At 66.5% G+C, this 55943-nt stretch carries 51 protein-coding genes and 1 pseudogene; 29 read left to right on the top strand and 23 right to left on the bottom strand.

Annotated features, from left to right (window positions below; all coding sequences use genetic code 11):
• Window positions 1–275: 275 nt before the first annotated feature.
• Window positions 276–623 (top strand): cytochrome c, encoded by a 348-nt coding sequence (locus tag ACGLHR_RS24090; protein ID WP_267606063.1) that lies wholly within the window; start codon window positions 276–278, stop codon window positions 621–623.
• Between the two features lie 12 nt (window positions 624–635).
• Complete coding sequence (locus tag ACGLHR_RS24085) at window positions 636–1034, top strand: c-type cytochrome (protein WP_267606064.1); 399 nt, start codon at window positions 636–638, stop codon at window positions 1032–1034.
• Window positions 1035–1155: 121 nt separating this feature from the next.
• On the opposite strand, the gene aroG is transcribed toward ACGLHR_RS24085, so the two are convergent.
• Window positions 1156–2235, bottom strand: a complete 1080-nt coding sequence (aroG, locus tag ACGLHR_RS24080) for a 3-deoxy-7-phosphoheptulonate synthase AroG (protein ID WP_400096656.1) — start codon at window positions 2233–2235, stop codon at window positions 1156–1158.
• Window positions 2236–2561: 326 nt separating this feature from the next.
• Window positions 2562–2807: pseudogene (locus tag ACGLHR_RS24075) on the bottom strand (response regulator transcription factor); the annotation flags it as partial.
• A gap of 268 nt (window positions 2808–3075) precedes the next feature.
• On the opposite strand from ACGLHR_RS24075, the gene ACGLHR_RS24070 reads away from it, so the two are divergent.
• Window positions 3076–4131, top strand: a complete 1056-nt coding sequence (locus tag ACGLHR_RS24070) for a class I SAM-dependent methyltransferase (RefSeq protein WP_400096655.1) — start codon at window positions 3076–3078, stop codon at window positions 4129–4131.
• 45 nt (window positions 4132–4176) lie between these two features.
• On the opposite strand, the gene tldD is transcribed toward ACGLHR_RS24070, so the two are convergent.
• The 3 genes from tldD to ACGLHR_RS24055 all read right to left on the bottom strand — a co-directional run bounded on the left by tldD (window position 4177) and on the right by ACGLHR_RS24055 (window position 10995).
• A complete protein-coding gene (tldD, locus tag ACGLHR_RS24065; protein WP_267606067.1) occupies window positions 4177–5637 on the bottom strand; it encodes a metalloprotease TldD in 1461 nt (486 codons plus the stop codon).
• Window positions 5638–5742: 105 nt separating this feature from the next.
• Window positions 5743–6600, bottom strand: coding sequence for a carbon-nitrogen hydrolase family protein (locus ACGLHR_RS24060; RefSeq protein ID WP_400096654.1), 858 nt, complete (start codon window positions 6598–6600; stop codon window positions 5743–5745).
• Between the two features lie 66 nt (window positions 6601–6666).
• A complete protein-coding gene (locus ACGLHR_RS24055; protein ID WP_400096653.1) occupies window positions 6667–10995 on the bottom strand; it encodes a YhdP family protein in 4329 nt (1442 codons plus the stop codon).
• A gap of 255 nt (window positions 10996–11250) precedes the next feature.
• On the opposite strand from ACGLHR_RS24055, the gene glnE reads away from it, so the two are divergent.
• Both glnE and rrtA read left to right on the top strand, forming a co-directional pair.
• Window positions 11251–14091: a bifunctional [glutamate--ammonia ligase]-adenylyl-L-tyrosine phosphorylase/[glutamate--ammonia-ligase] adenylyltransferase gene (gene glnE, locus ACGLHR_RS24050; RefSeq protein ID WP_400096659.1), complete on the top strand. Its 2841-nt coding sequence runs from the start codon at window positions 11251–11253 to the stop codon at window positions 14089–14091.
• Window positions 14088–14723, top strand: coding sequence for a rhombosortase (gene rrtA / locus ACGLHR_RS24045; RefSeq protein ID WP_400096652.1), 636 nt, complete (start codon window positions 14088–14090; stop codon window positions 14721–14723). Before glnE ends, rrtA begins: the two co-directional genes overlap by 4 nt.
• A gap of 60 nt (window positions 14724–14783) precedes the next feature.
• Here rrtA and ACGLHR_RS24040 read toward each other — a convergent pair whose 3' ends face one another.
• The 4 genes from ACGLHR_RS24040 to ACGLHR_RS24025 all read right to left on the bottom strand — a co-directional run bounded on the left by ACGLHR_RS24040 (window position 14784) and on the right by ACGLHR_RS24025 (window position 19784).
• Window positions 14784–16469, bottom strand: a complete 1686-nt coding sequence (locus tag ACGLHR_RS24040; protein WP_400096651.1) for a S8 family peptidase — start codon at window positions 16467–16469, stop codon at window positions 14784–14786.
• A 122-nt stretch (window positions 16470–16591) separates the two neighbouring features.
• Window positions 16592–17029, bottom strand: coding sequence for a hypothetical protein (locus ACGLHR_RS24035; RefSeq protein WP_318236689.1), 438 nt, complete (start codon window positions 17027–17029; stop codon window positions 16592–16594).
• A 40-nt stretch (window positions 17030–17069) separates the two neighbouring features.
• The gene (gene recN / locus ACGLHR_RS24030) at window positions 17070–18794 is read right to left on the bottom strand and encodes a DNA repair protein RecN (protein ID WP_400096650.1); all 1725 of its coding nucleotides are present in this window, start codon (window positions 18792–18794) and stop codon (window positions 17070–17072) included.
• 72 nt (window positions 18795–18866) lie between these two features.
• Window positions 18867–19784 (bottom strand): NAD kinase, encoded by a 918-nt coding sequence (locus tag ACGLHR_RS24025; RefSeq protein ID WP_267606075.1) that lies wholly within the window; start codon window positions 19782–19784, stop codon window positions 18867–18869.
• A gap of 114 nt (window positions 19785–19898) precedes the next feature.
• Between ACGLHR_RS24025 and hrcA the strand changes: the two genes are divergently transcribed.
• The 3 genes from hrcA (at window position 19899) to ACGLHR_RS24010 (ending at window position 22593) form a co-directional block, all read left to right on the top strand.
• Window positions 19899–20936, top strand: a complete 1038-nt coding sequence (gene hrcA / locus ACGLHR_RS24020) for a heat-inducible transcriptional repressor HrcA (RefSeq protein ID WP_267606076.1) — start codon at window positions 19899–19901, stop codon at window positions 20934–20936.
• A gap of 112 nt (window positions 20937–21048) precedes the next feature.
• On the top strand, window positions 21049–22164 hold the full coding sequence (gene hemH / locus ACGLHR_RS24015) for a ferrochelatase (RefSeq protein WP_400096649.1): 1116 nt from the start codon (window positions 21049–21051) through the stop codon (window positions 22162–22164).
• Window positions 22165–22197: 33 nt separating this feature from the next.
• Window positions 22198–22593: an RNA-binding S4 domain-containing protein gene (locus ACGLHR_RS24010; RefSeq protein WP_400096648.1), complete on the top strand. Its 396-nt coding sequence runs from the start codon at window positions 22198–22200 to the stop codon at window positions 22591–22593.
• Between the two features lie 44 nt (window positions 22594–22637).
• Here ACGLHR_RS24010 and ACGLHR_RS24005 read toward each other — a convergent pair whose 3' ends face one another.
• Entirely contained in the window at window positions 22638–22793 is a 156-nt protein-coding gene (locus ACGLHR_RS24005; protein ID WP_267606080.1) for a hypothetical protein, read from the bottom strand.
• 274 nt (window positions 22794–23067) lie between these two features.
• Here ACGLHR_RS24005 and grpE point away from each other — a divergent pair, with 274 nt between their 5' ends.
• Together grpE and ACGLHR_RS23995 are read left to right on the top strand one after the other, a co-directional pair.
• Window positions 23068–23625, top strand: a complete 558-nt coding sequence (gene grpE, locus ACGLHR_RS24000; protein ID WP_267606081.1) for a nucleotide exchange factor GrpE — start codon at window positions 23068–23070, stop codon at window positions 23623–23625.
• Between the two features lie 90 nt (window positions 23626–23715).
• Entirely contained in the window at window positions 23716–24156 is a 441-nt protein-coding gene (locus ACGLHR_RS23995; protein ID WP_400096647.1) for a thioredoxin family protein, read from the top strand.
• Between the two features lie 5 nt (window positions 24157–24161).
• Here the strand turns inward: ACGLHR_RS23995 and ACGLHR_RS23990 are convergent, their stop codons facing one another.
• Both ACGLHR_RS23990 and ACGLHR_RS23985 read right to left on the bottom strand, forming a co-directional pair.
• Entirely contained in the window at window positions 24162–25454 is a 1293-nt protein-coding gene (locus ACGLHR_RS23990; protein ID WP_400096646.1) for a phospholipase A, read from the bottom strand.
• Between the two features lie 146 nt (window positions 25455–25600).
• A complete protein-coding gene (locus tag ACGLHR_RS23985; protein WP_400096658.1) occupies window positions 25601–26032 on the bottom strand; it encodes a DUF1841 family protein in 432 nt (143 codons plus the stop codon).
• Window positions 26033–26179: 147 nt separating this feature from the next.
• Between ACGLHR_RS23985 and ACGLHR_RS23980 the strand changes: the two genes are divergently transcribed.
• Entirely contained in the window at window positions 26180–27124 is a 945-nt protein-coding gene (locus ACGLHR_RS23980) for a DMT family transporter (RefSeq protein ID WP_400096645.1), read from the top strand.
• A gap of 83 nt (window positions 27125–27207) precedes the next feature.
• Complete coding sequence (locus ACGLHR_RS23975) at window positions 27208–27795, top strand: malonic semialdehyde reductase (RefSeq protein ID WP_267606085.1); 588 nt, start codon at window positions 27208–27210, stop codon at window positions 27793–27795.
• A 608-nt stretch (window positions 27796–28403) separates the two neighbouring features.
• Here the strand turns inward: ACGLHR_RS23975 and nth are convergent.
• Together nth and rsxB are read right to left on the bottom strand one after the other, a co-directional pair.
• Window positions 28404–29048 (bottom strand): endonuclease III, encoded by a 645-nt coding sequence (gene nth / locus ACGLHR_RS23970; RefSeq protein WP_267606086.1) that lies wholly within the window; start codon window positions 29046–29048, stop codon window positions 28404–28406.
• Complete coding sequence (gene rsxB / locus ACGLHR_RS23965) at window positions 29045–29869, bottom strand: electron transport complex subunit RsxB (RefSeq protein WP_400096644.1); 825 nt, start codon at window positions 29867–29869, stop codon at window positions 29045–29047. Before rsxB ends, nth begins: the two co-directional genes overlap by 4 nt.
• Window positions 29870–30059: 190 nt before the next feature.
• On the opposite strand from rsxB, the gene ACGLHR_RS23960 reads away from it, so the two are divergent.
• Window positions 30060–30695, top strand: a complete 636-nt coding sequence (locus ACGLHR_RS23960) for a TetR/AcrR family transcriptional regulator (protein WP_267606089.1) — start codon at window positions 30060–30062, stop codon at window positions 30693–30695.
• A gap of 76 nt (window positions 30696–30771) precedes the next feature.
• On the opposite strand, the gene ACGLHR_RS23955 is transcribed toward ACGLHR_RS23960, so the two are convergent.
• Both ACGLHR_RS23955 and ACGLHR_RS23950 read right to left on the bottom strand, forming a co-directional pair.
• Window positions 30772–32013, bottom strand: a complete 1242-nt coding sequence (locus ACGLHR_RS23955; RefSeq protein ID WP_318230705.1) for a polyhydroxyalkanoate depolymerase — start codon at window positions 32011–32013, stop codon at window positions 30772–30774.
• A gap of 272 nt (window positions 32014–32285) precedes the next feature.
• A complete protein-coding gene (locus ACGLHR_RS23950; protein ID WP_400096643.1) occupies window positions 32286–33482 on the bottom strand; it encodes an amino acid aminotransferase in 1197 nt (398 codons plus the stop codon).
• Window positions 33483–33639: 157 nt separating this feature from the next.
• Here ACGLHR_RS23950 and uvrB point away from each other — a divergent pair, with 157 nt between their 5' ends.
• On the top strand, window positions 33640–35742 hold the full coding sequence (uvrB, locus tag ACGLHR_RS23945) for an excinuclease ABC subunit UvrB (protein ID WP_267606093.1): 2103 nt from the start codon (window positions 33640–33642) through the stop codon (window positions 35740–35742).
• A gap of 61 nt (window positions 35743–35803) precedes the next feature.
• A complete protein-coding gene (locus ACGLHR_RS23940; RefSeq protein WP_400096642.1) occupies window positions 35804–36103 on the top strand; it encodes a putative quinol monooxygenase in 300 nt (99 codons plus the stop codon).
• Between the two features lie 13 nt (window positions 36104–36116).
• Here the strand turns inward: ACGLHR_RS23940 and ACGLHR_RS23935 are convergent, their stop codons facing one another.
• On the bottom strand, window positions 36117–36335 hold the full coding sequence (locus ACGLHR_RS23935) for a hypothetical protein (RefSeq protein WP_400096641.1): 219 nt from the start codon (window positions 36333–36335) through the stop codon (window positions 36117–36119).
• Window positions 36336–36545: 210 nt separating this feature from the next.
• Here ACGLHR_RS23935 and ACGLHR_RS23930 point away from each other — a divergent pair, with 210 nt between their 5' ends.
• The 11 genes from ACGLHR_RS23930 to iscX all read left to right on the top strand — a co-directional run bounded on the left by ACGLHR_RS23930 (window position 36546) and on the right by iscX (window position 45419).
• On the top strand, window positions 36546–37037 hold the full coding sequence (locus tag ACGLHR_RS23930; RefSeq protein ID WP_400096640.1) for a low molecular weight protein-tyrosine-phosphatase: 492 nt from the start codon (window positions 36546–36548) through the stop codon (window positions 37035–37037).
• 48 nt (window positions 37038–37085) lie between these two features.
• Window positions 37086–39176 (top strand): site-specific recombinase, encoded by a 2091-nt coding sequence (locus ACGLHR_RS23925; protein WP_400096639.1) that lies wholly within the window; start codon window positions 37086–37088, stop codon window positions 39174–39176.
• A gap of 80 nt (window positions 39177–39256) precedes the next feature.
• Complete coding sequence (iscR, locus tag ACGLHR_RS23920; RefSeq protein ID WP_267606631.1) at window positions 39257–39811, top strand: Fe-S cluster assembly transcriptional regulator IscR; 555 nt, start codon at window positions 39257–39259, stop codon at window positions 39809–39811.
• 62 nt (window positions 39812–39873) lie between these two features.
• Entirely contained in the window at window positions 39874–41097 is a 1224-nt protein-coding gene (locus tag ACGLHR_RS23915; protein ID WP_318230773.1) for an IscS subfamily cysteine desulfurase, read from the top strand.
• A 55-nt stretch (window positions 41098–41152) separates the two neighbouring features.
• Window positions 41153–41554: a Fe-S cluster assembly scaffold IscU gene (iscU, locus tag ACGLHR_RS23910; RefSeq protein ID WP_006160178.1), complete on the top strand. Its 402-nt coding sequence runs from the start codon at window positions 41153–41155 to the stop codon at window positions 41552–41554.
• Window positions 41555–41585: 31 nt separating this feature from the next.
• Window positions 41586–41906, top strand: a complete 321-nt coding sequence (gene iscA, locus ACGLHR_RS23905; RefSeq protein WP_017229301.1) for an iron-sulfur cluster assembly protein IscA — start codon at window positions 41586–41588, stop codon at window positions 41904–41906.
• A gap of 28 nt (window positions 41907–41934) precedes the next feature.
• Window positions 41935–42168, top strand: a complete 234-nt coding sequence (locus tag ACGLHR_RS23900) for a DUF3565 domain-containing protein (protein ID WP_318230709.1) — start codon at window positions 41935–41937, stop codon at window positions 42166–42168.
• Window positions 42169–42281: 113 nt separating this feature from the next.
• Window positions 42282–42800, top strand: coding sequence for a Fe-S protein assembly co-chaperone HscB (gene hscB, locus ACGLHR_RS23895; protein ID WP_267606099.1), 519 nt, complete (start codon window positions 42282–42284; stop codon window positions 42798–42800).
• A gap of 124 nt (window positions 42801–42924) precedes the next feature.
• Complete coding sequence (hscA, locus tag ACGLHR_RS23890) at window positions 42925–44787, top strand: Fe-S protein assembly chaperone HscA (RefSeq protein ID WP_400096638.1); 1863 nt, start codon at window positions 42925–42927, stop codon at window positions 44785–44787.
• 42 nt (window positions 44788–44829) lie between these two features.
• Window positions 44830–45168, top strand: coding sequence for an ISC system 2Fe-2S type ferredoxin (fdx, locus tag ACGLHR_RS23885; protein ID WP_318230711.1), 339 nt, complete (start codon window positions 44830–44832; stop codon window positions 45166–45168).
• Window positions 45169–45224: 56 nt separating this feature from the next.
• Window positions 45225–45419: a Fe-S cluster assembly protein IscX gene (gene iscX / locus ACGLHR_RS23880; protein WP_150983840.1), complete on the top strand. Its 195-nt coding sequence runs from the start codon at window positions 45225–45227 to the stop codon at window positions 45417–45419.
• 74 nt (window positions 45420–45493) lie between these two features.
• Here iscX and ACGLHR_RS23875 read toward each other — a convergent pair whose 3' ends face one another.
• From ACGLHR_RS23875 to prfB, 4 genes are all read right to left on the bottom strand, one after another.
• The gene (locus tag ACGLHR_RS23875; protein WP_400096637.1) at window positions 45494–46273 is read right to left on the bottom strand and encodes a glycine zipper 2TM domain-containing protein; all 780 of its coding nucleotides are present in this window, start codon (window positions 46271–46273) and stop codon (window positions 45494–45496) included.
• 374 nt (window positions 46274–46647) lie between these two features.
• Entirely contained in the window at window positions 46648–48186 is a 1539-nt protein-coding gene (lysS, locus tag ACGLHR_RS23870; protein ID WP_400096636.1) for a lysine--tRNA ligase, read from the bottom strand.
• A 40-nt stretch (window positions 48187–48226) separates the two neighbouring features.
• Window positions 48227–48997 (bottom strand): SDR family oxidoreductase, encoded by a 771-nt coding sequence (locus ACGLHR_RS23865; protein WP_400096635.1) that lies wholly within the window; start codon window positions 48995–48997, stop codon window positions 48227–48229.
• 96 nt (window positions 48998–49093) lie between these two features.
• A protein-coding gene (gene prfB / locus ACGLHR_RS23860; RefSeq protein WP_318230715.1) for a peptide chain release factor 2 occupies window positions 49094–50198 on the bottom strand; the annotation gives its coding sequence in 2 pieces (ribosomal slippage) (window positions 49094–50116 and window positions 50118–50198; 1104 coding nt in all).
• Window positions 50199–50409: 211 nt separating this feature from the next.
• Between prfB and ACGLHR_RS23855 the strand changes: the two genes are divergently transcribed.
• On the top strand, window positions 50410–51138 hold the full coding sequence (locus ACGLHR_RS23855) for a peptidoglycan DD-metalloendopeptidase family protein (protein ID WP_267606104.1): 729 nt from the start codon (window positions 50410–50412) through the stop codon (window positions 51136–51138).
• Between the two features lie 27 nt (window positions 51139–51165).
• On the opposite strand, the gene recJ is transcribed toward ACGLHR_RS23855, so the two are convergent.
• Entirely contained in the window at window positions 51166–52863 is a 1698-nt protein-coding gene (recJ, locus tag ACGLHR_RS23850; protein ID WP_267606105.1) for a single-stranded-DNA-specific exonuclease RecJ, read from the bottom strand.
• 39 nt (window positions 52864–52902) lie between these two features.
• Window positions 52903–54027: a hypothetical protein gene (locus tag ACGLHR_RS23845; protein ID WP_400096634.1), complete on the bottom strand. Its 1125-nt coding sequence runs from the start codon at window positions 54025–54027 to the stop codon at window positions 52903–52905.
• A 160-nt stretch (window positions 54028–54187) separates the two neighbouring features.
• Between ACGLHR_RS23845 and ACGLHR_RS23840 the strand changes: the two genes are divergently transcribed.
• Both ACGLHR_RS23840 and ACGLHR_RS23835 read left to right on the top strand, forming a co-directional pair.
• Window positions 54188–55438, top strand: a complete 1251-nt coding sequence (locus tag ACGLHR_RS23840) for a lipoprotein-releasing ABC transporter permease subunit (protein ID WP_400096633.1) — start codon at window positions 54188–54190, stop codon at window positions 55436–55438.
• A partial coding sequence (locus tag ACGLHR_RS23835; protein WP_400096632.1) for an ABC transporter ATP-binding protein occupies window positions 55431–55943 on the top strand: 513 nt, incomplete at its 3' end. The genes ACGLHR_RS23840 and ACGLHR_RS23835, both read left to right, overlap by 8 nt.

Raw genomic sequence — 55943 nt, 5'->3', positions numbered from 1 at the left:
GACTCCACCCCCTCGCTTTGTCCGCCTTGTCACTCCCGCGGTCCTTGCCGGGAGGCGGCGATCACAAGAGATGGTTACAGAATGAGGCGGAGACTACGCCGGGATGCACTGGCAGCGGCTGGCACCACCAGCAAGCAGCGCCCAGGTATCCGGCCCACGCTGGCAGCACCGCATCTACCCGCGGGCAGATACGGTCCGGCCGGACGCATTCTGAAGCCATTTCCGACCGGTTGGGCAGGTCACGCAGGGTTTAACACTTCCAATCAGCTACGACAATGAAAAAGCTCCTCACGATGGTGGTGCTGGGCGCGGCCGCAACGGCTGCGCAAGCCCAGGAAGTCAAGGGCAATGTGGACGCCGCCAAAAACAAGGTCGCGATGTGTATTGGTTGCCATGGCATTCCCGGCTATCGCGCCTCCTTCCCCGAGGTGTACCAGGTGCCCCTGCTCGGCGGCCAGAACGCCAAATACATCGAGAATGCGCTCAAGGAATACCAGAAGGGCGAGCGCAAGCACCCGACCATGCGTGGCATTGCCGCGACCCTGACCGACCAGGACATCGCCGACGTGGCTGCTTATTACGCGCAGCAGTCTTCCAGCACGCAAAACAACACCCAGAAGTAAGAGGACCCACCCATGAATACGCTTAAGACGCTTTCGCTCGCGATCGGCGCACTCGTGCTGGGCGCCTCGGCCATCACCGCCTCGGCTGCCGACCTCGCGCACGGCAAGGCGCTGGTGGAGAAGGGCAACTGCGTGGCCTGCCACGGCGCCGGCATGAACGCCCCCATTACGCCGGATTACCCGAAGCTGGCCGGCCAGCACGCCGACTATCTGTACCACGCATTGGCCGCCTACCAGATCACCGGCAACCCGCAGGTGGGCCGCACCAACGCGATCATGGCCGGCCAGGTCAACGCCAACCCCGGCGTGACGGGCAAGGACGGCAAGCCGCGTCCCTTCACCCGGGATGAGCTGAAGGATATCGCTGCCTACATCGAATCGCTGCCGGGTGGGCTGGTCCTGAAGAAGTAAGCAAACCGGCGCCGGCAAATGCCGCGCGCGGGTCAGGAACAAGAAAAAGCCGCTGATCCCAGCGGCTTTTTCTTTGCCCGCGGCCCCGGAGCGCTCGCGCCCCCGGGCCGCGTCAGGCGGCTCAGTTGCCCGCGTCCTTGGCCAGGCGGCGTGCCTTGACGGCGTTAGCCAGGGTTTCGAGCACCTTCACCGAGTCGTCCCAGCCGATGCAGGCATCGGTGACCGACTGGCCGTAGGTGAGGTCTTCCACCGGGGTGCCCTGGACGTGGTCCTGGCGACCGCCCACCAGGTGGGATTCCACCATCACGCCGACGATGCGCTCGTCGCCCGCGGCCATCTGGCGGCCGATGTCCTCGCAGACCGGGATCTGGTTCTCGTGCTTCTTGCTGCTGTTGGCGTGCGAGGCATCGATCATCAGGCGCGCGGCCAGGCCGGCTTTGGAGATCGCTTCGCAAGCTTCCTGCACGCTGGCGGCATCGTAGTTGGGCGTCTTGCCGCCGCGCAGAATGATGTGGCAATCCTCATTGCCCGAGGTCGACACGATGGCGGAGTGGCCGCCCTTGGTCACCGACAGGAAATGGTGGGGCTGCGAAGCGGCCTTGATCGCATCGACCGCGATCTTGACGTTGCCATCGGTGCCGTTCTTGAACCCGACCGGGCACGACAGTCCGGAGGCCAGTTCGCGGTGCACCTGGCTTTCCGTGGTGCGCGCGCCGATGGCACCCCAGCTGACCAGGTCGGCGATGTATTGCGGGCTGATCATGTCGAGGTATTCGGTGCCGGTCGGCAGGCCCATCTCGCTGATGTTCAGCAACAGCTCGCGCGCGGTGCGCAGGCCGTCGTTGATCTTGAAGCTGCCGTCCATGTGCGGGTCGTTGATCAGCCCCTTCCAGCCCACGGTGGTGCGCGGCTTTTCGAAATACACCCGCATCACGACTTCCAGCTCCCCGGCGAAACGATCACGCTGGACCTTGAGCAGCTTGGCGTACTCGAGCGCGGCGCGGGTGTCGTGGATGGAGCAGGGCCCGATGATCACGATCAGGCGGTCATCCATGCCGTGCAGGATCCGGTGCATGGACTGGCGCGCGCCGTAGATCACGTCGGACGCCTTTTCGGAGCAGCCGAACTCGCGGATCAGGTGCGCGGGGGGCAACAATTCCTTGAGTTCGCGAATGCGCAGGTCGTCGGTGTTCTTCAGCATGATGGCTCCGGATTTTGTAGGGTCGTGTGTTTGGGTTGTCTGGGCTAGAGCTGGGTGCGGGCCGGTATAAAAAAAGCCGCCAGGTTCGCTGGCGGCTTTTTTTGAATTCTGGAGGCACTTACGATCGTCCCTCTCCATCCGCCAGCGGTGCGAGATCGCTAAAAAAGTAAAAATAAAACTTAGCGGACATGGATGGGATGCGGCTCAAATGGCGTCGGTTATTTGCGGCAACGCGTCACGGGATGGCAGAAAATTGCGCCAGCCCTGCCAATTCTGCCGGCAGCGGCGGTTGACCATCCGGTAACGAAGCATCTTTATAGCGCGTTTTATGGGGCTTGGCAAGCGTCCGGCATCGGGCCGGCCACAATTTCCGGACGCACCATGGCGGGTCCCGGATCGAGTTCCAGCCCGCGCATCACGGCGGCGGTGCGGTTCTCCACGCCTAGCTTCACGTACACATGCTGCAGGTGCTTTTGCACCGTGCGGGCGCTGATGCCAAGCATGCCCGCGATCTCGCGGTCCGTCTTGCCGTGCGCCAGCCAGCGCAGTACTTGCTGCTCGCGCGCGGTCAGCCTGGCGAGCATGGAGAGCGTCTGGGCATCCTGGCAGCGGCTGACTGTGAGCATTGCGGCGGCTTTGGGTAGCGCGCCGGTACGCAATGCTGCGTATTGGCGCGTTCCCGTGCATGGACCAACATCAATGAGGCCAGTATAGGCGCCGCCAGCGCGCACGGCAGTGCCGCGGCGGCACCTGCACAGGTTTGCCCGGGGGAAGACAGGCGAACGCGGCATGCCAGGCAGGTCAGGCACGCCGGGCTGAGGCGAGGGGGAGGGAAACATCATGGCGATCGATGAGGGGAGGCTGAACGCCTTCATGGCGCAGTTCGTCCAGGATCTGGGGGCGGTGATGCATGCCGCCACCATCGTGGTCGGCGATACGCTTGGCCTTTACAAAGCCTTGGCCGAGAAACCGATGACCGTACAGGTGCTGGCCGAGAAAACCCATACCGATGAGCGCTACCTGCTCGAGTGGCTGTCCGCGCAGGCGGCCAGCGGCTATGTCGCGTACGACCCGGCCAGCGATCTGTTCAGCCTGACCGAGGAGCAAGCCTTCGCGCTGGCCCAGGAAGGCAGTCCTGCTTTTATTCCCGGTGCCTTCCAGATCGCGGTGGCGCAGTTCAAGGCGATTCCCAAGATCGTGGATGCCTTTCGCAACGGGCGCGGGCTGGGCTGGCATGAACACGATCCGTCACTGTTCCACGGCACCGAGCGGTTTTTCCGCCCGGGCTATGCGGCGCACCTGACTTCGGAATGGATTCCCGCGCTGGAGGGTGTGCAGGCCAAGCTGCAGGCGGCCGCTCGCGTGGCCGACGTGGGCTGCGGGCATGGCGCCTCCACCATCATCATGGCGCAGGCTTACCCGGCATCGGCGTTTTACGGCTTCGATTACCACGAGCCGTCGATCCGCTATGCCAACGAGGCGGCGGCGCGCGCCGGCGTGCAGGATCGCGTGCACTTCGAGGTGGCAAAAGCCAAGGAGTATGGCGGCAAGGACTACGACCTGGTGGCCGTGTTCGACTGCCTGCACGATATGGGCGATCCGGTCGGCGCTGCCGCCCATGTGCGCGAGACCTTGCGTCCGGACGGCACCTGGATGATCGTCGAGCCCTTCGCCAACGACCGGCTCGAAGACAACCTGAACCCGGTCGGCCGGGTCTTCTACTCGGCCTCGACCTTTATCTGCACGCCAGCGTCGCGCTCGCAGGAGGTGGGCCTGTGCCTGGGCGCCCAGTCGGGCGAGGCACGCATGCGCTCGGTGGTGCAGCAGGGCGGGTTTTCGCGTTTTCGCCGGGCGGCGCAAACGCCGTTCAACCTGATCTACGAGGCGCGGCCCTGAACAGCAAAGGGGCCGCGCCCGGCCCGCTGGAAGGCAATCAGGCCATCAGGCCGTGCCGCCCACCGTCATGTTTTCAATGCGCAGGGTCGGCTGGCCCACGCCCACGGGCACGCTCTGGCCTTCCTTGCCGCACACGCCCACGCCCGAGTCCAGGCGCATGTCGTTGCCGATCATGGTGACGTCCTTGAGCGATTCCGGGCCGTTGCCCACCAGCGTGGCGCCCTTGACCGGCGTGGTGATCTTGCCGTCCTCGATCAGGTAGGCCTCGCTGGCGGAGAACACGAACTTGCCGTTGGTGATGTCGACCTGGCCGCCGCCGAAGTTGACCGCGTAGAGGCCGCGCTTGACGCTGGCGATGATCTCCTGCGGATCGCGGTTGCCATTGAGCATGTAGGTGTTGGTCATGCGCGGCATCGGCAGCGCGGCGTAGCTCTCGCGGCGCGCGTTGCCGGTCACCGGCATCTTCATCAGGCGCGCGTTGAGCGTGTCCTGGATATACCCCTTGAGGATGCCGTCCTCGATCAGCGTGGTGCACTGGGTCGGGTTGCCCTCGTCGTCGAGGTTGAGCGAGCCGCGGCGGTTGGCCAGCGTGCCGTCGTCCACCACGGTTACGCCCTTGGCCGCCACGCGCTCGCCCATGCGGCCAGCAAAGGCCGAGGAGCCCTTGCGGTTGAAGTCGCCTTCCAGGCCGTGGCCGATAGCCTCGTGCAGCAGCACGCCGGGCCAGCCCGGGCCGAGCACGACGGTCATGGCTCCGGCCGGAGCCGGGCGCGCCTCGAGGTTGACGAGCGCCGAGGCCACGGCCTCGTCCACGTACTTGCGCAGCAGCTCGTCGGTGAAGTAGCCGTAGGCATAGCGCCCGCCGCCGCCGGAGGAGCCGATCTCGCGGCGCCCGTTCTGCTCGGCGATCACCGTGACCGACACGCGCACCAGCGGGCGCACGTCGGCGGCGATGACGCCGTCGCTGCGTGCCACCAGCACCACGTCGTACTCACCGGCCAGGCCTGCCATCACCTGCACCACGCGCGGGTCCTTGGCGCGGGCCATGCGTTCCACGCGCTCGAGCAGCGCCACCTTTTCGGCCGCGTCCATCGAGTCCAGCGGATCGTTGGGCGAGTACAGGTTGCGCCCGCCCTGGGAGGCCATCTTGCTCGCCACCTTGACGCGGCCGCTGCCGGCGCGGCCGATGGTGCGGGTCGCGGCGCCGGCCTTGAGCAAGGCGTCCAGGCTGATGTCGTCGGAGTAGGCGAAGGCGGTGCGGTCGCCGGACACGGCGCGCACGCCAACGCCCTGGTCGATGCTGAAGCTGCCGGACTTGACGATGCCTTCTTCCAGGCTCCACGCCTCGTTGCGGGTGTACTGGAAGTAGAGGTCGGCGTAGTCGACCTTATGCGTGAAGATGTCCGCCAGCACGCGCTGCAGGTTGGTTTCGTCCAGGCCGTAGGGGGCCAGCAGCAATTGCTGGGCGGTGGCGAGGTTGCGGATTCCGAGGTCGCCGGCGTTCATGGTTGTCCTTTATCGTCGTGCCGCGGTGGCGCGAAAAGCGCCGCCGCGTAAAAATCTGGGATGTTGGCGATTCCGGGGAATCGGCCAGGTCATGGCTTGTACATGCTACAGCACCCGATGGCGCAGCGCAGGCAGGTTCTGCCGCACCTCGTCCAGCCGGGCGGGATCGATCAACCCGCTCACCACGCCTTCGCCTTCCGGCAGCACCGCCATCACCTCGCCCCAGGGATCGATCAGCATCGAGTGGCCCCAGGTGCGCCTTCCGTTCTCGTGCTTTCCGCCCTGTGCGGCGGCCAGCACATAGCACTGGTTTTCGATGGCGCGGGCGCGCAGCAGGATCTCCCAGTGCGCCTGGCCGGTGGTGTAGGTGAAGGCGGCCGGCATCAAAATCAAGCTGGTGCCGCCGCCCGCCGCGAGCTGGCGGTAGAGCTCCGGAAAGCGCAGGTCATAGCAGACCGACATGGCGACCCGTCCACAGGGCGCATCGAAGCTGACCGGGGTCTGGCCGGCCAGGATGGTACGCGATTCGTCGTACCTTTCGCTGCCGCGCGTGAAGCCGAACAGGTGGATCTTGTCGTAGCGTGCCGCGCGTTCGCCGCGCGGGTCGTAGGCGAGCGAGGTGTTGTAGACGCGGTCCTCGTCCTCGCACCACAAGGGCAGGGTGCCGCCGACCAGCCAGATTCGGTGCCGGCGCGCCGCATCGGCCAGGAATGACTGGATCGGCCCGTCGCCGTCGCGCTCGCGGATGGCCACCTTGTCGCCTTCGCGCAGGCCCATCATGCAGAAGTACTCCGGCAGCAACACCAGCTCGGCGCCGCCCTTGGCGGCCTGCGCGATCAGCGCGTCGGCGCGGGCCAGGTTGGCCTCGGGCGAGACCCCGCTGACGGTCTGGATGGCAGCCACGCGAAAGGGGGCCGCGCTTGGGGCCGTGCTGGGGGCTGGGGCGGAGGCGTTTGCGGTCATGAAGCGGTTTCCTTGGCTTGCGGCGGCTGCGCGGCGGGCTTCCCCGGGCAGGGCCAGTCGCTACGGTTATGGCGCCGGGTAGACACGATTGGACGACGAATCCCGCACGGGGGGCGAGTCGGTCTTATTCTCCCCCACTTTGGTGACCTGCGGGTTCGCCCAGCCACCGCTGATATGGAAGCGGCGGCTGAAGGCCTTGGAGAATTCGTCGGCAAATATCAGCTGGGCCGCCAGCGTGCCGATGCCCAGCGCGGGATTGATGAACGCTGCGGCGACCGACGCGGATGTGGCGTTGATGCGCGGCACGACCGTCACATCCAGGTCCTGCGTTTCGCGCGGGATGTTCGCGCTGCCGGTCATCGAGGCGCGCAGTTGCCCGCCCTTGAGCGCGAAATCCTTGGTGCTGGCCACGCCATTTTCGATCGTGCCGGTGCCGGTGATTTCGTCGAACACCATGCCCTGGCCCGCCACGCCGCGGAAGTCGAAGGTGGCCAGCCGCATCAGGCTTTGCAGGCTGAGCACGCCCAGCAGCTTGGCTGCGCCGGGGTCCACACTGAGGATCTGGCCATTCTCCAGCTGGAGCTTCATCCGGCCCGACAAGGTGGGGTAGTCGATCGACAGCGGCGAGCCGCGCCATGCGATCCTGCCCTCGAAGGTGCCGCGCCCGTCGGCCAGCATGTGCGGCAGGCCCATGCGTTCGAGCACCTGGCCGCCATTGCGCACGTCGAGCTTGAAGTCGAGCAGCGTGCGGCGCTCGGCGGCAGCGCCGTCGCGTACCCGGCGCGGCAAGCGCCAGCTGCCGCTGCCCGTAAAGGTGGCGCCGGGCTGCTCGATGACCAGGCGGTCCAGCGTCCACACGGGCTCGCCGCCGTTTTCGCTGGCGCGGGCCTTGACCTCCAGCTTGCCGAAGTCGCGGCCGTGCAGCTCGAACCGATCGGCAACCAGGTCCAGCGCGGGCAGGTCGCCGGTATTGCCGTCGAGCGGATCGGCCGCATTGGCGGCGTCGCCCGTGTCGGGGATGTTCAGGTGCGACAGGCGCAGCGTGAGCGCGCCCGCCGGTGTGGTTGCATCGCTGCGCCAGCGCATGTTGCCCGCCACCTGGCGGGACTCGATCTGCACGCCCCAGCCAGCGCTTTCGCGGGTGGCCTCGAGCACGACGTCGTCGAGCTCGCGGCCAAAGGCGTGCAGCGTGTGCGTGCGCGCGGAAATGCGCTCGGGCAGGTAGTCCACCGCTGGCGCCGCCGAGCCGGCACTGGCGCCCCCGGCGTCCGCGAACAGGGCGCGCCAGGCGTCCAGGTCGATGCGGCTGGCCGTGATCGCTGCGGTGACGCCGCTGGCGGGTTGCGGCGCCGGCTGCTCGATGCCGATCCCGCCGGCCAGCACTTCCATGCCGTCGCCGTTGCGGCGTAGCAGATAGCGCGCATTGAGCACGTTGCCATACTGCACCAGCATTTCCTCGCTGCCGGCGCGGGCGGCGCCTGGGCGCAGTTCAAAGCGCAATGGCACGGCCTGCGCCGCGCTTTTGGCCATCGGTGCGGGCAGGTTCACCGCCAGCCCGGCCAGCTCCGATGCCACCGTGATCTGCGGCTGGTGGTCGCGCACGCCGATCACGGCGCTGTAGGCGGTGCTGCCTTCCAGTTTCTGTATCAGCCCGGCGGCGGGCGAGCCGCCAAACGCCTCGCGGATGCCCTGGGCGGTGAGATTGCCACCGGCAGTGACCCTGACCGTGCCGTCGGGCTGGCTGCCGCCGCCGGCGCGAATCTCGCCGCCCAGGAAGCGGGCGCGCAGGTCGTTGAGCTGGAAGCCGTGCTCGTTGAAAGCGACCACGCCGGTGGTGCCGGCCAGCACGGGCAATTGCGGGATCAGCACCACATCGTTGCCGGGCAGCCGGAACTGGCCGTCGACCTTGGTGGCATGCGCCTCGGTGAGGGGCAGGTCGAGCTTGAGCCGCAGCTCGCCGTTGCCTTGGGCGCGCATATCCGTCAGCACCTGGCCGGTCCAGTCGCGCACCGGGCTGGCGGCGACGAAGCGCAGGAAGGCCGTCATCGCCCCGCTGGCGCTACCGTCCAGCACCAGGCGGCCGTGCTCGCCGAGGTCGGCGATGCGGCCATTGACGTCCTGCAGCGTGACGCCAGCGGCGCCTTGCACGCCAGCGCGCTGCGCGACGAACGACAGCCCGCCGCGCTCGAACAGCAAGTGGCCGCTGATGTCGGTGAAGTTCGGCCAGGCCTTGCCGTCATTGCTGGCGCTGGCGGCGCTGCCCGCCGGCGCGCTCACATGGGGCGCGATCTGGTAGCTGACATGCTGGATCGGCACCTCGACCCGGAAGTCGCCGGCACGCTCGAACGGGCTGTGGAAGGGGAAGTGCTCCAGGTCGCCCTTGAGCAGGAACTTGACGTCGCTGGCTTCACCGCTGACCAGGGCGCCGGCCAGGTATTGGCGCGTGGAGGCGGGTATGCCCATGGGCAGGTAGCGCGGCACGCGGCTGACCTGGGCGCGGGTCAGCTCACCGGTCAGGTCGGCAATGCCGCCGTGCCCGTCGCCGCCGGCATGCCAGGTGCCGCGTACGCTGCCGGCGGTATCCGCGTTGGCGAACTGCACGCCGTCGGTGCGCACTGCCAGCTTGCCATTGTCGTTGGTCCAGCGCACTTCGCCGTTGATCTGGTCGAACGAGAGGCGCGGATCCTCGAACATGCCCGGCAGCATCAGCGCGGCATTGTTGCCTTCAAAGCGGGCGCTGCCCTGGCGTTCGTCGAAACTGAAGCTGCCGGAGATCCGCGAAAAGCCCGGCACGCCCAGGTGGGGCTTGCCATTCGCACCGACGGGCGGGTTGGCGGGCTGGCCAAGCACCGAGACGCTGCGCAGCGTGCCCTGCACGTTGAAGTGGCGCTGGCCATCGCGGCGGCTCAGCATGCCCTGGCGATCCCGGTTCCAGTTCACGTCCAGGTTGTCGACATGGCCCGAGGGCTGCAGCGCGCGCAGCTGGCGCGACAAGGCGGTGTCGAGCGGCAGCGAGGTGGCCAGCGCGCGCACGGTGTTCAGGTCGAAGGTGGGCGCCTTGAGCGTGAATTTGCGCAACGCGCCCTTGTTGTCGGTGGCCCAGCCGACCACTACCTTGCGCATGCCTTCGCGCCAGACGCCTTCGCCGCTGGCCAGGCCGGCGGCCGCGCTGGCGGCGCCAGGGGCGGCCGCGGCTGCGGAGGCCGCCTGCGCTTGCCGTGCCGGCGGCACTGCCGGCCCTTCCGCCGGCTCGGGCTGCCACAGCAGGGTGTCGATGGTGAGGATGTTGTCGCGGTCGCGCCCCGCGCGGTGCAGGATAAAGGCCTGGGCACTGGCGAGCTTGAGCGCTTCGGGCGCTCCGGAGAGCTTCAGGTCCACGCTGCTGGCGCGCAGCCGCGCCTGGCTGCGGGTGATCTGGCCGCCGCGAAACTCGATGGTGCCGTCGGTGCTGAAGGTGCCGCGCGTGACGCGGTCGAAGATCGCGAGATAGCGCTGCAGCACCGGGAGCTCAAGCCGGCCAAGGTCCCAGCTGGCCTGCCCGTACCAGTTGTGCCAGTCGCCGGTGCGATGCAGGTATTCATGGCGGAAGTCCGCCTGCACCACGAGTGGGCGCGGCGCGAGCGTGGCCGATTGCGCTTCGAGCTTGAACGTGTGGCGCGAGCCGTGGCGCTGCACGCTGAGCTGGATATTGCCGACGTCCAGTTGCGGCAGCTTGTTCTTGTCGTCGAGCCAGCGCAGCTTGCCGTCGGTGAGCTCGACCTTGCCCTGGGCCAGCAGCCAGTCGAACAGGCGGTTGTCCTGCGGCTGGGCGCCGGTGGTGTCCACGGCCATGCCGGCCACCTTGAGCTTGCCGTCGGCGGAGCGGCGGATCAGCAGGTCGGTCTGGCTGGCGGAGATCTTCTGGAACAGCACGTCCATGCTGAACAGCGAGCGCCATGACAGCTTGCCATCGAGCTCGCCCGCGGCCAGCAGCACGCGCTGCTCGGCATCGATGGCCTTGACGTCGCGGGCATGGAAAGCCGGATGCCAGCCATCCCAATAGGTATCGAGCTGGCCGATGCTCAGTTGGGCCGCGAGCGCCACCGAGCCGCGCTGCTCCAGCCAGGTGCGGGCGGCCGAGGCCTGTGGCCAGAGCACAAAGCGGATCAGGAGCCCGGCGAGCAGCGCCAGCAGCACCAGCGCCAGGGCCAGGCGCACCAGCACGCGTCCCAGGCCGCGCCAGACGGGATGGCGCAAGCCAGCGAGCAGAGCCCGGCCGACCGCGCGCGCAAACGCGAGCGCGCGCCGGCCGCTTTGCGGCGACGGGGTTGAGCTTGCACCGGCGGCCCCATCAAGTGCCGGCGTGCCGCCGGCGGTGGCGGAGGGATCGGCAGGTGGGGTGGCGTGGCTGGACATGCGCAGATTATCCGACAATACTAGGCGCTCTCCAATACGGTGCCTGACCGGCCGTGCATAACGCGCGCGCCGGCCCAGGGCCGGCTCACGCGCTACCAAGTAACAGGAATGACTTCCACTGATCCGACGAGTTCCGCGGCCGCGCCCGATACCGCCGCAACCGATGGCGCAAACCGTGCCGCAGCCGCGGATGGTCCTGCCGGCGAACATGCGCCCGGCAACACTTCCAGCGCTGCCAGGCAGGCTGTGGCCGACATGGCCACGGGCCCGTTCGCAGTGGTGGCCGCCGCGGAACTCGTGCCGGTCGAATGCGCCGGCATGGCATTGTACTCGCCCGCCTATTCCCATTACACCCGCCGCATGGCGCAGGCGCGTCCCGAGCTGGCCGAAATCGTCGCGCTCGCACGCGAGCAGCCGCTCACGCGCGCCTGGATGGAAGCGCGGCTCAAGGCCCTGCACGAGCCGTCGTCCGATCTAGAGGATGCCATCAAGCGCGCGCTGCGCCGCTTGCGCGCGGAAGTGATGTGCGTGGTGATCGAGCGCGATCTGCGCGGCCTGTCGACGCTGGGCGAAGTCACCGGCGCGATGACGGACCTGGCCGAGCTGGGCATCCAGTACGGCCTGGCCATGCTGGAGGCGGACCTCGCCCCGACCTATGGCCGCCCGGTCGGGGAGAGCAGCGAGGAGGTGCAGGAGCTGGTGGTGGTTGGCATGGGCAAGCTGGGTGGCCGCGAGCTCAATGTGTCGTCCGATATCGACCTGATTTTCCTGTACGACGAAGACGGCGACACCCGTGGCGGGCAACGCAGCCTGTCCAATCACGAATATTTCATCCGCCTGGGACGGCGCCTGATCAACCTGCTGGCCGATGTGACCGGAGATGGCTACGTGTTCCGCGTCGACATGCGCCTGCGTCCCAATGGCGACGCCGGACCGCTGGCCTGCAGCCTCGGCATGCTGGAGCAGTACCTGATGGTGCAGGGGCGCGAGTGGGAGCGCTACGCCTGGATCAAGGGCAGGGTGGTGTCGGCGCTGGATACCCCGCATGCGCAGCGTACCGCCGCGCAACTGGCCAGCCTGACCACGCCCTTCGTCTTCCGCCGCTACCTCGACTACGGCGTGATTGCGGCGATCCGCTCGCTGCATGCGCAGATCCGCGCCGAGGCGGCCAAGCGCAGCGGCGGGCTGGCGGCGCCGGGCAGCGGCCAGCGCGTCAACCAGCGTGCCTTCAATATCAAGCTCGGGCGCGGCGGCATCCGCGAGATCGAGTTCATGGCCCAGGTCTTCCAGCTGATCCGTGGCGGCCAGGACCCGGCGCTGCGCATCCGGCCCACCCTGGAAGTGCTGACGGTGGCGGTGGAGCATGGGCTGCTGCCCGCGGGCCAGGCCGAGCAACTGGCCAACGCCTACCGCTTCCTGCGCCAGCTCGAGCATCGGCTGCAGTATCGCGACGACGCCCAGACGCACCACCTGCCCACCTCGGAAGAGGAGCAACTGGCGGTGGCGAAGATGATGGGCTGCGCCGACTGGCCGGCCTTGCTCGAGCGCCTGGCATCGCTGCAGGATCCGGTGGCGCAACAGTTCGAGGCTACGTTCTCGGACCCCGATGAAGCGCATGCGCAGTGCGAGGCGTTGTGGCCCGCGTTGATCCAGGAAGAACAGGATGAACCACCGTGCGAGCGCCTGGCCGCAGCCGGCTTCAGCGATTGCACCGGGCTGCTCGACCGCTTGCGCGCCATCGGCGCCTCGCTGCGCTACCGCGCGTTGTCCGAGCCCAGCCGAGTGCGCTTCGACTTGCTGGTCAACCGCGCGCTTGACCTGGCCTCGCGCCAGGACGATGCCGACCGCACCATCGCCCGCTTTGTCGATTTCCTGGATGCCATCAGCCGCCGTGCGTCCTACCTGTCCCTGCTTTCCGAATACCCGCAGGCGATGGCGCGCGTGGCCGACACGCTGCACGCATCGAGCTGGGCCGCCGCCTATCTGACCCGCCACCCGCAACTGCTCGACGAACTGCTCGACAGCGATGCCCTGGCGCGCGCGCCCGACTGGAACGACTTTCGCAGCCGCCTGGCCGCGCGTCTCGACGCGGCCGACGGACAGATCGAAGCCCAGATGGACATCCTGCGCCGCGAACATCATGCCGAGACCTTCCGCATCCTGCTGCAGGACCTGCAGGGCATGGTGACCGTGGAGCAGATCGCCGACCGGCTGTCGGACCTGGCCGATGCCATGCTCGACGTGACCCTGCAGGCAGTCTGGCGCCAGCTGGCCACCCGGCACGCCGAGCAGCCGCGCTTTGCCGTGATTGCCTACGGCAAGCTGGGCGGCAAGGAGCTGGGCTATGCCTCTGACCTCGACATCATCTTCCTCTACGAGGATGAGCACGAGCGCGCGCCCGACGTCTACGCCGCCTACGCGCGCCGCCTGATCACCTGGCTGACCAGCCATACCGCTGCCGGCACCCTGTTCGACGTCGATACGCGCTTGCGGCCCAACGGCGAGGCCGGGCTGCTGGTGACCAGCTTCGAGGGCTTTCGCCGCTACCAGCAGCGCGAGGGCGACAACACTGCGTGGGTGTGGGAGCACCAGGCGCTCACGCGCGCGCGTTTTTGCGCGGGCGACCCAGAGATCGGCGCGCACTTCGAAAGCCTGCGCGACGAGATCCTGCGCCAGCCGCGCGACGCCGCCACGCTGCGCGGCGAGATCGTCGCCATGCGCCACAAGGTGGCCGAGGGGCATCCCAACCCAAGCGGTTTGTTCGACCTCAAGCATGATCGCGGCGGCATGGTCGACATCGAGTTCACGGTGCAATACCTCGTGCTGTTGCACAGCCACGATCATCCTGCGCTCACGCGCAATGCCGGCAATATCGCGCTGCTGCGCACCGCTGGCGAGATCGGCCTGATCGATGCCACGCTGGCGCGCGAGGTGGGCGACGCGTATCGCGCATTCCGCGCCCGCCAGCACCAGTTGCGCCTGGACGGGCAGGCTCATGCGCGCGTCGCGCCGGCCGTGGTGGCGCAAGAGGCGGAACACGTGCGCACCCTCTGGCAAGCGGTGTTCGGCGAGCCGGTTGCCACCGGCGCCAGATGAACCCGCAGGCGGCCGGCGCGGCGCGCTGGCCGGGATGGCTGGGCGTGCTGGCCGTACTGGCGCTAACGGCGGCCCTGGGTGCCGCATTTACCTTCGTCCCCTGGCTGCACGCGCACGGGCTCTATCTGCGCGATGCCGTCATGGGTCACGGCGCGGCGGGCCAATGGTGGCGCCTGCTGACGGCCATGTGGGTCCACCTTGGCTGGCAGCACTGGCTGGCGGACCTGCTGGCCGCCGCGGGCCTGTTCCTGCTGATTGGCCGCGAGGCGCGCGCCGGCGCGATGCTGGCGGTCCTGCTCGCCTGCGGCGTAGCGGTGCAACTGGCGCTATGCCGAGTGCCGTCGGTGGGTTGGTACGGCGGGTTGTCCGGCGCATTGCACGGGTTGGCCTTGTGGGGCGGTCTGCGCCTGCTCTATGGCAGCGGCGTGTCGCGCGTGCTCGGCGTGGCGCTCTGCCTTGGGGTGCTGGTCAAGACCTGGCTTGAGCAGTCGTGGCTCGCGCCGGTGGTATTCGATGCGCAGTGGGGGTTCGGGGTCGTGCGTATCTCGCACGCGGCCGGCGCGCTGGCCGGCCTGGGGCTATGGCTGGTCCAGGAGTGGTGGCAGCGCCGCCACGGCCAGCCACCCGCATAGGCGCGCTGCTAAGGGACGCAGCCGGCGCAGGCCGGCTGGCGCCCCGCGTTCACCATGACTTCAATGCGATTTCACCGGGCGCCGGCGGCGTCCGACCCAGTTCAGCAGCAGGCCAAGCGCGCACAGCCCGAGCGCGAGCGGCCACGACAGCGCGCCGCCACCGCCCGAGGAGGCGGCTGGCGCAGCGGGCGCCGGCTGGACCACCTGCGTGCCGGCGGCCACTGCAGCATTGGCATCGAGCAGGCCCGCGCCGCATTTGCCGGCATTGGCGGTAGCCGTGCAATAGGTGCCGGCCGGATGGGGCCGTGCCGAACTCTTCAAGGTGGCAAGTACCTGGGCGGGCGTGAGCGCCGGATTGGCGGCGAGCATCAGCGACACCACGCCCGATACCAGCGGCGCGGCAAAGCTGGTGCCTTGCGAGTTGTTGACGATGTAGTTGCCAAGCGAGGTGGTGCCGTCATTGGACAGGGCCCGGATGAACGACTCCGCCACCGAGCATTTGCCGCCCGACACCTTAGAGTTGCCGCAGCCACCGCCCGGCGCGCTCAGCGCAACCTGCGGCCCCACATTGGCATAGCTGGCGTTCTCGCCGTCATTAGCGTGCGCCGTCACGGCCACCACGCCGCTGCAGTCGGCAGGCGCCTCGACCGCGCCGGCGCTGTTGCCCGTGGCGGCGACCACCACCACGCCATTCGCGGCGAGGTCAGTCACGGCTTGCTGCTCGATGCTGGAACAGGTCCCGCCGCCCAGGCTCACGTTGATCACGCGCGCCGGGGTGGGGTTGGCCGGCACATTGGGCACGGACAGGCCGCCGGCCCAGCGCATGCCGTCCACGGTGTCCGAGAGCAGCGCGCCGCAGCGGCCGGAGACGCGCACCGGCTGGATGCGGGCGTTCCAGTCCACGCCGGCGATGTTCACCCCGTTATTGGTGAGTGCGCCAAGCGTGCCCGCCACGCGGGTACCGTGCCAGCTATTGTTGGTGGCGGTCGTGGTAGGCGTGGAGGTGCCGGGGCAGGTGAACCCCACCGGCACGCCGTCGCCGGCGTCGGTGGCGTCGGCGTCCCGGCCCCCACCGTCGTTGGCGATGGACGGATCGGTGATGAAGTCATAGCCGGGCACGAGGCGGCCGGCAAGATCCGGGTGCGGCAGGGAACCCGTGTCGAGCACGGCGATCACCAGGCTGCTGCTGCCGCGCGTGCGGTCCCATGCGGGCGGCAGGTTCACGCCACCCACCACTTGGCCGGGGGTGCCCAGGTAGGGCTGGTTGAGCGCGAACTCTGGGTCGTTGGGCGCGGTGTCGTGCAGCCGCAGCCAGCGGTCCGGCACTACTTCCGCGATGCGCGGATCCTGGCGCAGCCGGGCGGCGGTGCCTTCTGGGTCGGCGGCATCGCTGCCGGAAACACTCAGCAGCTGCAGGCTGCCGCCCATCTGGCGCTTGACCGAGAGCGCCACGCCAGTGCTCTGGCGCACGCTCAGCATGCGCTCGGACAGGCCGCTGGCGGCAGCGCTGTCGCTCGCGCCGGCGCTGCTGGCGCTCATGCTGGTGGTTGTGCTTGTGCTGCCGTCGCGCCAGCGCACGATAAAGTTGCCGGTGTAGTGCGGCGCGGGGCGCGCGGCGGGGTCGGGGGCCGCGCTGGCCGCGGCGGGGGCGCCCAGCCAGAGGGCGGCGCCCAGCGCCAGCAGCAGGGCTGCATGGCGCGGTGTGCGCCGCGTTTTGCCGGATCGGAATTGACGCTGTGCCTGCATGTCTACGTTCTCCCGTTGAGCCCGCTTCGGACTGACCGCGGTTACAGCATTCAACCTGCAATCTTCAACCTTCAACGTCCAGGCCATGGATTCCGACGACAGCAATCGGGCAGCCGCCGGATTCAGCTCGCCGGCATGTCGCGGCCGATGGGCTGGGTGCGATTCGGCTTGAGCACGCGGTCAGGCTCGGCCAGCTCGATGCGAGGGGCGCCGCGCAGCGTGGCGACCGCCTGGTCGATCGTGGCATCGGCCGACGCGGAGATCGCGGTGACCAGCCAGACGCCGCCCGACATGGGCCGCTTGACGACGAAGCGGATCGGGCCGGCAATCGACGCCAGCAAGCGATCGGCTTCTTCGGACACGGTGACGGGCGGCGCGGAGAAACGCACCATGATATCGCCTACGGCGCGATCGGCGCTGATGCTGTTGAGCGGCGGCGCCGACGGGCGCTGTTGCGCCTGGCAAGCGGTCAGGGCTAGCAGGGCCAGCAGGCCGCAGGCGGCGGTGATCCGCAGCGGGCGAGCCAGTGAGCGGGAGTGCGGCTGTTTGCCGAGTGACATGGGGAAACTCCTGAATGGTTACTGGCCAGGGCGCGGGCAATCAGCCTGCGCTGCGCCGCGAACGGCGCGCTTCCCGGGCCGTGCCGGTGGTGCCACGCAGGCCTTGCGCGAGCATCTCCTCGGCGTGTTGCACTGTGGTGGCCGTCACGGTGGTCCCACCCAGCATGCGTGCAGTTTCGACCACGCGGCCAGCGGCGTCGAGGGCGCGGATGCGCGAGCGGGTGACCGAGCCATTGCCGTCGGGCTGGCTGGTCTCCTTGCTGACCAGCAGGTGGGCGCCGGCCTGGGCGGCCACCTGGGGCAGGTGGGTCACGCACAGCACCTGGCGAGCGCGGCCGAGTTCCTGCAGGCGGCGGCCCACCACCTCGGCCACCGCGCCGCCGATGCCGGTGTCGACCTCGTCGAAGATCAGGGTCGGGGTGGGCGCGGCCTCGCTGGTAATGACGGAAATCGCCAGGCTGATCCGAGCCAGCTCGCCGCCCGACGCCACTTTGGCCAGAGGGCGCGCGCTGACGCCGGCATGGCCTGCCACCAGGAACTCGACTTGTTCCAGTCCATGGCTTTGCCCTTCGTCGAGCGGGTGCAGCGCCACCGCGAAACTGCCGCCCGCCATGGACAGGCCCTGCATGGCATCCGTCACGGCGGCCGACAGGCTTTCGGCCGCCATCTTGCGGGCGGCGCCGAGGTGCTGGGCGATGGTGAGGTAGGCGGCGCGGGCCGCGGCCTCGCGCGCCATCGCCTTGTTCAGGTCCTGGGCGGACTGGAGATCGTCCAGTTGCTGGCGGCGCGCCATCAGTTCGTCCGGCAACTGCTCCGGCGGCATCCGGTACTTGCGCGCGGTGGTGTGCAGCGCCTGCATGCGCGCCTCCACCACCTGCAAGCGTTCGGGGTCCAGGTCGATCCGGTCGACGTAGCGGTTGAGCGAGTGCGCGGCCTCCTCGACCTGGACCAGCGCGGGGTCCAGCGCCGCCAGGACGTCACCCAACGCGGGGTCGACGTCAGCCATCTGGCGCAGGCGCTGCACCACGCTGTTGAGCCCCGACAGCACCGAGCCATCGGCCTCGGACAGCGCCTCCAGCGCGGCGCGGCTGCCCTCGATCAGCCCGGCGGCGTGCGACAGCCGGTTGTACTCGGCCTGGATGTCTTCCCATTCGCCGGGTTGGGGTGCCAGCTTCTCGAGCTCGCCGACCTGCCATTCGAGCCGCTCGCGTTCCAGCTGCATCTCGCGCGAGCGGTGCTCGACGGTTTCGCGCTGGCGCACGCACGCGCGCCACGAGCGCCAGGCTTCGGCCACCGCGCCGGCCTGCGCGGTGAGCCCGGCATGGGCATCGAGCAGCAGGCGCTGGGCGTCGGGGCGCAGCAGCAACTGATGGGCATGCTGGCCGTGGATATCGACCAGGCGGTCGCCGATGTCGCGCAGCTGGCCCAGCGTGGCGGCGCCGCCGTTGATAAAGGCCTTGCTGCGCCCGCTGGCGTCGACGGTACGGCGCAGCAGCACCGTGCCTTCGTCGCCGGTGAGGTCATGTTCGGCCAGCCACGCGTCGAGCCCGGCCGGGGTGGAGAAGGTGGCGCTGATGCCGGCCCGGGCGGCGCCTTCGCGGACCACGCCGGCGTCGGCGCGCTCACCCAGCACCAGGGCCAGCGCATCGATCAGGATCGATTTGCCGGCGCCGGTCTCGCCGGTGAAGACGGTGAAGCCCGGGGAGAAGTCGAGGTCGAGCGTATCGACGATGACGAAATCGCGGATGGACAGGCTGCGCAGCATCGTGGTCGACTGGTCGGGGCTGGATGATGTCAGGGGGCGGATCTGGGCCGGTTCGGTGCGGACCGGGGCGGATTAGAGCCGGTTGTCTTCGCTCGGGTACTCGTGCCAGTGCAGCTTCTTGCGCAGCGTGGCGTAATAGTTGTAGCCGATCGGGTGCAGCAGGTTGACGGTCTTGGCCGAGCGCCGCACCACGATGCGGTCGCCCGGCAGCAGCGAGGTCAGCGACTGCATGTCGAAGTTCACGCTGGCGTCGCGCGCCGTGGCGACCTCGATCGACACCTCGGCATCGTGCGGCAGGACGATCGGGCGGTTGGACAGCGCATGCGGGGCAATCGGCACCAACACCAGCCCCGACAAGGTAGGGTGCAGGATCGGGCCGCCTGCCGACAGCGCATAGGCGGTCGAGCCGGTCGGCGTGGAGACGATCAGGCCGTCGGAGCGCTGGTTGTACATGAAGTGGCCGTCCACCGACACCGCCAGCTCGACCATGCCGGAAATGCCGGAACGGTTGACCACGACGTCGTTGAAGGCCAGCGCGGAGAAGATCACGCCATCGTCGCGCACCACCTGGGACTCCAGCAGCATGCGGGTCTCGGACTCGTAGCGGCCCGCCAGCATGTCCGGGAGCACCGAGTGCACATCCTCCAACGGGATGTCGGTCATGAAGCCGAGGCGCCCATGGTTCACGCCGATCAGCGGCACCGGGTAGCCGGCCAGCTGGCGCGCCAGGCCCAGCAGGGTGCCGTCGCCGCCGAGCACCACCGCCACATCGGCATGCTTGCCGATTTCGTTGGGCGCCAGCGCCGGATAGTCGGTCAGCCCGGTGGCCAGGGCGGTTTCGCGCTCGAACACCACATCCTGGCCGTTCCTGAGGATACAGGCGGCCAGCTCTTCCAGCGGGCCCTCGATGCCGGCAGTGGCGTACCTGCCGATCAGGGCGACGGTGCGAAATGGGGCGCGCGCGGCGCCGGGCTTGGGGAGCGAAGACATGCCGGGATTAGACCATACCGCCGTGACCATTGTCAGCAGGAGGGCGCTCGCCGCCGGGCCGGATCGCGGATGAGCCGCCCGAATGGTGAAAACTTGCGTAAAATCAGGAACATCATGGATGAACGTGCGAAAACGCTTCTCAAAACCCTCATCGAGCGCTACATCGCCGAGGGGCTGCCCGTGGGCTCTCGAACCTTGTCGAAGTACTCGGGGCTCGACCTGTCTCCGGCGACCATCCGCAATGTGATGTCCGACCTGGAGGAAATGGGGTTCATTACCAGCCCGCATACCTCGGCCGGGCGTATCCCCACGCCGCGTGGCTATCGGCTGTTCGTCGATACCATGCTGACCGCCCAGCCGCTGGACGGCGCGCTCAACCTGGCCGAGCTGACCGGCAAGATCCGGGGCCAGCTGCAGGGCCAGCAGCTTGGGCCGCAACGGATGATCACCTCGGCGGCGCACACCTTGTCCAACCTGTCGCAATTCGCCGGCGTGGTGATGACGCCACGGCGCGCCCAGGCGTTCCGCCAGGTCGAATTCATGCGGCTGTCGGACAAGCGCATCCTGCTGATCATCGTCACCCCCGAGGGCGACGTGCAGAACCGCATCATCCAGACCGAGCTGCCGTACACCCCGTCCCAGCTGGTCGAAGCCGCCAATTTCATCAACTCGCACTTTGCCGGCATGAGTTTCGACAACGTGCGCAACCACCTGCGCGGCGAGCTGCAGGCGCTGCGCATGGATATGTCGCAGCTGATGCAGGCGGCGGTGGAGGCGGGCAGCAGCGCCATGGCCGAGGGGGACGACGATCACGTCTTCATTTCGGGCGAGCGCAAGCTGCTGGAGGTGGAGGACCTGTCCTCCAGCATGGAAAAGCTGCGCCGCCTGTTCGACGTGTTCGAGCACAAGACCGGCCTGCTCAAGCTGCTCGATGTCTCCAGCCACGCCCAGGGCGTGCAGATCTTCATCGGCGGCGAGAGCAAGCTGGTGCCGCTGGAAGACATGGCGGTCATTACCGCGCCCTACGAAGTCGACGGCCAGATCGTCGGCACGCTCGGGGTGATCGGGCCGACCCGCATGGCCTACGAACGGGTCATTCCGATCGTCGACATCACCGCGCGCCTGTTGTCCAGCGCGCTCAGCCAGAACTAGTGTTGGCCTGGCCCGGTCTCACAGACTGCCTGTTCCCCAGATCCTGTAAGCTCGGCGAGCCCTGGCTGGCGCGCGCCTTGTGCCCGCGCCGCCCCGCCACACCGGAAATTACATGACGTTTACTCCCGAACCGGCCTACCAGCATGGCCAGGCGCCGCGCACGGCCATCCTGTTGATCAACCTTGGCACGCCGGATGCGCCAACGCCGAAGGCGGTCGGAAGCTACCTCAAGCAGTTCCTGTCCGACCCGCGTGTGGTGGAGATCCCGCGCGCAGCCTGGCTGCCGCTGCTGTACGGCATCATCGTGCCGCTGCGCTCGCGCGCCTCGGCGATAAAGTACAAGTCGATCTGGCTGCGCGAGGCCCATATGACGGGTTCCCCGCTGCTGGTGCACACCGAGCGCCAGGCACACGCCCTGCAGCTGCTGCTGAACCAGCAAGGCCATGAGGTGACCGTGGCGTGCGCCATGCGCTACGGCAATCCGTCGATCGGCTCGGTGCTGGAAGCGTTGCGCCGCCAGGGGACAGAGCGCATCCTGCTGCTGCCGCTGTACCCGCAGTACTCCGGCACCACCACGGCGACGGGCTTCGACGAGGTGTTCCGGGTACTCAAGCAGTGGCGAAACCAGCCGGAGCTGCGGCTGGTCAAGCATTTCCACGACCATCCGGCGTACATTGCCGCCTTGCACCAGCAGGTGGGGGCATACTGGGCGCAGCATGGCACGCCGGATTTCGCGCGGGGCGACAAGCTGATCCTGTCGTTCCACGGCGTGCCGCGCCGCACGCTGGAACTCGGCGATCCCTATCATTGCGAGTGCCTCAAGACCGGGCGCCTGCTGGGCGAGGCACTGGGCCTGCAGCCTGGGCAGTACCAGGTCACTTTCCAGTCGCGCTTTGGCAAGGCGGAGTGGCTGCAGCCCTATACCGCGCCCACCTTGCAGGAACTTGGCAAGGTCGGCACCGGGCGGGTCGACGTGTTTTGTCCGGGCTTTCCGGCCGATTGCCTTGAGACACTGGAGGAGATCGCGATGGAAGGGCGCTCCGAGTTCCAAGTGGCAGGCGGCAAGGTGTTCCACTACATTCCTTGCCTCAACGATTCGGAAAGCTGGATTGCCGGGCTGGCGGAGATCGGCTTGCAGCACTTGCAGGGCTGGCCGCTGCGGCTGCCGCATCCGCATGAGCTGGAGGCCCGCCGCACGCAAGCGCAGACGCGCGGCGCCGCGGCATGAGCGTGGCGCTGCTCAACGCATGGAGGTGACGACATGAGTGTATCTTTCGAGGCCGATGCCCGCCTGCGCATCGATAAATGGCTATGGTGCGCGCGCTTCTTCAAGACCCGCTCGCTGGCCGCCGAGGCGGTGGAGCGTGGCAAGGTGCAGGTCAACGGCCAGGCGTGCAAGAATTCGCGCGAGGTGAAGCCGGGCGACACCGTCGTCCTGGAGGCGCACCAGCAACGCTGGGAAATCGTGGTGAAAGGGATTGCGGGGCTGCGCGGCCCGGCTGCGGTAGCCCAGACGCTCTATGCGGAAACCGAGGCCAGCGAGGCGCGCCGGCGGCAGGATGCCGAGAATCGGCGCCTTAACGTGGAGCCTGCATCGAAGCTGCAGGGGCGCCCGACCAAGCGTGACCGTCGGCAGATCGACGGGGTCAGAGGGTGAGGCGGACGGCCGCACGTGCAGTCGCCCGCAATCACCCGGCTGGGTCAGCGAACGTAGGGAACGATGTAATGCTTGAATACAGCCTTGCCGCTGCCGTATTCGGTGTCTCGTGGCGTGAAGGCGCCGGAGAGGCAGATGAAGGCTGTCATCACCGATAATGCGGCGAGAAGGAAGACCGTCAGAACAGGCAGCTTATGCATGGCTAACCTTTCGAGAGTGGCCCCACTTGAGTTGCATCTTCGACCCCGTTATTTTTGTCATTTTTATACGGTTTCATCTTAGGGTGTGCGCTGTTGCAAAGCAATATGACCCCTATTTCCGCGCACCCCCATTTGTAACCTTGTGTTTCAGTGCACCGTCGCTGTGCGCTCTTGAAAATTGAGGGCCTGCCACCAACTGCAGGCTACATTTGCCGATTGACCACCCGGCGGCCTGCGCCAGGCAGGCCGCGTCTTTGTTTTGATACGGATCGACATGGAAGAACAGAAGCAGACGCCATCCACCACGCCGCCGCTCACGCCAGCCAGCGAGGAGCTGAACACCGCCCCGGCCGGCCAGGCCGAGAACGCCGCCGCGGCGGACGTGGCGGCCCAGTTGGCCGCGCTTGAAGCCAAGGCCAAGGAGAACTACGACATGTTCCTGCGGGCTACCGCGGAGGGCGAGAACATCCGCCGCCGCGCCCAGGAGGACGTCGCCAAGGCCCATAAATTCGCCATTGAGACCTTTGCCGACTACCTGCTGCCCGTGATGGACAGCCTGCAGGCGGCGCTGGCCGACGGGTCGGGCGATATCGCCAAGCTGCGCGAAGGGGTCGAACTGACCGCCCGCCAGCTCGTCAGCGCTTTCGAGAAGGGCAAGATCGTCGAGCTGAACCCGGTTGGCGAGAAGTTCGATCCGCACCGTCACCAGGCCATTTCGATGGTGCCGGCGCCGCAGGAGCCGAACACCGTGGTCACGGTGCTGCAGCGCGGCTACACGATTGCTGATCGCGTGCTGCGCCCGGCGCTGGTCACGGTGTCCGCGCCCAAGTAAGCGCAACCCTCTTTGCTGTCCGCCCGGCGGGCTGGCACAAGCAACGCCCGGTGCCGCTGGCCCGGGCGTTTTCCATTGCTGGAGACGTCTATGTCCACAAAGCCAGACAACCCCGCCATGCCTGGCACCGCCGTGGATCCGGCGGCGCACCTGGACCACCGCGCCTTCGACGCGTTCGGCATGCGCGCGGTAGATGGCGCCGACATCGATGGCGCCATCGCCGCTGCCGGCGATGCGCTGGTCTGTGTGTTTTTCTGGGGGGTGGACTGCTTCAATTGCGAGATGGCGAAAAAAGCCATGCTGGCCAATCCGGCGCCGGTGCGGGCGCTGGAGCTGCACTGGCTGCACGCCAACGTCTATGCGCACCCGGAGCTGGGCAAGCGCTTCGGCCTGCACGGCATCCCGGTCTTCATGTTCTTCCACAAGGGCAAGAAGCTGGGGCGGGCCACCGGCTGGCATGGGCACGGCCAGTTTGCCGCGGCGGTGGCCAACGCGCGGCTGAAGGCTAGCGGCAAGCCGCTGGCCGGTTAGGCGGGTCAGCGCGACAGCGCGTATCCCAGCCGGAATTGCCAAGGCAGCTTGTGGTTGTAGTCCAGCAAGCTCTCGCCATAGCCGACTAAATAGCCTGCCATCAGGTAACCCGCCGTGCCGGGGATCAGCCTGGCCAGCGGATACGTCACCGACGCATCGACGCTGCCGTAGTACTTCTGCGTGCCTTTGCGCAGGGTGGTGGCGAACTCCCATGAGTCCGGCTTGCCGTAGGCCAGCTTCAGGTCCATGTAGCCCCGGTAGCTGGCAATGTCCGAGTTGTCGTTCTTCTCGATGTAGTAGTACAGCTTGGGCGAGACGCTCCAGTGCCAGTTGGTCATGTCCCCCAGATAAAACGTGGGTTTGACGAACACCGTATTGATGCTGCGCGACTGGTCGCCGTCGCGGCCATTCGACTCATGCTCCAGGCCGGCGGCGAGCGAGAGCCGGCTGATCACGCGGTTCTGCACCCCGGTGTCCGACAGGTAATAGAACAGGCTCGGCCGGTAGTTGGTGTCGCGGAACGGCCGCGAGTCGCTCGACAAATCCCACAGCGAAAACTGCGTGTAGCCGAAGTACAGGTTCTCAAGCAAGCCGCGCGAAGCCGGGTTCTCGCCCTGGTAGATGCGGAACTTGAAGCTGAACTGGAACTTGGCGTTGGCCCCGTCATGCGCCCCGGCCATGAAGTACATCGGGTCGTTGAAGGTCAGCCGCCCCTGGTCTTGCAGGTCTGGCTGGATGGGGGCCGCCTGGCTGGCGGCTGCTACCGGGATGACAGGCACAACCGGCGCAGCCTGGGGGCTGCCTTCGACACTTGTTGCGGGTGCCGGGGTTGCCGCGACCTGGGCCGATGGCGGGTCGTCGGCGCGCGGGGCGCGGTTGAGCGTGACCAGCACAGGCGCGGCGTCGATGTCCACGGGATCCAGCCGCACCACGCCACGCAGGTTGGGCGGCAATGCCGCGCTGTACGCGACGGTGCGGTGCTCGCCCTTGCGCAATTTGATCGTGGCGGGACCCACGGTGACGCGTTGCATGCTGAGCCTGACGGGGGCCTGCAGATCGGCCGAAGCCGTGACGTCGATCGCCTGGGGGACGAGGAAGCTACGGTTCGCGCCGTCGGCGCTCAACAACAAGGTCAGGGTCAGGGGCTTGGTGCCGTCGACCACCTTTGGTGGCTGCAGCAGTGCCACGGCAGCGTGGCTAGATAGCGGCCAGGCGGCCAGGAGGGCGAGCGCCAGCAGGAGAGCGCGGGGCTTGGCCGCGGCGCGGCAGATCTCGGGCTTGAGCGTGCTGGGCAGCATGGGATAAGGGCAGCGCAGCCTCGCGAAGAGGTGATGCGCGCGCGGCAGGATATTGCGACGCGGTACAGCCTATCACGTGACTATCACGCCATGCGCCGGAATTTTGTGATGATTTGTACCCAGCTCCGATGGGTCCGGGACGTCACCTAGCGGGTAGCGCGGCGCTGGATCGAGGCGATGTATTGCTCGCCATCCGGTGGCATGCCGGTGCGCTGTGCCTGCCAAAGCATTTCGCCGAGGCATTCCATGACCTGATGCTGCGCCTCGTGCGGTGAGTCCAGGCGCTGCACCAGGGATTCGTAGGCGCGGCGGATGCCCGGGGGCTGGTCGATGGATACCTGCTCGGAGATCGACAGGTGCATGGCCAGGTGCAGGAAGGGATTGGTCTGGCCGCCTTCAGGCGTGTAATCCTGAGTCAGCGCGCCTTCCGTGTCGGTGAGCAGGCTGTGATACTCGGGATGCTCGCCGATCCAGTCGACCGCAATGACTTCGAGGGGGGTGAGGACGCTGCCTGCGCGTTGCTTCTGCCAGGCTTCGCAGAAAAAACGGCGGACTTCTTCGCGGGAGGGATTGAACATGATGCCCGCTATTGTAAACGAGCTCATCCACTGCTGCAGCGCAGCGCAAGTCCGCCGCCCGCAAGCTGACCGAATCGGCCTGCCAGCCACTAGAATGAATGCGGCGTTGCCCGGCGTCGCCGGCCCATTTCCTTCCCGCGCGCCGCCATGTCCGCTTCCCGCTCCTCCTCCGCCAGTGTCCGGCCGCCCCTGCGTCACGCCCGTGAGCAGCTCGCGGGCGTGTTGCTGATCGCCCTGTCGGCCAGCGCCTTTGGCGCCATGGCAATCTTCGCGCGCTTTGCCTACGACGCGGGTGCCGATGTCTACGGCCTGCTTGCGGTGCGTTTCGTGCTGGCCGCGGGCGCGCTGGCGTTCGCGATGCGCCTGCGTGGCGTTAGCCTGCCGGGCTGGCGCAAGGTGCTGGCGCTGGCCGCCATGGGCGGCATCGGCTATGTCGGTCAGTCGTTCTGCTTTTTCACCGCGCTCAATCATGCCCAGGCCAGCCTGGTGGCCTTGCTGCTTTACCTGTACCCGCTCTTTGTCACCATCCTCGCCGCCGTTTTCCTCAAGGAACGGCTGGGCACGGCATCCGTGATCGCGCTCGTGCTGTGCTCGGTCGGGGCGGGGCTCACGGTGGGCGGTGGCCAGGGCTCGGCGCTGGGCATCGGGCTTGGGCTGGCCTCGGCCGCGATCTACTCGGTCTACATCATCGTGGGCGCGCGCGTGACGGCGGGTGTCAATCCTCTGGCCACCACCACCGTGGTGTGCAGTGCGGCGGCGGTGGTCTACGTCGTGGTGGGGATGTTGCGCGCGGGCGCCGGCGTGCCCCCGCAGTTCCCGCAGAGCGTCGCGGGCTGGCTGGCGATGCTGGCGATCGCGCTGCTGTCCACGGTCCTGGCGATCCTGACCTTCTTTGCCGGCTTGCAACGGCTTGGCGCGGCGCGGGCTTCGATGTTGTCCACATTGGAGCCGGTGGTAACGGTGATCTTGGCGGCGCTTTTGCTGGGGGAGCATGTGGGGCTGACGCAGGCGCTTGGCGGTGGCTTGATCCTGGCGGGCGTGCTTTGGCTGACCCGCAAGGGTTCCAGCGCGCAGGATGTGCAACAGAATTGAATCCCTTGCTCAAAATCGCTAGTGGGGCGGGGCGGCGTCTTAGATACAATCCGGCTCTTACTTCTTGTTCAGGAACCGACCGCATGAAACCGATCGACCAGGTTGCAATCGCCCAGCTGTTCACCGAAGCGCGTACCCACAACGTGTGGCAAGACCGTCAAGTGGACGATGCCGTGCTTCACCAGATCTATGACGCGATGAAGTTTGGCCCGACGGCTGCCAACGGTTCGCCGGCGCGCATCGTCTTCGTCAAGAGCGTGGCGGAAAAGGCTCGCTTGGTCGAGTGCGTGTCGGCAGGCAACGTCGAGAAGACCCGCTCGGCTCCGGTCACCGCCATCGTCGCCTTCGACAACGCCTTCCACGATCAGCTGCCCAAGCTGTTCCCGCACGCCGATGCGCGTTCGTGGTACGCCGGCCAGCCGGAAAAGATCGCCCGCGACGCACTGATGAACAGCTCGCTGCAAGGCGGCTATTTCATCCTGGCCGCGCGCGCCCTTGGCCTGGATTGCGGCCCGATGGCCGGTTTCGATGCCGCCAAGGTCAATGCTGCCTTCTTCGCCGACGGCAAGTGGTCGGTCAATTTCCTGGTGAACCTGGGCTATGGCGAGGCTGACAAGCTGTTCCCGCGCAGCCCGCGGCTGTCGTTCGACGAAGCCTGCCGCATTGTTTGAGCGCAAGCGCCGGCAGATAAAAAAAGACCCGCCAATGCGCGGGTCTCAGGCTGCTGACAGAGGTGCAAATTCAACTGCTTAACGTCAAAAGCTCAAAGGCTTAAAGTCAAAGGCAGTTTCACCTCCCCTGCGGGGAGGCGACCTACTTTCTTGTCTCGCCAAGAAAGTAGGCAAAGAAGGCGACCCGGATGCGGCGAAAGACTCCTCGTCGGCAAGCCAAAAGAGCGGCCGGGACCCAAACTCACATCGCCTTAGGGCGATGCTCAGACATGGGTCCCTCTTTTCCGCTCTTTTGGCTTGCCGACGAGGCGCCGCATAACGGGAGATGAAAGGCGCCACGGCTCGCTGCGCATCGCGCGTGGGTGATTTCCGCCTGGCCGGCGGAAATCACGGCTACACCGAATGGTTCTCTATTCCCGCCGGTTTGCTCCCCTCTCCCACTTGTGGGAGAGGGGCCGGGGGAGAGGGCGGGCGCTCGCACAGAGTGAGCGCATGCACTTCGTAGTGCCTCCCGCCCTCCCCGCGCGCGGGAGAGGCGAGCGCGACAACGTAAATCGACCTTTGTCGGCAAGCTGAAACCCGCCAAAGCGCGGGTTTTTTTCCTGCGCTCAGATGCGCGGCGCCTCGGTTTTCTCGCGGTATTCGCACAGTGGCTCGATCGCGCAGTGCCAGCACTCGGGCTTGCGCGCCTTGCAAACATAGCGCCCATGCAGGATCAGCCAGTGGTGCGCATCATGCATGAACTCCTGCGGCACCGTCTTGAGGAGCTTCTGCTCGACCACTTGTACGTTCTTGCCGGGCGCCAGGCCGGTGCGGTTGGCCACCCGGAAGATATGCGTGTCGACGGCGATGGTGGCCTCGCCGAACGCGGTATTGAGCACCACGTTGGCGGTCTTGCGGCCCACGCCCGGCAGGGCCTCCAGCGCGGCCCGGTCGCGCGGCACCTGGCCGCCGTGCTGCTCGACCAGGATGCGGCAGGTCGCGATGACATGCTTGGCCTTGGTCTTGTACAAGCCGATGGTCTTGATGTATTCGATCAGCCCGTCCTCGCCCAGCGCCAGCATCTGCTCCGGGCTGTGCGCCACGGGGTAGAGCTTGCGCGTGGCCTTGTTCACGCCCACGTCGGTGGCCTGCGCGGACAGCAGCACGGCAATCAGCAGCTCGAACGGCGAGCTGTATTCCAGCTCGGTGACAGGGGTCGGGTTGACTTCGCGCAGTGTCTCGAACAGGGCGCGGCACTTGGCTGCGTTCATTCGTCCTTGGGGGCTGGGTTGGGGCCGGGCGCGGCAGCCGGATCGGGCTGGCCCGGCGGGGCTGTCAGGCCGGGCCTGGCGCGGCGGGCCTCGGCGGCGTCGATCTGGGCCTGCACGGCAGGCGAGACGTTCTCGGTATTGCGCGGCTGCACCGCTTGCTGCTTCAGGCGCGCCCGCTCGATGGCGGCCTGGATGATGGCCTGCTTGCGTGCCTGCGCCGCCCGTTCCTCTTCGCTTTGCGTGGTTTCGGCTTGTAGCGCCTGCAGTTTGGCGGCCGCCTTGGCCGCCAGGCGCGCATCGTTTTCCTCGCGCTCGCACACGAGGCGCGAGCGGCGGGCGAGGTAGCGCGCGTGGGCTTCGTCCGCTTGCGCCTGCGACCAGGCGGCCCAGCCGGTACGCTGCGCGGTGACGGGAATCATGGCGATGCAATCGACGGGGCAGGGCGCCACGCAGAGGTCGCAGCCGGTGCACCAGTCCGCCAGTACGGTATGCATCTGCTTGGGCGCGCCAACGATGGCGTCGACCGGGCAAGCCTGGATGCATAGCGTGCAGCCGATGCACAGCGCTTCATCGATCACCGCCACCGCGCGCGCCTGTTCCACGCCCCGCTCCGGGTCCAGCGGCTGCGGCGGCGTGCCAAGCAGCGCCGACAGGCGGCGGATGCCTTCCTCCCCGCCCGGCGGGCAGCGATTGCAGGCTGCTTCGCCCGCTGCCATGGCTTCGGCATAGGGACGGCAGCCGTCGAAGCCGCACTTGGTGCATTGGGTCTGCGGCAGCAGGGCTTCGAGGCGATCGGCGAGGGTCTGGGAAATAGCGGTCACGACAGCTTTTGGTGTTTGCGGGTACGGCGCGGATGCCGTTCTCTTTTTTCCTGGCCGGAACGGGCACGCGGCAGGGATTATCCCCGATTTCGCCGCAGTGCAGAAACGCGCGATGATGCGCCCTTTGCCGGGGCCGCTGCGCGCTAGTTGCCCTGTGCCATAATCCGCGCAACGATTTACCAGCCGTCGCATGCGAAACGAAACCAGAACCAAGCGGGACCCCGAGGGAACACGCCGCCGCATCCTTGATGCGGCCACCGAGGAATTTGCCAAGGGTGGCCTGGCCGGCGCGCGCGTCGACCAGATCGCGCGCCGCGCCGAGACCAACGAGCGCATGCTGTACTACTACTATGGCAGCAAGGAAGGCTTGTTCCTGGCCGTCCTTGAAAAACAATATGCGGAGTTTCGCGCTGCTGAGGAGCAGTTGCACATCGTCGACGAGGATCCCGTGGAGGCGGTACGCACGCTGGCTCGCTTCGTCTGGGACTGGTACTACCGCAATCCCGAGTTCATCCGCCTGGTCAACAGCGAGAACCTGCACGAGGCGCGCCACCTGAAGAAGTCCACCCAGCTGCACCAGCTGATCAACCCGGTGGTCAACGTGCTTGCGGATATCGTCAAGCGGGGCCAGCGGCAGGGCGTGTTCCGCGACAACGTCGACGTCTCGCAGCTATACCTGACGATCTCCGCGCTCGGCTACTACGTGCTGTCCAACCGCTACACCATCAGCGCGGTGATCGGGCGCGACGTGGCGGCGCAGGACGAGCATGAGCGCTTTGCCGAGCTGCACACCGATATGTTGCTGGCTTACCTGGAGCGCCGCTGAGGCATGTAGCGGTGACAGCCCAATGAAAAACGCCCGCGGCAGGCAAGCGGGCGTTTTTCATGGCTGGCAATGCGGCTCAACGATACTTGAGCACGAAATCGCGCAGCTCGGGGTAAATCTCCTGGCGCCAGCGGCGACCGGAGAAGATCCCGTAGTGGCCGCACTTGGTCGCGGTGATGTGCTGCTTGCGCGCCTTGGGAATGCCCGCGCAGAGCTCATGCGCGGCGGCGGTCTGGCCGGCGCCCGAGATGTCGTCCAGCTCGCCCTCGATCGTCAGCAGCGCGGTGCCCTTGATGTCCTGTGGGCGCACCGGCTGGCCATCGATCTCCCAGGTGCCGTTGGCAAGCCGGAATTCCTGGAACACTTCACGGATGGTGTCGAGGTAGTACTCGGCGTCCATGTCGAGCACGGCGTTGTACTCGTCGTAGAAGCGCACATGGGCTTCGGCGTCGTCGGCATCGCCCTCGACCAGGTTCAGGTAATAGTCGTAGTGCGAGGACAGGTGGCGGTCAGGGTTCATCGCCACGAAACCGGCGTGCTGGAGGAAGCCCGGATACACCTTGCGGCCATGGCCCGGGTAATTCGCCGGCACCGTATAGATCACATTGTTCTCGAACCACTCGAACGACTTGTTGGTCGCCAGCGAATTCACCGCCGTGGGGCTGCGCCGCGCGTCGATGGGGCCGCCCATCATGGTCATGGTCTTGGGCGTCTTCTCGCCGGCGGATGCCAGCAGGGAGATGGCCGCGAGCACCGGGACCGTAGGCTGGCACACGGAGATCACATGCAGGTTTTCCGCGCCGATATGGCGGATGAAATCCTGGATGTAATGAATGTAGTCCGCCAGGCGGAAGCGGCCGTTCTCGACCGGCACCATGCGGGCATCGATCCAGTCGGTCACATAGACCTTGTGATCCTGCAGCAGGGTCTTCACGGTGTCTCGCAGCAGCGTCGAGTGGTGGCCGGACAGTGGGGCGCACACCAGCACCACCGGCTCATCCTTGAGCAGCTTGATGGTTTCCGGGTCGTCCGCGTAGCGCTTGAAACGCACTAGTTTGCAGAAAGGCTTTTCGATGATGGTCTGTTCCACGATCGGGATGTCCCGGCCGTTGGATCGTACCGATTTGATATCGAATTCGGGCTTTTCGTATTCCTTGCCGAGCCGGTACAGCAACTCGTAGCCGGCAGCCAGTCGCGTGGCGCCGGGAACCAGGGACATCGGGCTCAGGGGATTGGTAAAGGTCTTGGCCGTAGCCTGCGCCCATGCGGTAAGCGGGTGCAGCATCGAGCGCTGGAATTCATGCAGCTGGTAAAGCATGACGTGGTCCCTATCAGGCTGGGGGCGAAGCTGGAATTCAACGCCTGGACAATACAAATGCAACAAACACAGTTGCTAATGTGTTACCGATTATGCTCGTAATCGAACGATCGTGCGATGCAGCATATACCGTAAAGTACGCCCGCATCGGAAAAAGACAATAGGACAAACACTGTAATTCCCGATGACAAATGCAAAAGATCGTTAAAAATTGTCACGAGATACGAAAAAGGCGACCGAAGCCGCCTTTTATGCACTTTACGCGTTCAGCGTTACAGCACGGCGGCGATGGCGTTGACCACCGCGTCGATGTTGCGGCTGTTCAGGGCGGCCACGCAGATGCGGCCGGTGCCCACGGCGTAGATGCCGTGCTCGTTGCGCAGCACGTCGACCTGGGCCGCGTTCAGGCCCGAGTACGAGAACATGCCGCGCTGGGCCTTGACGAAGGAGAAGTCGCCCGGCACGCCCTTCGCGGCCAGCTTGTCCACCAGCGCATGGCGCATCAGCTTGATGCGGTCGCGCATCTCGCCCAGTTCCTGCTCCCACATGGCGCGCAGTTCCGGGCTGTTCAGCACGGTGGCGACCACGGTGCCGCCGTGGGTCGGCGGGTTGGAGTAGTTGGTGCGGATGACGCGCTTGACCTGCGACATCACGCGCTGGGCTTCTTCCTTGTCCGTGGTGACGATCGACAGCGCGCCCACGCGCTCGCCGTACAGCGAGAAGCTCTTCGAGAACGAGCTCGAGACGAAGAACGGCAGGCCGGATTCGGCGAACAGGCGCACTGCCGCGCCGTCCGGCTCGATGCCTTGCGCGAAGCCCTGGTAGGCCATGTCGAGGAACGGGATCAGGTTGCGTTCCTTGATCAGGCCAACCACTTGCTGCCATTGCTCGGCCGAGAGGTCGACACCGGTCGGGTTGTGGCAGCAGGCATGCAGCACCACGATGGTGTTGGCGTCGTACGACTTGAGCGACTCCACCATGCCGGCGAAATTCAGGCCGTGGCTGGCAGCATCGTAGTAGGCGTAGTTGATCACGGGGAAACCGGCTGCCTCGAACAGGGCGCGGTGGTTTTCCCAGCTCGGGTCGCTGATGGCGACCTTGGCATCCGGGTACAGGCGCTTGAGGAAGTCGGCGCCGATCTTCAGCGCGCCGGTGCCACCAAGTGCCTGAGCGGTCACAACGCGGCCTTCGGTGATCAGCGGCGATTCCTTGCCGAACAGCAGGGTCTGCACGGCCTGGTCGTAGGCGGCGATGCCTTCGATCGGCAGGTAGCCACGCGGGGTGGCGGTGGTCAGGCGAGCCTTTTCGGCTTCCTGCACGGCGCGCAGCAGAGGGATTTTCCCTTCGTCGGTGAAGTACACGCCAACACCCAGATTGACCTTGGTGGCACGGGTATCGGCATTGAAGGCTTCATTCAGGCCCAGGATCGGGTCGCGTGGGGCCATCTCGACGGCAGAAAACAAACTCATTTGGGATCTCGTGGTCAGCTATGTAACAAAACGGGAAGGCGTAGAATGCTCCGGACTGCGCTCGGGAGTGCCGGCGGCCCCCATCTTGATACCTGGCCGCCAACCCCAAGATTCTAGCGTATCCGCCCGTTTTCCTGAGGTTTTCCCTTGCCTGCCTATGTCGAATCTCGTTGAAGTCGCGCCCGCGCTGGATGAAGAGAAGTTCGCGACCTTTCCCGGTTCGCCGTTCCAGCTTTACCAGCCCTATCTGCCGGCGGGCGACCAGCCCGAGGCGATCCGCCAGCTGGTCGAAGGGGTCGAGGACGGCCTTTCGTACCAGACCTTGCTGGGGGTGACCGGTTCGGGCAAGACCTTCACCATGGCCAACGTGATTGCCCGCATGGGCCGTCCGGCCATCGTGTTCGCGCCCAACAAGACGCTGGCCGCGCAGTTGTATTCGGAGTTTCGCGAGTTCTTCCCGCGCAATGCCGTGGAGTATTTCGTCAGCTACTACGACTACTACCAGCCCGAAGCCTACGTGCCGCAGCGCGACCTGTTCATCGAGAAGGATTCCTCGATCAACGAGCATATCGAGCAGATGCGGCTGTCGGCCACCAAGAGCCTGCTGGAGCGCCGCGACACCATCATCGTGGCCAGCGTCTCCGCCATCTACGGTATCGGCAACCCGTCCGAGTACCACAAGATGATCCTGACGCTGCGCACGGGCGACAAGATCAGCCAGCGCGACGTGATCGCGCGCCTGATCGCCATGCAGTACACCCGCAACGAGACCGATTTCCAGCGCGGCACGTTCCGCGTGCGCGGCGATACGCTGGATATCTTCCCGGCCGAGCATGCCGAGCTGGCGGTGCGCGTCGACATGTTCGACGACGAGATCGATTCGCTGCAATTCTTCGACCCGCTGACCGGGCGCGTGCGGCAGAAGATCCCGCGCTTCACGGTCTATCCGTCGAGCCACTACGTGACCCCGCGCGAGACCGTGCTGCGGGCGATCGAGGACATCAAGGTAGAGCTGCGCGAGCGCCTGGACTTCTTCTATAAGGAGAACAAGCTGGTGGAAGCGCAGCGGCTGGAGCAGCGCTCCCGCTTCGACCTGGAAATGCTCTCCGAGCTCGGCTTCTGCAAGGGCATCGAGAATTACTCGCGCCACCTGTCGGGCGCCAAGCCTGGCGATCCGCCGCCCACGCTGGTCGACTACCTGCCGCAGGACGCGTTGATGTTCCTGGACGAGTCGCACGTGCTGATGGGCCAGTTCAACGGCATGTACAACGGCGACAAGGCGCGCAAGACGACCTTGGTCGACTACGGCTTCCGGCTGCCGTCCGCGCTGGACAACCGCCCCCTCAAGTTCTCGGAGTTCGAAGGCAAGATGCGGCAGGTGATGTTTGTCTCCGCCACGCCGTCCAATTACGAGAACGAACATGCGGGCCAGGTGGTGGAGCAGGTGGTGCGGCCCACGGGCCTGGTCGATCCGATCATCCACGTGCGTCCCGCGACCACGCAGGTCGACGACCTGCTGTCCGAGATCCACCAGAAGGTGTCCGTCGGCGAGCGCGTGCTGGTGACCACGCTGACCAAGCGCATGTCCGAGCAACTGACGGAGTTCCTCACCGAGAACGGCGTCAAGGTGCGCTACCTGCACTCGGATATCGATACGGTGGAGCGCGTGGAGATCATCCGCGACCTCCGCCTGGGCACCTTCGACGTGCTGGTCGGCATCAACCTGCTGCGCGAGGGCCTGGATATTCCGGAAGTCTCGCTGGTGGCGATTCTCGATGCGGACAAGGAAGGCTTCCTGCGCGCCGAGCGTTCGCTGATCCAGACCATCGGCCGTGCGGCCCGAAACGTCAACGGCACCGCCATCCTGTACGCCGACCGGATGACCGATTCGATGAAGCGGGCGATCGGCGAGACGGAGCGCCGCCGCGCCAAGCAGATCGCGTTCAACGAAGCCAATGGCATCGTGCCGCGCGGCGTGGTCAAGCGCATCAAGGACATCATCGACGGGGTCTACGACCCGGGCGAGGTCAAGGCGGAACTGCTGGCCGCGGAAGAGCGCGCCAAGTACGAGGACATGAGCGAGAAGCAGGTCGCCAAGGAGATCAAGCGGCTTGAAAAGCAGATGTTCGAGCACGCCAAGAATCTCGAGTTCGAAAAGGCGGGGCAGGTGCGCGACCAGCTGGCCAAGCTCAAGCGCCAGATCTTTGGCGCCAGCGGCGATGGGGAGCACCTGCCGCCGCCGGCCGCGGCTGCGTCCTGAGGACGATGGGCCCGGCTACCGTCTATAGTTGGAATCCCGGACGGTGGTGAGGAGATGGTCCATGGTCAAGTTCGCTCTGTGGGTTCCGCTGCATGCGAAGCCCGGCAAGGAAAAGGAAGTCGAGGCGTTCCTGCTCGGCGGCTTGCCGCTGGTTCAGGCCGAGGGTGGCACCACAGCATGGTTTGCGCTGCGGCTCGGGCCATCCATGTTCGGCATCTTCGATGCGTTTGCCGATGAGGCCGGGCGCGACGCGCATCTCTCGGGCAAGGTGGCCGAGGCCCTGATGGCCAAGGCGCCCGACCTGTTCGCCAAGCCGCCCTCGATCGAGAAGCTGGACGTGCTGGCGGCCAAGCTGCCCTGAGCCAGTGTGCCTGCTAGCCCTTCGGGGGCAGCGAGCGCAGGCGCTTGCTGACTTCCAGCAGGGTGTCGCACTCGTCCGCGCCGATTTCTTCCTCCAGGCTGCGCCGGACCACGGTGGGCAGGCTTTCGCAGCCTGCACCGGAGACGGCGTCCGCGGACGGTTCGGCGGCGCCGGCCAGGCTTGCGCAAAGCAGGAGGGGCGGTAGGAGGCGTTGGCTGAGGCGAAGGTTCACCGCGCGATTATGCGGTGGGAGGCACCTTTGGGTCATCTTTTTGCCAAGCGCCTTCAAACGGCGTGCTGGCGCTCCCGTGAGCGCGGCCCGGCGGGCAGGGCGGTAGAATCCGGCTTCTGCTGCAGCCGCACCCGGTGCGCTGGCTGCAAGCCCGTCGCCCGTGCCGCGGTTTGTCGATCTGCTTTCGGCGCTGGATAGCGCCCCACCCCTATGAAGAAATTCGCCATTTTGATGTGCTGCATGGGAAATATTTGTCGTTCGCCGACGGCGGAGGGCGTGTTGCGTGCCAAGCTGGAGGCGGCGGGCCTGGCCGACCTGGTCGAGCTGGATTCCGCCGGCACGCATGGCTATCACATCGGGCGTGCGCCGGATGCACGCTCCCAGCGCCATGCGCTGGCCCGTGGCTACGACCTCTCCGCGCAACGCGCGCGCCAGGCCGTGGTGCAGGACTTCGCTCGTTTCGACCTGCTGCTGGCCATGGACCAGGACAACCTGGCGGCGCTGCGCGGCATCTGCCCGGCTGGCAGCCAGGACAAGCTGCGCCTGCTGATGAGTTTCGCGAGCCGGCACGACGCGGACGAAGTGCCGGACCCCTACTACGGAGAGGACGATGGCTTCGAGCGCGTGCTCGACTATGTCGAGGACGCCTGCGACGGCGTGATCGCCATGCTGCGTGCAAAGGGGCTTGCCGGCGCCACCTGATCGCGCTCGCCCGCCCTTGCAGCCTTTCCATTACTTTCACGAGGATTCATGTTTCGTTCCCTGTTCCGCAAATGGCGCGAGTCGCGCAATGCCAGCCTGCAACTCGACGCAATCCTGGCGGCAGCGGACCCGGAGGCGCCACTGGCGGACCGTAACGGCTGGCTGATCGAGCTAGGCTACTGGATCCGGCGCGACGGGCTGCCGGGCGCCGAAGGCGTGGCGGCCGACAAGAGCCGCCGGGAGCATGTGCGGCTGCGCTACCTGTTGCAGGTGCTTGGCCGCAATCCGGAAGTGGCGGGACGCTTTGCCTGCATGGTGCGCTCCATCGTGCGCGACAACGATCCGGTTACCTTGCTGTGCGACACCGGCGTGGCCTCCCACCCGGGCTTCTGGAGCGAGGTGCTGAACCGCCTGCAGGCGCGGTTCCTGCCGCCGCCGCCCAACCGCGGCGATCTGGCGGGCCTGTTCGCGCTGCTGTTTATCGATGGCAACGATGCCGATTGGGTCGAGGACCTCGATGGCGACCTGCTGGAACGGCTGGCTGCCGTGCTGCGCACCGATGACCCGGAAGCGCCAAGTGAAGGCGCGGCGCCGCCTGAATGGGATCGCTTTGACCGCACGCTGGCCACCAGCATCCAGGTGCTGGTCAGCCAGGTGCGTGCCACCGGGCTGAGCCAGGCGATTCGCTCGCGCCTGAAGGGGAAGGTGCAGGACACGCCATTCTTTCGCCTGGACAGCGCCGTGCAAGCCTTGTGCGAAGAGGACGAAGCGGCGCGCGATGGCGAGGCCTTTGCGCACCGGCTCAACTATTTCCGCGCGCTGCTCGATGGCTGCCACCAGGCGGCCCAGCGTGTGTACGACGATCTGGAGGAGAATGGCGTCTCGGTGGAGGTGGTGTTCCAGATCGAGCGCATGAAGGTGCGGCTCGCCCGCATCGAGCTGCTGCTGGCGACCTGGGTCGAGCCGCAGCGGCGCGGCCGGCATGCCCACCTGATCGCGGCGCTTATCCGCTCCACCCAGGCGCGCCGCAGCATCGCGCACCTGGCGGGCACTTCGTTCTCGCAACTGGCGCGCAAGGTGGTGGAGCGCTCGGCCGAGACCGGCGAGCACTACATCACGCGTGATCGCCGCGAGTATCGCGAGCTGATGCGGGCTGCAGCAGGTGGCGGCTTGATCACCGTCGGCACGGTCTATCTCAAGTTCCTGATCTACGGGCTGCACCTGGACAAGTTCATCGAGGGCCTGCTGGCCTCGCTCAACTATGCCGGCAGCTTCCTGGTGATCCACTTCGCGCATTTCACGCTGGCCACCAAGCAGCCGGCGATGACCGGCCCGGCGCTGGCGCACCGGCTCGATGCGGTCGGCAGGCCGGAAGGCCGGGAAATCTTCGTCGACGACACCATTGCGATGATCCGCTCGAATGCCGCGGCGATTTTCGGCAACCTGGTGGTGGTGTTCCCGGTGGCGATGGGCATCCAGTGGCTCGCCAACCGCATCCTGGGCGCCAACCTGATCACGCCCGCCAAGGCGATCGCCACCATCGAGTCGTTTTCCATTCTTGGCCCCACGCCGGTCTACGCCATCTTTACCGGGGTGCTCTTGTGGCTGTCGAGCCTGGTGGCGGGCTGGGCCGACAACTGGTTCGCGCTGCACAAGGTGCATGACGTGATGGCGAACAACCGCCGCCTGCGCTATGTGCTGGGAGCGCAGGGAGCCACACGGATGGCTGACTTCTGCAAGCGCAATATGTCGGGGATCGCAGCCAATGTGTCGCTAGGGCTGCTGCTCGGGCTGGGCCCGGAAATCCTCAGCTTCTTCGGCCCCCATATGGAGGTGCGGCACGTCACGTTGTCGACCGGCTCGGTGGGCACCGCGATTGGCGTGCTCGGCCTGGCCGTGCTGAAGATGCCGTCGTTCTGGCTGGCGGTGGCGGGCATTGCGCTGATGGGGTTGCTGAACGTCGCGGTGAGCTTTGCGCTGGCCTTCAACATGGCGTTGCGCTCACGCAGCCTGCGCCGGGTGGATCGCCGCGCGCTGAGCTCGGCCGTGCGGCAGCGCATCCTGAAACATCCCTGGTCGCTGATCGTGCCGCCGCGCGGGCCCGTTGGCGCGGCCTCGGCGGAGCAGGGGCGGGTTTGATGCAATGCGGCAGGGGTACTTGACCGAATTAGTCAACTTCTTTTATACTTGACCGAAATGATCAAGTACTCCCCAGCATCATGAGACTGACGACCAAAGGCCGCTTCGCGGTAACCGCCATGATTGACCTGGCCATGCGCCAGGATCAGGGCCCCGTTACGCTAGCGGGCATCAGCCAGCGCCAGAAAATATCCCTTTCTTACCTCGAGCAGCTGTTCGGTAAGCTGCGTCGCCACGAGATCGTGGAGAGCGTGCGCGGCCCGGGTGGTGGCTACAGCCTTGCCCGCAAGGCGGAAGACGTGACGGTGGCCGACATCATCATCGCAGTCGATGAGCCGCTCGACGCTACGCAATGCGGCGGGAAGGGTAATTGTAACGGAGATGAGGGAACCGGTCGCTGCATGACCCACGAGCTGTGGGCCACGCTGAACCAGAAAATGGTCGAGTATCTCGATTCCGTCTCCCTGAAGAACCTGGTCGACCAGCAGCGTGCCAAGAGTCCCGCTGTGTTGCACGACATGCGCGATGAGTCGGTGGCGCAAACCGTGGCCGCACCACGCGGCAAGGCGGACAAACAGGAAAAACCCGCGCGTCCGCGGGTGGTGAATTCGGTTTTCAGCCTGGCTCAGTCGTAAGACGGGCAGCCGGCGAGAGAACAGAGAGCAACGTCAAGCATAGCGGTCCCTAAAAGGCAGTCATAACGATGAGCACCCCACATTTCCCCATTTACATGGATTACTCAGCCACCACGCCGGTAGACCCGCGCGTGGCGGACAAGATGATTCCGTACTTGCGTGAACAGTTCGGCAATCCGGCTTCGCGCAGCCACGCCTACGGCTGGGATGCCGAGCGCGCGGTGGAAGAAGCGCGTGAGCAGGTGGCGGCACTGGTGGGCGCCGATCCGCGCGAGATCGTGTGGACGTCGGGCGCAACCGAGTCCAACAACCTCGCCATCAAGGGCGCGGCCAATTTCTATTCGGGCAAGGGCAAGCACCTGATCACGGTGAAGACCGAGCACAAGGCTGTGCTCGACACCACCCGTGAACTGGAGCGCCAGGGTTTCGAGGTCACGTACCTCGACGTGCAGGACAACGGCCTGGTCGACATCGAAGTGCTCAAGGCGGCGATCCGCCCGGACACGATCCTGGTGTCGGTGATGTTGGTCAACAACGAGATCGGCGTGATCCAGGACGTGGCGCAGATCGGCGAGATCTGCCGCGCCAAGGGCATCATCTTCCATTGCGACGCTGCCCAGGCCACCGGCAAGGTAGCGATCGACCTGAATACGCTGAAGTGCGACCTGATGTCGTTCTCGGCACACAAGACCTACGGCCCCAAGGGCGTGGGCGCGCTGTACGTACGCCGCAAGCCGCGCGTGCGCCTGGAAGCGCAGATGCACGGCGGTGGCCACGAACGCGGCATGCGTTCGGGCACGCTGGCCACGCACCAGATCGTGGGCATGGGCGAAGCCTTCCGCATCGCCCGTGAGGAAATGGCAACGGAGAACGAGCGCATCCGCATGCTGCGCGACCGCCTGTGGCGCGGCCTGTCGGGCATGGAAGAGGTCTACCTGAATGGCGACCTGGAACAGCGCGTGCCCCATAACCTCAATGTCAGCTTCAACTTTGTCGAAGGCGAATCGCTGATCATGGCAATCAAGGACGTGGCGGTGTCGTCGGGCTCGGCCTGCACCTCGGCGTCGCTGGAGCCTTCGTACGTGCTGCGCGCCCTGGGCCGCAACGACGAACTGGCGCACAGCTCGATCCGCTTTACGGTGGGTCGCTTCACCACCGAAGAAGAAGTCGATTACACCGTCGAACTGCTCAAGAGCAAGATCGCCAAGCTGCGCGACCTGTCGCCGCTGTGGGAAATGTTCAAGGACGGTGTGGACCTGAATTCCATCCAGTGGGCCGCGCACTAAGCGCCAGGATCCACGCAAGACCCCATAAATACCGATACGCCAAGAGGTAGCCATAATGTCATACAGCACGAAGGTTCTCGACCACTATGAAAACCCCCGCAACGTTGGCTCGTTCGACAAGAACGACGACGCCGTGGGCACCGGCATGGTTGGCGCGCCCGCTTGCGGCGACGTCATGAAGCTGCAGATCAAGGTCAACGAAGCCGGCGTGATCGAAGACGCCAAGTTCAAGACCTATGGCTGCGGCTCGGCCATCGCGTCCTCCTCGCTGGTGACCGAATGGGTCAAGGGCAAGACCGTGGATCAGGCACTGGAAATCAAGAACACGCACATCGCCGAAGAACTGGCGCTGCCGCCGGTGAAGATCCACTGCTCCATCCTGGCTGAGGATGCCATCAAGGCAGCGGTCGAGGATTACAAGAAGAAGCACGAAGGCGCCGAGCAGAAGGCCGCCTGAGTTCCGTGTTCAATCAAGGGATGAAGCAGCGATGATCACGCTTACCGAGAAGGCCGCCAAGCACGTGGCGCGCTACCTGGACCGCCGTGGCAAGGGCGTTGGCCTGCGCCTTGGCGTCAAGACCACCGGCTGCTCGGGCCTGGCCTACAAGCTGGAATACGTCGACGACCTGTTGCCGGAAGACAGCGTGTTCGAGTCGCACGGCATCAAGGTGATCGTCGATCCCAAGAGCTTGCCGTATATCGATGGCACCGAGCTCGATTTCGCGCGCGAAGGCCTGAACGAGGGGTTCCGCTTCAACAACCCCAACGTCAAGGATGAGTGCGGTTGCGGAGAGTCGTTCCGGGTTTGAGCGTGCTGGCATCAGCGCGCCGGATACGATGAAACGCAGCATTGTCGGCTTTCACCAGGACGAGGAAAGCCACTGGGTGGCAGAACTCGATTGCGGGCATGGCCAGCATATGCGCCACGACCCGCCCTGGCAGATGCGTCCGTGGACGCTGACGCCGCAGGGGCGGGAGGCCCGCATCGGCGAACTGGTGAACTGCCTGAAATGCGATCGGGCGGAGCCGCCGGCGGATGGGGCGGGCAGCAGCGCACAGCGCGCTGCCTGACCGGAACAGTCCGCCACATTGCTGCGGCCTGTGCCGCGCGGTCAGCGTGCCGCTTTCACGCTGAATTAAGTTCAAGGGGGCGGCGCAGCCGCTCCTTTTTGTTGGGGAAGGTGTTGAAAGACGATTATTTCGCGCTGTTCGGCCTGCCGGTCGGATATGCAGTCGATGAGACGGCGCTGGACGCCGCCTACCTGACCGTGCAATCGCAGGCGCATCCGGACCGCTTTGCCAATGCCGGCGACGCCGAGCGGCGCGTGGCCATGCAATGGGCCGCGCACGCCAACGAGGCGTACCGTACGCTGCGCCAGCCGCTCAAGCGCGCGATCTACCTGCTGACGCTGCGCGGCGTGGACATTCAGGCCGAGAGCAATACCGCCATGGCGCCCGCCTTCCTCATGCAGCAGATGGAATGGCGCGAGGCCCTGCAGGAAGCGGTCGAAGACAAGGACATTGCGCGCCTCGACGCGCTGTTGCGTGAGCTGCGCGGCGAGAAACGCCAGCGCCACGCGGCGCTCGGTGCGCTGCTCGATGCCGGCGATAACGCGGGCGCCGGCAGCGCGGCCAGGCAATTGATGTTCATCGAGAAAATCGAACACGATACCAGCGAGGCGATCGACCGCCTGGAAGGCTAGGGCTCCAAGGGAGCCCAGCGCCTTCCAGGCACGTTCGCCCCAGCCATGCCACAATGGCGCCCCGGCGCGAGACCGGCCTGTCTGACAGGCCGCCTTGGCACCGCACGAATAAAGAAGATTCATCATGGCACTGCTCCAGATCTCCGAACCCGGCATGTCGCCGGCACCCCACCAGAAGCGGCTCGCGGTCGGCATCGACCTCGGCACCACCAATTCGCTGGTGGCGGCGGTTCGCAACAGCATTCCCGAAGTCCTGACCGACGAAAGCGGTCGCGCGCTGCTGCCTTCAGTCGTGCGTTACCTGTCCAAGGGTACGCAGATCGGCTACCGTGCACAGGAAGAAGCGGTGTTCGACCCCAAGAACACCATCGTCTCAGTCAAGCGCTTCATGGGGCGCGGCCTGCGCGACGTCACGCATATCGAGCATAGCCCCTACGATTTTGTCGATGCGCCCGGCATGGTGCAGATCAAGACCGTGGCCGGCGTGAAGAGCCCGGTGGAAGTCTCGGCGGAAATCCTGGCCACGCTGCGCCAGCGCGCCGAGGATTCGCTCGGCGATGAACTCGTCGGCGCGGTGATTACCGTGCCCGCCTATTTCGACGATGCCCAGCGCCAGGCCACCAAGGATGCCGCGCAGCTCGCGGGCCTGGAGGTGCTGCGCCTGCTCAACGAGCCGACCGCGGCAGCCATCGCCTACGGCCTGGACAATGCCTCGGAAGGCATCTATGCGGTGTACGACCTTGGCGGCGGCACCTTCGACATCTCCATCCTCAAGCTCACCAAGGGCGTGTTCGAGGTGATGGCAACCGGCGGTGACTCCGCCCTCGGCGGCGACGATTTCGACCAGCGCCTGATGTGCTGGATCGTCGAGCAGGCCAGCCTGCAACCGCTGTCGGCCGAGGATATGCGCCTGCTGATGGTACGCTCCCGTGCGGCCAAGGAAGCGTTGTCGGCGGCCGATTCGACCGTGATCGACGCCGTGCTGAACAGCGGCGAGATCGTCCACCTGACGCTGTCGGCCTCGACGTTTGTCGAGCTGACCGCGCCGCTGGTGCAAAAGACCCTGTCGCCGGTGCGCAAGGCGCTGCGCGATGCCGGCGTGGCGGCCGACGAGGTCAAGGGCGTGGTGCTGGTTGGCGGCGCGACCCGCATGCCTTCGATCCGCAAGGCGGTGGGAGACTTCTTCGGCCAGCCGCCGCTGACCAACCTCGATCCGGACAAGGTCGTGGCGCTGGGCGCTGCCATGCAGGCCAACCTGCTGGCCGGCAACGGCGCCCCGGGCGAGGACTGGCTGCTGCTCGACGTGATCCCGCTGTCGCTTGGCGTGGAAACCATGGGCGGCCTGGTCGAGAAGATCATTCCCCGCAACAGCACCATCCCGGTGGCGCGCGCGCAGGAATTCACCACCTTCAAGGACGGCCAGACGGCCATCGCCATCCACGTGCTGCAAGGCGAGCGCGAACTGGCGAGCGATTGCCGCTCGCTGGCGCGCTTCGAGCTGCGCGGCATCCCGCCGATGGTGGCTGGCGCGGCACGCATCCGCGTGACCTACCAGGTCGACGCCGACGGGCTGCTGTCGGTCTTCGCGCGCGAAACGCAATCCGGCGTGGAAGCAACCATCGCCGTCAAGCCGTCCTACGGCCTGGCCGACGATGAGATCGCCCGGATGCTGCAGGACAGCTTCCGCGAAGCCGAGCATGACATGAAGAGCCGTGCGCTGGCGGAGGAACGGGTGGACGCCGCGCGCCTGATCGAAGCCACGCGCCGCGCGCTGGAGCTCGATGGCGACCTGCTCTCGGCCGAAGAGCGCGCCGACGTGGAACGCCTGATCACGGCTACGAGCGACATCGCCGCCGGCGAAGATCACCACGCCATCAAGACGGCGGTGGAAGCGCTGTCCCACGGCACCGACGAATTCGCCGCCCGCCGGATGGATCGCTCGATCAAGAGCGCGCTGGCCGGCCGCAAGGTGCAGGACCTGGGCTGATCCCCGAGGCCAATCGCACCGTATCTCTATCCAGGACATTCCATGCCACAGATCATCGTATTGCCCCACGTCGAACTCTGCCCCGAAGGGGCTGTGTTCGAAGCCAAGCCCGGTATCAGCATTTGCGATGCGTTGCTCAGCAACGGCATCGAGATCGAGCACGCCTGCGAGAAGTCCTGCGCCTGCACCACCTGCCACGTAGTGGTGCGCGAGGGCTTCAACTCGCTGGACGAGGCGGAAGAGAAAGAGGAAGACCTGCTCGACAAGGCCTGGGGCCTGGAGCCCAACTCGCGGCTCTCCTGCCAGGCCGTGGTTGCCGACAGCGACCTCACCGTGCAGATTCCCAAGTACACGATCAACCATGCCAAGGAAGAGCATTGAGCGCGGCGCGCTCGCTGACTTGCTGGCCTGACCCGAGCTGACCGGAGAGAATTCCCATGAAGTGGACCGACACCTACGAAATCGCCGCCGCCCTGTACGACAAGTACCCGGACGTGGATCCCACCACCATCCGCTTCACCGACCTGCATCGCTGGGTCATGGAGCTGGACGGTTTTGCCGACGCGGCCGATCGCTCGGGCGAGAAGATCCTGGAAGCGATTCAATCCGCCTGGATTGAGGAAGCGGAGTAAGCGCAAGTACGAGCGCAAGAACGAAAAAAAGCCGCGTTTTCCGCGGCTTTTTTTATGCTTTGACCGATGCCGGCTCAGCCAGCGACCAGTTGGCCATCCTGCATGTGCACACGCTCGCCGACCTGCACGCCCGGATCGGCCTGATACGTGAAGGTGCGATGGCTGCCGTTGTCCATCTGCACGCGGACCTGGTAGCTGGTGTCCTTGCGCACGGTCTTCTCGATCTGGTTGCCGGCAAAGCCGCCGCCCACGGCACCGGCCACGGTGCCCAGGATTCGGCCATTGCCCTTGCCGATCTGGTTGCCGAGCAGGCCGCCTACCACCGCGCCGCCGACGGCGCCCAGGCCGCTGGCCGGCTTGGCGGTTTCGATCGGGGTGATGGCGACTACGCGGCCGGCATACGCGCTTCCTTGCGCCGGCTGGCGTTCGGCGTAGGCGCCGTTGTCATTGCGGCTGGCCGCGGGGCCATAGCCTGCATCGCGGCTGGCGGTGCTGCGCTCCTGGGCGCGGCGTGCGGCGGGTGCCGGTGCCGGGGCGACCGGCGCTTGCGCCAGGTTCGCGGCCTCGGGCGGTCGAGTGGTGCTGCCCGGCGCCACCGGCTGTGGTGCGGTGTCGGCGCCATTGACGGTGCCATTGACGGTGCCATTGGCGGCGACAGGCGCGGTCAGGGACTGCGGCGCCCCCTGCGTGGCCTTGCTGGTGGGCAGCACGCCGGTCATGGCGGCGACCGCGGTCAGGCTGGCGATCACGACGGCCACTGCGGCGGCGCCTACCAGCGGGTGCAGGCGGCGTTGGGCGGGCAGGGAAGCGGGCAAGGCAGGCTCGTTGGATTGGTGCAAGGTCGGATTCGACATATTGTTTTCCTCGCAAAACGCTGCCGGTCAGCGGTACTGATGGCTAGCGATTCGATGGACTCAGTTTGGCCCAATCCACCGCCATTTTCCGTTTGATTTTGTAAGTTTGTGTAGGCTGTAATTCTCTTTTAAATCATGGATTTAGTGGCGAAAGTGCATGGCTTTCGCGGACTATCTTTGTAACAATCGCGCAGCCACAAGCAAAAAGCCCCACCAAAGTTGGTGGGGCTCAGCTTGCTGAGAAAGCCGGCTCTGCGTTGTCGTGCTCCCCTCTCCCCCTGAGGGGAGAGGGAGAGACAGCCGTCGTCATGGCGCGCGGCTTTGGCCCATCCGGCGGCTTCGGCTTGTGCATCGGCGTGGCCGCCGAATGTGTGTCAGTCCTCGCGGCGCAGATGCGGGAACAGGATCACGTCGCGGATATTCGGGCTGTCGGTCAGCAACATCACCAGGCGGTCGATGCCGATGCCGCAGCCGCCCGTCGGGGGCATGCCGTATTCCAGCGCGCGGATGTAGTCGGCGTCGAAGTACATCGCTTCCTCGTCGCCCGCGTCTTTCTGGTCGACCTGCTTGCGGAAGCGCTCGGCCTGGTCCTCGGCATCGTTCAGCTCGGAGAAGCCGTTGGCGATCTCGCGGCCGGTGATGAACAGCTCGAAGCGCTCGGTGATGCCCGGCTGGGTATCCGAGGCGCGCGCCAGCGGCGAGACTTCGACCGGGTAGTCGATGATGAACGTCGGCTCCCACAGCTGGCTCTCGGCAGTTTCCTCGAACAGCACCAGTTGCAGCGTGCCCAGGCCCGCGTTGAGGAATTGCGGAGCGCCGGTGTTGATGCCGAACTTCTTCAGCTCGGCGCGCAGGAATTCGGTGTCGGCCAGTTGCGCGTCGGTATATTGCGGCGCGAACTTCTGGATCGCCTGCGTGATGGTGAGGCGATGGAACGGCTTGGACAGGTCCAGCTCGCGATCCTGGTACGTCAGCACGGCGCTGCCGCGCGCATCGATCGCCGCCTGGCGGATCAGGTCCTCGGTGAAGTCCATCAGCCAGCGGTAGTCCGTATAGGCCGCGTAGAACTCCATCATGGTGAACTCGGGATTGTGGCGCGGGCTCACCCCCTCGTTGCGGAAGTTGCGGTTGATCTCGAACACGCGCTCGAACCCGCCCACCACCAGGCGCTTCAGGTACAGCTCGGGCGCGATGCGCAGGAACATCTGCATGTCCAGCGCGTTATGGTGGGTGATGAACGGCTTGGCCGTGGCGCCGCCCGGGATCGGGTGCAGCATCGGCGTTTCGACTTCCATGAAGTCGTTGTTGGCCATGTGCCGGCGCAGCGAGCTGATGGCGTTGGTGCGGGCGCGGAAGGTGGCGCGCGTTTCCGGCGACACGATCAGGTCGACATAGCGCTGGCGGTATTTCTGTTCCTGGTCGGCCAGGCCGTAGTAGTCGCCGGGCAGCGGGCGCAGGCTCTTGGACAGCAGGCGCAGCTCGGTCACCGCCACCGACAGCTCGCCGGTCTTGGTCTTCATCAGCGTGCCGCGCGCGGCCACGATATCGCCCAGGTCCCACTTCTTGAAGGCGGCGTATACGTCTTCACCGATCGCGTCGCGGCTGATGTAGAACTGGATGCGGCCCGAGCCGTCCTGCACGGTGGCGAAGCTGGCCTTGCCCATCACGCGCTTGAGCATCATGCGCCCGGCGATGGCGACTTCCACCGGGGTGGCTTCGAGCGCGGCCTGCTCGGTTTCGCTGTACTGCGTGTGCAGCGCGGCGGCCTGGTGGGTCGGGCGGAAGTCGTTGGGGAAGGCCGGGCCTTGCTGACGCAGGGCCTGGAGCTTCTCGCGCCGTTCCGCGATGATCTTGTTTTCGTCGGCTGCGGCCGGGACGTTGGTCTCGGCGGGAGCGCGGTTGGATTCGGTCATGATGTCTTGGTGAGTCGCTCGGGCCAGGCCCGCGCGAGGTTCATGTATTGCGGATGTCGTCGAGCTCGGTGCTGCCGAAGTCAGGCCGCTGCAGGTAAGCGGCGATGCGCTGCGCGGTGTCGTCGGCCGAGGCCAGCTGGTCGTTGTCCTTGAGGTCGCGGAAACGCTGCACCTGCGCAAAGTCGGCGTTACGGATGGTGGCCTGCATGCCGGTATCGACCACGCCCGGCGCCAGCGCAACCGCGCGCACGGCGCGCTCCGCCGGCGCCTGCGCGTATTCGGCGTTGATGGAGCGCACGAACATGTCCAGGCCCGCCTTGCCGGCGCAATACGCGCTCCAGCCCTCGACCGGGCGGCGCGCGGCGCCGGACGAGATCGCCAGGATCTTGCGCGGGCAGCCAAAGCGCTCGGTGTGCGCGAGGAAGGCCGCGGTCATGGTCATCGGCGTGGCCAGGTTGGTCAGCAGATGCTGCACCAGCGCCGGTTCACGCAGGTTGGCGATGGGGCCAATCGGATCGATCATGCCCGCGTTCAGGATCAGCGTGACGCTGGCGGGCGTTTCCTCGACGACATCGAGCACGCTGCCGAGCCAGGTTGCCGACGGGCCGGCCTGCGAGAGATCTTGCAGGTGCCAGGCTACCTTGACGCCGCTGGCGGTCGCGGCACGTTCCAGCTCGGGATTGCGGCTGCGGGACACGCACACCAGGCGGTTGCCCGGTTTGAGCAATGCCTGCGTCAGCGCGGCACCGAGTCCGCGCGAGGTGCCCGTGATGATGATCAGATGCGTTGCTGCGGTCGATGCTGCGGTCATGGTCGAGATTGTCCCGGCAGGTGAGTTGCCGCACCTGCCGCCGCCACGCGCCGGTCCGTTCGGGGGCGCGTGGCGGCGGCGCGGCGCCGCTGCGTGTTACAGCCCTTGCTTCAGGCTGGCTACGATGAAGGGATCCAGGTCGCCGTCCAGCACCTTCTGCGTGTTGGACATTTCCACGTTGGTGCGCAGATCCTTGATGCGGCTCTGGTCCAGCACGTACGAGCGGATCTGGTGGCCCCAGCCCACATCGGTCTTGGACGACTCCAGCTTGTCGGCTTCGGCCTGGCGCTTGCGCATTTCGTGCTCGTACAGGCGCGACTTCAGCATCGACATGGCTTCGGCGCGGTTGCGGTGCTGCGAGCGGTCGTTCTGGCACTGCACCACAATGCCGGTCGGGATGTGCGTGATCCGCACGGCCGAATCGGTCTTGTTGATGTGCTGGCCGCCCGCGCCGGAGGCACGGTAGGTATCCACGCGCAGGTCCGCCGGATTGACGTCGACCTCGAACGACTCGTCCACCTCGGGGTAGACGAAGACCGACGAGAACGACGTGTGGCGTCCGCCCGACGAATCGAACGGCGACTTGCGCACCAGGCGGTGCACGCCGGTTTCCGTGCGCAGGTAGCCGAACGCGTACTCGCCCTCGACCTTGATCGTGGCGCTCTTGATGCCCGCCACGTCGCCTTCCGACTCTTCCAGCACTTCGGCCTTGAAGCCCTTGCGCTCGCAATACTTCAGGTACTGGCGCAGCAGCATCGACGCCCAGTCGCAGGCTTCAGTGCCGCCGGCGCCGGCCTGGATGTCGATAAAGGCGTTGGCCTGGTCCATTTCGCCGGAGAACATGCGGCGGAATTCCATGTCGGCGACGATGGCCTCGAAGCCGGCTACGTCGGTCTCGATGGCTTCCAGCGTGTCGTCGTCGCCTTCTTCGCGCGCGAGCTCGAACAGCTCGTCGGCGCCGCTAAGGTCGTCGGTGAGCTTGCTGAGCACGCTGACCACGCCCTCCAGCATTTTCTTTTCCTTGCCGAGATCCTGGGCCCGCTTGGGGTTGTTCCAGACCTCGGGGTCCTCGAGTTCGCCGTTGACTTCGTCGAGTCGTCCTACTTTGACATCGTAGTCAAAGATACCCCCGTAGATCTTCCGTTCGCGAACGGAGATCAGAGATGGCACCGGAGATGGCGTTGAGGCGTTCTGCTTCCATGATGTTCCTGCGCTTTCAAAACCCTGAATTATAGCGGATCGGGGGCTTCGGCCCCCGCTGTGATAGCGTCTGTTGCGTGATTTCGAACGGATTGCCCCCTGGAGGGTCTACAGTTGCGGGTGCGGCATGGCCGACTCGAACGCGCCGTCGGTCCAAGGTAGGTGACAAGGCCGGCTTCAAGATATGGACAGGGAGGGACTATAAGTACGTGATGACGCAAAGCAACCACGACAAGACGAACGCGCGGCGCCGCGCGCTTGGCCTGCTGGCGGCCGCTGCTGCCGCGTGCCTGGCCGCCGGCTGCGGCACCCTGGCCAGCGAGCCCGCGCCGGATGGTTACTACCGGGTGCAAAGCGGCGATACCTTGTACACCGTGGCCCGGCGGCACAAGCGCTCGGTGCGCGACCTGGTGCGCTGGAACCAGTTGCCCAGCGCGGACCGCATCGAAGTCGGGCAGCTGCTGCGGATCCGCCCGCCGGCTGGCGCCAGCGCCAGCTCCGGTACGGGCGCTGGCAACGGCCCGGTGGCGGTCGGGGACACCCCGCGGGTGGACAACAGCGCGCCGTCGCGCGCGCCTGCCACCAGCATCCGCCTGCAATGGCCGGCCGACGGCCGCGTGACCGCCAGCTACGGGCCGCCCGCCAGCAAGGGCCTGCGCATCAACACGGCGCCCGGCAGCGTGGTACGCGCGTCCGCCGCGGGCAAGGCCATCCACGTGGGCAACCTGCGCGGCTACGGCATGCTGGTGATCATCAAGCACGACGACAACTGGCTGACGGTGTACGGCAACCTGGACAAGCCCTCGGTCAGCGAGGGCGCGCAGGTCTCCAGCGGGCAGGAGGTCGGGCGCATGGGCACGGCCGACAGCGAGCTGCATTTCGAGGTGCGCAACAACGGCAAGCCGGTGGATCCGGCGGGATTGCTGCCGGCGCGCGGCTAAGGTTAAGCCGCTGGCCAGCCGGGCGCGCTACTGCGCGTGCTCGATCACCATCTGCACCCGCGTGATGCCGTTGAAGGTGTTGTTGTCGAGCCGGTAGGCCACCAGCGCGCTGGCGCCCAGCGAATCCGCGTGGTTGAACCAGATCGCGTCGAAGCGCTGGCTGCCGCGCCCAAGCTGCAGCTTCAGGTGCTTGCCCTTGAGCACGCTCTGGCGCAGCACGTTGAACTCGCCGCAGAAGGTGGGCGCCGGGAAGCCCTGGCCCCAGACCTGCTGCTCCAGCAGCGAGACGAATTCCGGGCTGAAGCAGGCATCCTCGATGTCGCCATCGGTCTCGATCACCCGCGCCAGCTGCTCGTCGCTCAGCCATTCGCGCCCCACGGCCTCGAACGCTTCCATGAACTGCCCGAAGCTGTCGGCGCCGAGGGTCAGGCCGGCCGCCATGGCGTGGCCGCCAAACTTCTTCAGCAGGCCGGGATGGCGCTTGGACACCAGGTCCAGCGCATCGCGCAGGTGAAAGCCCGGGATCGAGCGGCCCGAGCCCTTGATCGTGTCCTCGTCGCCCGGCGCGAAGGTGATGGTGGGGCGGTGGTATTTTTCCTTGAGCCGCGAGGCCACGATGCCGATCACGCCCTGGTGCCAGGTGTCGTTGAACACGCTGACGGTAAAGCGCGCGGCCGGGTCCAGCGCGCCCAGCGGGCCTTCCAGGATCTGCAAGGCTTCCTGCTGCATGCCGGCTTCGATGTCGCGCCGCTCGCGGTTCATGCCGTCGAGTTCCTGGGCGATCTCCCAGGCGCGGTTGGCGTCATCGGTCAGCAGGCATTCGATGCCTAGCGACATGTCGGCCAGCCGCCCGGCGGCGTTCAGGCGCGGGCCCACGCCAAAGCCCAGGTCGAAGGTATTGGCGCGCGTGGCCTCGCGCCCGGCGGCGCGGAACAGCGCGGCCACGCCGGCGTGCATGCGTCCGGCGCGCATGCGCTTCAAGCCCTGCGCCACCAGGATGCGGTTGTTGCTGTCGAGCTTGACCACGTCGGCGACCGTGCCCAACGCAACCAGGTCGAGCAGGGTGTCCAGGCGCGGCTGGGTCTGCGCGTCGAACACGCCGCGGCGGCGCAGTTCGGCACGCAAGGCCAGCAGCACGTAGAACATCACGCCCACGCCTGCCAGGTTCTTGCTGGGGAATTCGCAGCCGGGCTGGTTGGGATTGACGATCACCGCCGCGTCGGGCAACTGGTCGCCGGGCAAGTGGTGGTCGGTCACTACCACGTCGATGCCGAGCGCATTGGCCGCCGCCACGCCGTCGACGCTGGCAATGCCGTTGTCCACTGTCACGATCACGTCCGGCTGCTGCTTCGCGGCCAGCGCGACGATCTCCGGGGTCAGGCCGTAGCCGTACTCGAAGCGGTTGGGCACGATGTAGTCGATGCGCGCCCCCAGCATGCGCAGGCCGCGCACGCCCACCGCGCAGGCGGTGGCGCCGTCGCAGTCATAGTCGGCCACGATCAGCAGGCGCCGGCCGGCGGCGATGGCGTCGGCCAGGTAGGTGGCCGCGTGGTCGATGCCTTTCATGGCCGCCGGCGGCACCAGGCCGGGCAGCTCGGTGGCGAGCTCGGCCGGCTCGCGCACGCCGCGTGCCGACAGGATGCGCGCCAGCGTGGGATGCAGGCCGAACCCGGCCAGCTTGCCGGCGTGCTCGGCGGAAAAAGAGCGAACAGCGATTTTTGTCATTGCGGGGTCTTGCGGAAAACCAGGTGATCGGGCGGCATATCAGGCGGCATAAGCCAGGTCGGACAGCAGCGCGCGCCAGTCGCTGCGCTGCCCCAGGCCGCGCCAGAACTTGCGCAGGTCGGCGCGGCGGACGGTGAACTCGGCGTAGTGATTGTCGCCAGACAGCATCAGCGTGAGCGCCTGCAACTGGCCGCCTTCGAGGGCGGCCAGGGCGGGCGCGAACCATTCGGCGTCGAGCGTGTGCATGCGCTCGATCCACAGGCCCCAGTCCTGGGCGATATGGGACTCGATGGCGTCCTCCAGCAGCACCATGGCGCTGCCCTGCATGCCTTCGATGGCCTTGAAGCGGGACGGCCGGGGCTGGCATGCGGCGCCGCCGGCCAGCGCCAAGCCGCGCACGAAGGCGTCGCCGGCCAGTACCGTGTCGGCCAGGCGCGGCACCGGTTGCAGGGTGCCGCCGCCGTGGAGCCAGACCGAATTGACGGAAAACTCCCCGGCAGCTTCCCTGGCCTGGTTCACCGGATGGTCGTGCCAGGTCATCTGGATCTCGTTCTGGATCCGGCGCCAGTCGCGCGCGCGCTCGCCGGCCTGCATCCACACGTCGATGTTGCGGCCGGTGGCGCGCAGGGGGCTGGCGGCGACAAGCGGCCCGAACACGGCTTGCGGGATGTACCAGCGCGCCGGATGCGGTGTTTCAAGCACAATGCCGGATTCCTGCAGCAGCGCCGCCACCGCGGCATGCAGGGCGGCGGACTCCTCGGCCCGGATATGCAGCTGGGCCGGGTCCATCAGCACCAGGTGGTCGCGCGCGGCATGGATATGCACCGGCTGCAGGCAGGCCCAGGCCTGGCCATCGTCCGCGGCGGCGCCCGTGCCGGCGGCGGTCATGTCGGCCAGGCGCATGTACGGGGCGCTGGGCACACGGGCTGTGTCGAGCCCGGCACGCCCGGCCAGCCAGCGCTCATGCGGCAGCGCGCGCAGGAAGGGGTCGTCGTGCCGCTCGCGCAGGCCGGGGCTGGCGCGCGTGAGCAACTTTCCCAGCGCCGGCAACTCCAACTGCCGCAGCAGGGCTTCGAGCATGGCGTCGTTGCCACCGCCGTCGGCGTCGATCGCGGCGCCGGGCGGGACAGAAAAGGGCACAATCAGGGTCAGGTGCGTCATCATGGTGCCGAGATTGTAAACTTGCGGCTGGCCGGCGGCGGAAATATCGTCCCCGGCCCGGTTGCGACAGTGGCGCGGGCGGCGCCTCGGGTGCGCGGCCGCCAAGTCATCAGCGGCGTTGGCGGTGTGGCGCCGGCGTTTCTCCTTAACAACAGGAACCCTCTTGAACTTTCCTTACGAGTGGCAGATCGGTTGGCGATACACCCGCGCAAGCAAGCGCGCCAGCCGCAACACCTTCATTTCCTTTATCTCGATGATTTCCATGCTCGGCATCGCGCTGGGCGTGGCGGCGCTGATCGTCGTGCTGTCGGTGATGAACGGCTTCCAGAAAGAAGTGCGCGATCGCATGCTCTCGGTGCTGTCGCACATCGAGGTGGTCGGCCCCGGGGCGCTGCCCGACTGGCAGAAGACCGCCGCCGAGGCGATGCACAACAAGGAAGTGATCGGTGCCGCGCCCTATGTGGCCGCGCAGGCCATGCTGACCCGCGAGGATGCCGTGCGCGGCGTGCTGTTGCGCGGGGTCGAGCCTTCGGAAGAACCCAAGGTTTCCGATATCGGCAAGCAGTTCCGGGGTGGCAGCATGGATGGCCTGCTTCCGGGCGAATTCGGCATCGCTCTCGGCAATGAACTGGCCAACGCGATGGGCGTGCAGGTGGGCGACAAGGTCACGCTGGTGGTGCCGCAGGGCACCATCACGCCGGCCGGCGTGCTGCCGAGGCTCAAGCAGTTTACCGTGGTCGGGGTGTTCTCGTCCGGCCATTTCGAGTTCGACAACGCGCTGGCGCTGATCAATATCCGCGACGCCGAAGCCATGTTCCGCCTCGCCGGGCCCACCGGCGTGCGTTTGAAACTGACGGACATGCAACGCGCGCCCCAGGTGGCCGACGAGCTGGCCGGCACGCTCTCCGGCGAGCTCTACCTGCGCGACTGGTCCAAGCAGAACCGCAACTGGTTTGCCGCGGTGCAGACCGAGAAGCGCATGATGTTCATCATCCTGACGCTGATCATCGCGGTGGCGGCCTTCAACCTGGTGTCCACGCTGGTGATGACCGTCACGGACAAGCAGGCTGACATCGCCATCCTGCGCACCATGGGCGCCCAGCCCAGTTCGATCACCAAGATCTTTATCGTGCAGGGCATTGCCATCGGCTTTATCGGCACCTTGGCGGGCGTTGCCGGCGGTGCGCTGATCGCCTTCAACATCGATGTGATCGTGCCCTTCATCGAGCGGCTGCTGCATGTGCAGTTCCTGCCGCGCGACATCTATTTCATCAGCGAACTGCCCTCGGATCCCCGCGTGAACGACATTGCGACCATCGGTATCGTCTCCTTTGTGCTGTCCATCCTGGCCACGCTCTACCCAAGCTGGCGCGCTGCCCGCGTCAACCCGGCGGAGGCGCTGCGCTATGAGTGAAACCCTGCTGCATGCCGTGCCGGCTGGCAATGCCGCCGATTCCGCCGATTCCGCCGGCAAGGCCGCATCCGATACGCCGGTGTTGCTGGCCGAAGGCCTGACCAAGCGCTTCCGCCAGGGCGGCCTGGACGTGACCGTGCTCAAGGGCGTGGATGTCCGGGTGGATGCGGGCGAGAAAGTCGCCATCGTCGGTGCGTCCGGTTCGGGCAAGAGCACGCTGCTGCATGTGCTGGGCGGGCTCGACAACCCGGACAGCGGACGCGTCGCCCTGAAGGGCCGGCCCTTCACCGCGCTGCGCGAGAGCGAGCGCAATATCGTGCGCAACCGCGAGCTGGGCTTCATCTACCAGTTCCATCACCTGCTGCCCGAGTTCACCGCGCTGGACAACGTGGCCATGCCGATGCGCATCCGCGGGCTGCGCCAGCCCGAGGCGCGCGCGGCGGCGATGACGGTGCTGGAGCGCGTGGGCCTGGGCGACCGGGCGCAGCACCGGCCCGGCGAGTTG

Origin of the sequence: Cupriavidus sp. CuC1 (genome assembly GCF_044627735.1) — a bacterium.
Taxonomy (GTDB): Bacteria; Pseudomonadota; Gammaproteobacteria; order Burkholderiales; family Burkholderiaceae; genus Cupriavidus; species Cupriavidus ulmosensis.
This window is presented reverse-complemented; position numbering and strand designations above follow the sequence as displayed.

Excerpts from the sequence above, each read along its gene's own strand:
- ACGLHR_RS24090 (WP_267606063.1), top strand. The coding sequence starts at position 276 with ATGAAAAAGCTCCTCACGATGGTGGTGCTGGGCGCGGCCGCAACGGCT.
- ACGLHR_RS24085 (WP_267606064.1), top strand. The coding sequence starts at position 636 with ATGAATACGCTTAAGACGCTTTCGCTCGCGATCGGCGCACTCGTGCTG.
- aroG (WP_400096656.1), bottom strand. The coding sequence starts at position 2,235 with ATGCTGAAGAACACCGACGACCTGCGCATTCGCGAACTCAAGGAATTG.
- ACGLHR_RS24070 (WP_400096655.1), top strand. The coding sequence starts at position 3,076 with ATGGCGATCGATGAGGGGAGGCTGAACGCCTTCATGGCGCAGTTCGTC.
- tldD (WP_267606067.1), bottom strand. The coding sequence starts at position 5,637 with ATGAACGCCGGCGACCTCGGAATCCGCAACCTCGCCACCGCCCAGCAA.
- ACGLHR_RS24060 (WP_400096654.1), bottom strand. The coding sequence starts at position 6,600 with ATGACCGCAAACGCCTCCGCCCCAGCCCCCAGCACGGCCCCAAGCGCG.
- ACGLHR_RS24055 (WP_400096653.1), bottom strand. The coding sequence starts at position 10,995 with ATGTCCAGCCACGCCACCCCACCTGCCGATCCCTCCGCCACCGCCGGC.
- glnE (WP_400096659.1), top strand. The coding sequence starts at position 11,251 with ATGGCCACGGGCCCGTTCGCAGTGGTGGCCGCCGCGGAACTCGTGCCG.
- rrtA (WP_400096652.1), top strand. The coding sequence starts at position 14,088 with ATGAACCCGCAGGCGGCCGGCGCGGCGCGCTGGCCGGGATGGCTGGGC.
- ACGLHR_RS24040 (WP_400096651.1), bottom strand. The coding sequence starts at position 16,469 with ATGCAGGCACAGCGTCAATTCCGATCCGGCAAAACGCGGCGCACACCG.
- ACGLHR_RS24035 (WP_318236689.1), bottom strand. The coding sequence starts at position 17,029 with ATGTCACTCGGCAAACAGCCGCACTCCCGCTCACTGGCTCGCCCGCTG.
- recN (WP_400096650.1), bottom strand. The coding sequence starts at position 18,794 with ATGCTGCGCAGCCTGTCCATCCGCGATTTCGTCATCGTCGATACGCTC.
- ACGLHR_RS24025 (WP_267606075.1), bottom strand. The coding sequence starts at position 19,784 with ATGTCTTCGCTCCCCAAGCCCGGCGCCGCGCGCGCCCCATTTCGCACC.
- hrcA (WP_267606076.1), top strand. The coding sequence starts at position 19,899 with ATGGATGAACGTGCGAAAACGCTTCTCAAAACCCTCATCGAGCGCTAC.
- hemH (WP_400096649.1), top strand. The coding sequence starts at position 21,049 with ATGACGTTTACTCCCGAACCGGCCTACCAGCATGGCCAGGCGCCGCGC.
- ACGLHR_RS24010 (WP_400096648.1), top strand. The coding sequence starts at position 22,198 with ATGAGTGTATCTTTCGAGGCCGATGCCCGCCTGCGCATCGATAAATGG.
- ACGLHR_RS24005 (WP_267606080.1), bottom strand. The coding sequence starts at position 22,793 with ATGCATAAGCTGCCTGTTCTGACGGTCTTCCTTCTCGCCGCATTATCG.
- grpE (WP_267606081.1), top strand. The coding sequence starts at position 23,068 with ATGGAAGAACAGAAGCAGACGCCATCCACCACGCCGCCGCTCACGCCA.
- ACGLHR_RS23995 (WP_400096647.1), top strand. The coding sequence starts at position 23,716 with ATGTCCACAAAGCCAGACAACCCCGCCATGCCTGGCACCGCCGTGGAT.
- ACGLHR_RS23990 (WP_400096646.1), bottom strand. The coding sequence starts at position 25,454 with ATGCTGCCCAGCACGCTCAAGCCCGAGATCTGCCGCGCCGCGGCCAAG.
- ACGLHR_RS23985 (WP_400096658.1), bottom strand. The coding sequence starts at position 26,032 with ATGTTCAATCCCTCCCGCGAAGAAGTCCGCCGTTTTTTCTGCGAAGCC.
- ACGLHR_RS23980 (WP_400096645.1), top strand. The coding sequence starts at position 26,180 with ATGTCCGCTTCCCGCTCCTCCTCCGCCAGTGTCCGGCCGCCCCTGCGT.
- ACGLHR_RS23975 (WP_267606085.1), top strand. The coding sequence starts at position 27,208 with ATGAAACCGATCGACCAGGTTGCAATCGCCCAGCTGTTCACCGAAGCG.
- nth (WP_267606086.1), bottom strand. The coding sequence starts at position 29,048 with ATGAACGCAGCCAAGTGCCGCGCCCTGTTCGAGACACTGCGCGAAGTC.
- ACGLHR_RS23960 (WP_267606089.1), top strand. The coding sequence starts at position 30,060 with ATGCGAAACGAAACCAGAACCAAGCGGGACCCCGAGGGAACACGCCGC.
- ACGLHR_RS23955 (WP_318230705.1), bottom strand. The coding sequence starts at position 32,013 with ATGCTTTACCAGCTGCATGAATTCCAGCGCTCGATGCTGCACCCGCTT.
- ACGLHR_RS23950 (WP_400096643.1), bottom strand. The coding sequence starts at position 33,482 with ATGAGTTTGTTTTCTGCCGTCGAGATGGCCCCACGCGACCCGATCCTG.
- uvrB (WP_267606093.1), top strand. The coding sequence starts at position 33,640 with ATGTCGAATCTCGTTGAAGTCGCGCCCGCGCTGGATGAAGAGAAGTTC.
- ACGLHR_RS23940 (WP_400096642.1), top strand. The coding sequence starts at position 35,804 with ATGGTCAAGTTCGCTCTGTGGGTTCCGCTGCATGCGAAGCCCGGCAAG.
- ACGLHR_RS23930 (WP_400096640.1), top strand. The coding sequence starts at position 36,546 with ATGAAGAAATTCGCCATTTTGATGTGCTGCATGGGAAATATTTGTCGT.
- ACGLHR_RS23925 (WP_400096639.1), top strand. The coding sequence starts at position 37,086 with ATGTTTCGTTCCCTGTTCCGCAAATGGCGCGAGTCGCGCAATGCCAGC.
- iscR (WP_267606631.1), top strand. The coding sequence starts at position 39,257 with ATGAGACTGACGACCAAAGGCCGCTTCGCGGTAACCGCCATGATTGAC.
- iscU (WP_006160178.1), top strand. The coding sequence starts at position 41,153 with ATGTCATACAGCACGAAGGTTCTCGACCACTATGAAAACCCCCGCAAC.
- iscA (WP_017229301.1), top strand. The coding sequence starts at position 41,586 with ATGATCACGCTTACCGAGAAGGCCGCCAAGCACGTGGCGCGCTACCTG.
- ACGLHR_RS23900 (WP_318230709.1), top strand. The coding sequence starts at position 41,935 with ATGAAACGCAGCATTGTCGGCTTTCACCAGGACGAGGAAAGCCACTGG.
- hscA (WP_400096638.1), top strand. The coding sequence starts at position 42,925 with ATGGCACTGCTCCAGATCTCCGAACCCGGCATGTCGCCGGCACCCCAC.
- fdx (WP_318230711.1), top strand. The coding sequence starts at position 44,830 with ATGCCACAGATCATCGTATTGCCCCACGTCGAACTCTGCCCCGAAGGG.
- iscX (WP_150983840.1), top strand. The coding sequence starts at position 45,225 with ATGAAGTGGACCGACACCTACGAAATCGCCGCCGCCCTGTACGACAAG.
- ACGLHR_RS23875 (WP_400096637.1), bottom strand. The coding sequence starts at position 46,273 with ATGTCGAATCCGACCTTGCACCAATCCAACGAGCCTGCCTTGCCCGCT.
- lysS (WP_400096636.1), bottom strand. The coding sequence starts at position 48,186 with ATGACCGAATCCAACCGCGCTCCCGCCGAGACCAACGTCCCGGCCGCA.
- ACGLHR_RS23865 (WP_400096635.1), bottom strand. The coding sequence starts at position 48,997 with ATGACCGCAGCATCGACCGCAGCAACGCATCTGATCATCATCACGGGC.
- ACGLHR_RS23855 (WP_267606104.1), top strand. The coding sequence starts at position 50,410 with ATGACGCAAAGCAACCACGACAAGACGAACGCGCGGCGCCGCGCGCTT.
- recJ (WP_267606105.1), bottom strand. The coding sequence starts at position 52,863 with ATGACAAAAATCGCTGTTCGCTCTTTTTCCGCCGAGCACGCCGGCAAG.
- ACGLHR_RS23845 (WP_400096634.1), bottom strand. The coding sequence starts at position 54,027 with ATGATGACGCACCTGACCCTGATTGTGCCCTTTTCTGTCCCGCCCGGC.